Genomic DNA, 55,421 nt, shown 5'->3' on the forward strand with positions numbered 1-55,421 from the left:
CCGGCCTGGGCCTCGCCATCGTCAAGCACATCGTCGAGCGGCATCGCGGCAAGCTGGAGATTGCGAGCGAGGTCGGAGTAGGCACGACCTTCACAGTACGGTTGCCCGCGCTGAAAAATGCGGATCGAGCGGTTTCCGAGGGCGCTGTCACAAAAACACAATAAAAATGTCACACGGGGGTCCGGTGAGCATGGCAGCGCCGGTTCGCAACCACGATGGTCGCCCCCTTCCAAGGAACATGATGCGCCTGCCCTGCCTTCTTGCCGCGATGTTCGCGCTGACGGCCTGCCACGATCAGGCCAATGGCGGCGGCGCGGGCGTGCGCGAGCAGATCACGGCGGTCGGCTCCTCGACGGTCTATCCCTTCACCACGATCATCGCGGAGCGCTTCGTCGCGGCCGATCCCGGTGCCCGGGCTCCGGTGATCGAGTCGACCGGCACGGGCGCGGGCATGAAGCTGTTCTGCGCCGGGATCGGTGCGGGGCACCCCGACATCGAGGATGCCTCACGCCGGATGAAGGCGAGCGAGTATCGCGAATGCGCCGCACACGGCGCGCCCGATATCCTTGAAATCCAGATCGGTATCGACGGCATCGCCTTTGCCGAATCCAAACGCGGCCCGCGCATGGCGCTGACCACGGTCGACCTCTACCGCGCGTTGTCGGCGCATCCCGGTGGCAAGCCCAACCACGCACGCACCTGGGCCGACGTCAATCCGGCACTGCCCGCCATTCCCATCCAGGTCTATGGGCCGCCCGCGACCAGCGGCACCCGCGACGCGCTGGCCGAGCTGATCCTGATGAAGGGCTGCGATGCGGTCGAGCCGGGCGCGGTCGCGCTCAGCCACCGCGATCCCGACGCGCATCGGATGCTGTGCACCCGGGTGCGGGACGACGGGGCCTATATCGATGCGGGCGAGAACGATAATCTGATCGTCCAGAAGCTGCAGGCCAACCCGGACGCACTGGGCGTCTTCGGCTATTCCTATCTGGAGGAAAATCGCCAGACGGTAGACGGCGTGGCGATCAACGGGGTCAAGCCGACCTATGCCGCCATCGCCGCCGACCAGTATCCGGGATCGCGCCCCCTCTATGTCTATGTGAAGAAGGCGCATCTGGATGCCATTCCCGGCCTGCGCGACTTTCTGCGGCTCTATGCAGCCAATTGGGGCAAGGATGGACCGCTTGTCCGGCGCGGCCTAATCGCCTCGCCCGCCGCCGTCGAGGCGCAGGCGCGGGCGATCATCGCGCGGGAAATTCCGCTCGATCCCGCAAAGCTGCCGTCATGAACGGCGCGATCCTCCTGATCCTGATCGTCGGGCTGGGCGTCATCGCCTGGGCCAGCACCCGGATGCGCGCGCTGGGCTTTCGGCGCGGCCATGTCGCGCGGGTCAGCTCGCTGCCGCATCATCATGGCTGGTATGTCGCGCTGTGGACGGTGGTGCCGCCGCTGATCTTCCTGGCGGTGTGGGCCGCGACCTCGCCCGCGCTGGTCACCGAAATGGTGATCGCCACGCCCGCCGCCGCGCAGCTGCCGCCGCCGGGGTTCGAGCGGGCGGCCATCCTGTCCGAAGCGCGCGCGCTGGCGGCGGGACGGACGCACGGCGCCTTCCATGCCCTGTCGCGCACGCTCGCACCGGCCTATGACCGGGCACAGACCCGGTTCGACTGGATCGCGACCGCCATCGTCCTGCTGCTCGCGCTGGCGGGCGGGGCCTATGCCTATCTGCACGTCCGACCCGATTTCTCGGCACGGACGCGGATCGAGCGAGTGGTGCTCGGACTGCTGCTCGGCGCGTCGCTGATCGCGATCCTGACCACGGCGGGAATCGTCGCCTCGCTCCTCTATGAGGCAGGCCGCTTCTTCTCGGTCGTGCCGATCACCGATTTCCTGTTCGGCACGCATTGGAGCCCGCAGGTCATCGACCCGCGCGATCCGGGCGCATCGCTCGGCGCGGTGCCGCTGTTCTGGGGCACCTTCTTCATCGGTGCGGTGATCGCGATGGCGGTCGCCATCCCCTTCGGCCTGATGAGCGCCATCTACCTGACGCAATATGCGGCCCCGCGCGCGCGCCGGATCATGAAGCCGGTGCTGGAGGTGCTCGCGGGCATTCCGACCGTCGTGTATGGCTATTTCGCCGCGCTGACCGTCGCACCCGCCGTCCGCCAGTTCGCGGTCGCCATCGGCATCGACTGGGCCTCGTCCGAAAGCGCATTGGCCGCAGGCCTCGTCATGGGCGTGATGATCATCCCCTTCGTCTCGTCCATGGCCGATGATAGCCTGGCTGCGGTCCCCAGCGCGATGCGCGACGGCAGTCTTGCGATGGGCGCCACGACGTCCGAAACCATCACCCGCGTGATGCTGCCCGCCGCGCTTCCGGGCGTGGTCGGCGGCGTCCTGCTCGCGGTCAGCCGCGCGATCGGCGAGACGATGATCGTCGTCATGGCGGCGAGCGGGGTCGCGACGCTGACCGCCAACCCCTTTGCCAGCACGACCACCGTCACCCGCCAGATCGTCGACCTGCTGACCGGTGAGGCCGAGTTCGACAGCCCCAAGACGCTGGCCGCCTTCGCGCTGGGCCTGACGCTGTTCATCATCACCCTGCTCCTCAACATCGTCGCGCTCAGCGTCGTGAAGCGGTATCGGGAAAGCTATGAATAACCCGCCCGCCCCCAAGCCTCACGGGTGGGACAGCCCGGCCATGACCCGGCGTCTGCGGCGGCGCTATGCGGCTGAGCGGCGCTTCCGGCGGCTGGGCGCCGCGGCGGTCGCGCTGTCGGCGGCTTTCCTAGCCTTCCTGCTCATCACCATGCTGGCCCAGGGGCTGCGCGGCTTTACCGAGACGCGGGTCACCCTGCCGGTCAACCTGGCCGCCGCCGAACTGCCGATCGAACCGGCCCGGTTGAAGGGGCGTGGTGCCGACCTGGCACTGGCGGGCGCGGGGCTAGAGAATGCGGTCGACGGTGCCGCCACGACCGCCTTCGGGCCGATCGGATCGGACCTGCTGTCGCCGGGCGCCTGGATCGTGGTTCGCGACGCCATCAAGGCGGACCCGGCCATCCTCCACCACACGACCGTCTTCGCGCTGCCGGTCGCCAGCCGTTACGATGTCGCGGCCAAGGGCGAGGGTACGCCGGAAGCCGAACGCGTCGTCGCGCGGCTACAGGCGCAAGGCGTGCTTTCGACCGGCTGGGACCTGGGCTTCCTGCGCGACGCCGATGCGACCGACCCGACGCGGGTCGGCATCTGGGGGGCGGCCAAGGGATCGCTGCTGACCATGCTGGTGACGCTGGCGCTCGCCTTCCCCATCGGCGTGCTTGCCGCGCTCTATCTGGAGGAATATGCGCCCAAGAACCGCTGGACCGATATCATCGAGGTGTCGATCAACAATCTGGCGGCGGTCCCCTCGATCATTTTCGGCCTGTTGGGCTTGGCGGTGTTCCTGGGCAGCTTCGGCCTGCCCCGCTCGGCGCCGCTGGTCGGCGGCCTGACGCTGGCGCTGATGACCATGCCGGTGATCGTCATCGCCGGGCGCAACGCGATCAAGGCGGTGCCGCCATCGATCCGAGACGCTGCGCTGGCCATTGGGGCATCGCGGGTGCAGGTGATCTTCCACCACGTCCTGCCGCTCGCCCTGCCCGGCATTCTGACCGGCACGATCATAGGCATGGCCCGCGCGCTGGGTGAGACCGCGCCGCTCCTGATGATCGGTATGCGCGCCTTCATCGCCGCCCCGCCGCAGGGGCTGACCGATCCGGCGACGGTGCTGCCGGTACAGATCTTCCTCTGGTCCGATCAGGTGGACCGCGGCTTCATCGAAAAGACCTCGGCCGCGATCATCGTCCTTCTCGTCTTCCTGCTCGCGATGAACGGGCTGGCCATCTACCTTCGCAATCGGTTCGAGACACGCTGGTGAGCACCCCCAAGATAAGCGCGCGCAACGTCAGCGTGTCCTATGGCGCCAAGCAGGCGATCCACGACATCTCGATCGATGTCGACATGGATCACGTCATCGCCTTTATCGGCCCCTCGGGCTGCGGCAAGTCGACCTTTCTGCGCACGCTCAACCGGATGAACGACACGATCGCGTCGGCGCGTGTCTCGGGCGATGTGCGGCTCGACGGGCAGGATATCTATGCACCCGAAATGGACGTGGTGCAGCTGCGCGCGCGGGTCGGCATGGTGTTCCAGAAGCCCAACCCCTTCCCCAAGTCGATCTACGAAAACGTCGCCTATGGCCCGCGCATCCACGGTCTGTCGTCCTCGCGCGCCGAGCTGGACATGATCGTCGAACGCTCGCTGACCCGCGCCGGGCTGTGGGCCGAGGTGAAGGACCGGTTGTCCGAAAGCGGCACGGCCTTGTCGGGCGGCCAGCAGCAGCGGCTGTGCATCGCCCGCGCCATCGCGGTCGACCCCGAAGTCATCCTGATGGACGAGCCGTGCAGCGCGCTCGATCCCATTGCGACCGCGCGAATCGAGGAGCTGATCCACGACCTGCGCGGCCGCTATGCCATCGCGATCGTCACCCATAACATGCAGCAGGCAGCCCGCGTCTCCCAGCGTACCGCCTTTTTCCACCTCGGCACGCTCGTCGAGTACGGAAAGACGTCCGACATCTTCACCAACCCACGGGAAGAACGGACGAAGGACTATATTACCGGCCGGTACGGCTGAGGACGAGGATCATGGACCACACCGTAAAAGCCTTTGACAACGATATCGGGCGTCTCCGCGGCCTCATCAGCCAGATGGGCGGGATGGCCGAGGAGGCGATCGCCAATGCGATCAAGGCGCTGCAACGCTCCGACCTGGAACTCGCCCGCAAGGTGCGCGAGGACGACAAGGCGATCGACCTGATCGAGGCCGAGGTCGAGCGGCTGGCCGTGCGCACCATCGCGTTGCGCGCGCCGATGGCGAACGACCTGCGCGAAGTCGTCGCGGCCCTGAAGATCGCCAGCGTCGTCGAACGCATCGGCGACTATGCCAAGAACATCGCCAAGCGCGTGCCGATGATCGAAAGCGAGGACCGGATCGAGCCCATCTCGATCCTGCCCGCCATGGCCAAGATCGCCTCGGCGATGGTGCATGACGTGCTCGACGCCTTTGCCGCGCGCGACGCCGAGGCGGCGGTGCGGGTCCGCGACAGCGACACCGCACTCGACGATTTCTACGATTCCATCTTCCGCACGCTCGTCACCCATATGGTCGAGAATCCCAAGACGATCGGACAGGTCGCGCACCTGCTGTTCATCGCCAAGAATCTCGAACGGATCGGGGATCATGCGACGAACGTCGCGGAGATGGTCTATTTCGCCGCCACCGGCACCCAGATGGGTGAACGGGATCGCGGCGGCACTCTGCCTTCTTGAGGGAACAGGCACCATGGCACGCGTAAAGATGTTGCTGGTCGAAGACGATGCCGCGCTGGCGGAACTGCTCGTCTTCCATTTCAAGCGCGAGGATTTCGAGGTCACCCATACGCCGGACGGCGAGGAGGCCCTGTTGCTGGCGCGCGAGAGCACGCCGGACATCGTTCTGCTCGACTGGATGGTGGAGGGGATTTCGGGGATCGAGGTCTGCCGCCGCCTGCGTCGCTCGCCCGAAACCGCGAACGTGCCGATCATCATGCTGACCGCACGCGGTGAGGAAGAGGACCGGGTGCGTGGGCTGGAGACGGGGGCGGACGATTATGTCACCAAGCCCTTTTCCCCGCGCGAACTGGTCGCCCGCGTCGGTGCGGTGCTGCGGCGTGTCCGCCCTGCCTTGGCCGGCGAGGCACTGACCTATGCCGATATCGAGATGGATACGGTCGGTCACAAGGTGCGCCGCGCCGGGGAAGTCGTCTCGCTCGGGCCCACGGAATTCCGCCTGCTCAAGCATTTCCTGGAGCATCCCGGCTGGGTCTTTTCGCGCGAGCGGCTGCTCGATGCGGTGTGGGGCCACGACTCGGACATCGAGAGCCGGACGGTCGACGTGCATATCCGCCGCCTGCGCAAGGCGATCAACATCGGCGACCGGCCCGACATCATCCGCACGGTCCGCTCGGCGGGCTATTCGCTCGACGCCGGGGGCTGAGGTAAAAATCCGTCAGGATCGGGTCGCAAGCGAAACGAGGGAGCCAAGTGCGGCATGGGGCGTTCACCCACCGCGCTAACGCACTTGCGCTTCTGAATAGGAGATTCGCATGAAGCTCGTTTTTCTTGCCGCCACCGCGCTGATGGCGACGCCCGCCCTGGCCCAGACCACGACCCAGACCGACACGACGGCACAGGCCGGGGCCCAGGCAGGCTCCACCGATACCACGGCGCAGGCCGGGATGCAGACCAGCACCTCGACCGACACGACCAATGGTTCGATGCAGGCCAATGCCGCTGCCTCCGCCGCGACGATGACCGCTGGCGGCTATCAGCCCGCCCAGCCGCCGATGGCCGCCCCGCCCGCGCCGGGCGCACCGATCATCTTCAAGCAGGCGCCGACGCCCGAACAGGCCTATCCGGCCCCGGCGCCGCTGAAGAGCTATCCGATCTGCAAAAAGGGTCAGTATGACCAGTGCCGCCAGCGTGGTGGCAAGTAAGCTCCAGCCCATCACCCGGCTGTAGGACGGCGCCGGTTCCCATTCAGGGGACCGGCGCCTTTCTTATTCCTCGACCAGCTTCATCAGCCGCCGCTCGACCGGCGCGAGGACCGGCCCCAGTTCATGTCCGCGCTTCAGCACCGCGCCGCCCTCGCCGATCAATGCCCACATGCCCTGTCGGTTGCGCAGCGCGGGACGCTTCTCGATCCGGTACTCGGGCCGCTCGGCGCTGCGACGAAAGGCCGAGAAGACCGCCGCATCCTTTCCCAGGTCCATCGCATAGTCGCGCCAATGACCCGCTGCCACCATGCGGCCATAGAGATCGAGAATGCGGTTCAGCTCGATCCGCTCGAAGCCGACCTGCCCGACTGCGCGTGGAAAGGGTACGATCCCCATCAGGCCCGATCGCGTCGCTCTTCCTGCTCGGCCAGAACCGCGTCCAGCCGTCGCCGCATCGTATCCAGCTCGCAGCGAAGCATCTCGATCTTCTGCGTCTGCGGATCGAAGACCTCGGAACACGGCGTGCCATAGGGGACGAAGCGGGGTTCGGGCGCGGCGCCGCCCTCGACCACGGTCGGGCGAGCGGGGATGCCGACCATCACTGCGCCTGCGGGCACATCCCGCGTCACGACGGCATTCGCGCCCACCCGCGCTCTGGGTCCCACGGTGATGGGGCCCAGGACCTGAGCACCGGACCCGACGATCGCGCCGTCCATCAGGGTCGGATGACGCTTGCCCGCAACGCCATTGTCCGGGCTGGTCCCACCCAGCGTCACGCACTGATAGATGGTGACGTCATCGCCGATCTCCGCCGTCTCGCCGATGACGACAAAGCCATGATCGATGAAGAAGTTGCGGCCGATCTTCGCACCGGGATGGATGTCGATCGCGGTCACGAAGCGGGTGAAGTGATTGACCAGCCGCGCCAGGAAGAAAGCCCGCGCTTTATACAGGCGGTGGGCGACCCGGTGGCCCGCCAGCGCCCAGACGCCCGGATACAGCAAGATCTCCGCACGTGAGTGAGGTGCCGGGTCGCGAGCCCGGATCGAATCAAGATAGGCGGCCAATCGGCTCGGCATGAGCATGTCCCCAGATGCGATACCGGCATTTAGGCACGGTATGGCGTGAAATCCAGATAGTCGCAGCAGGCGATGCGGCGCGACAAACTCTATCTTTGTTGCAGCGTTGGTCCCGACACGGCATGGCCGACCAGCCGAAAGGCTTAAAGGAGACATGATGGACCCGACGAGTAGCGAGCTGATCCATATCCTACCCTTTGTGGGCGTCGGCTTTGCCGCCCAAGTCGTCGACGGCGCGCTGGGCATGGCGTTCGGCGTGATCTCCAACACCCTGCTCATCAGCCTAGGGGTGCCCCCGGCGGCGGCCTCGGCGGGCGTACACAGCGTCGAGACCTTCACCACCGCCGTGTCGGGGATCAGTCATGCGGTGCATCGCAACGTCAACTGGCGGCTGTTCCTGCGCCTGATGATCCCGGGCGTGATCGGCGGGGCGCTGGGCGCCTATGTCCTGTCCAATATCGATGCGGCGGTCGTGAAGCCCTTCATCCTCGCCTATCTGACCGCCATCGGTCTCTATCTGCTGATCCGCGCATGGCGTCACAAGCCGCATACCCGCGAACCCAAGGTGGTGGAGCCGCTGGGCTTTATCGGCGGCTTCCTGGATGCGGCGGGCGGGGGCGGCTGGGGTCCGGTGGTAACCTCCAACCTGCTGGCGCAGGGGGCGGCTCCGCGCACCACCATCGGAACGGTCAACACCGCCGAATTCTTCCTGACCGCGACGATCTCGGCAACATTCATCACCCAGCTGGGCTGGGGGGCGTTCACCATGGCGACGGTCGGCCTGCTGATCGGCGGCATTTGTGCAGCGCCGTTCGGAGCGATGCTGGCCAAGCGGGTGCCTGCGCGGACATTGCTAACGCTGGTCGGCGTGATCCTGACGCTGACCAGCCTGTGGGGGCTGTATCAGGCGATTTTCCGGTAAATCCTCCCCGGCACGGGGAGGTGGCAGGCCGCAGGCCTGACGGAGGGGGGGGCTTGCCACGCAGGACTTTACGGCTATCCCCCTCCACCACCGCTTCGCGGCGGTCCCCCTCCCCGTGCCGGGGGAGGAGCGGTGTTACGCCGTTGCCGCGTGGACGGTCGCAACCGCCTGCATCACCGCGGCGATCCGGACCGAGGTCTGGATGATTTCGGCCGAGACGCCGGCCTTCTTCAGCACCGCCTCATGCGCATCGATGCACATGCCGCAGCCGTTGATCGCCGACACGGCGAGGCTGAACAGCTCGAAATCAACCTTGTCGATGCCCGGCGACGCGATGACGTTCATGCGCAGCTTGGCGGGCAGGTTGCGATATTCCTGGTTCCCAGCGAGATGCGTGAAGCGGTAATAGACATTGTTCATCGCCATCACTGCCGCCGCCGCGCGCGCCGCATTGGCGGCCTCGGGCGAGAGCTTGGACGCGCATTCCGCCTCGGCGGCCTCGACCAGCGGCTTGTGACCGGTGCCGTGGGCACAGGCGAGCAGCAGGCCGTATTTGCGCTGATCGTTCAACAGCGCCTCGTTCAGCAGCGATCCGACATTCAGGCGAATGTCCTTGGCGAAGTCGGGCAGCTGCCCGGCAAATTCCTTGAGCGACATAGAAGGGCTCCAGATAAACGACGCCCCAGTCCGGGCCGCCGATCGCATGGGGATCGGCAACCCTCGCCGGGGCGTCGGGAATAGAGGTCCGGGGGACGGCAACGCCCCCCGGACGGACGGGATTATTCGGCCGCGAGCTGGAGGACGTCGTCGCCCTTGTTCCAGTTGCACGGGCACAGCTCGTCGGTCTGCAGCGCGTCGAGAACGCGCAGGGTTTCCTGCGGGTTACGTCCGACGTTCAGGCCGTTGATCGTGACGTGCTGGATGACATTGTCGGGATCGATGATGAAGGTCGCGCGGTAGGCGACATGCTCATTCTTGTCGACGATGCCCAGCGCATCGGCCAGGACGCGGCCATTGTCCGCGATCCAGGGGAAGTCGGCCGCGGCAAGATCGGGGTCCGACTTGCGCCATGCCAGATGGACGTGCGCGGTGTCGGTCGACGCGCCGATCAGCACGGCGTCACGATCGGCGAAATCGTCCTTCAGCTGCGCATAGCCGACGATCTCGGTCGGGCAGACGAAAGTGAAATCCTTCGGCCAGTAGAACAGGACCTTCCACTTGCCCTCATAGGAGGTGTCGCTGATCGTCTCGCCGGCGGGCAGCGCGTTGGTGCCCTGCTGGACGGGCACGGTGAATGCGGGGAGCTTGTCTCCAACGGTCAACATGGCAATAGCCTCCATTTCTTCAAAAAATTCGGCTTCAGCCATCCTCTCGAACGATCGGCGGTGGTCCGCCTGTATTCGTTGCCGCGACAGATATGGGGACTGGCGCGATCAATCCAACAAGCTATTTGTCAGATCGCAATCGACTGAGACGATCAATGGCCGCGACCTACCTACCGACGTTGAAACAGCTGCAATATCTCGTGGCGCTGCAGGACCATGGCCATTTCGGCCGGGCGGCGGATGCATGTTTCGTCACCCAGTCGACCCTGTCGGCGGGTCTGCGCGAGCTGGAGACGCTGATCGGCGTAACGTTGGTCGAGCGGACGCGGCGCGTGGTGCGCTTCACGCCGCTGGGCGAACGGATCGCCGACAAGGCGCGGCGTGTTCTGCGCGAGGCGGACGAGCTGGGCGACATGGCCCGCGCGGCCGGGCGCCCCTTGTCGGGTGAGATGCGCATGTCGGTCATCCCGACGATCGCGCCCTTCATGCTGCCCCGCATCCTGCCGCGCCTGCGTCGCGACTATCCTGACCTGAAACTGTTCCTGCGTGAGGAGCCGAGCGGTCCGGCGTGCGAGCGTCTGCACAATGGCCGCACTGACTGCGTGCTGCTCGCCTTGCCCTTCGCCTGCGGAGAGGTGACGGCCGAGCCGCTGTTCGACGACCGACTGTTCGTTGCCTTCCCCACGGACGACGATAATGCGCCGCCCGCCGCCATTCCGGCCGCCGCGATCGACGAGAATCGGCTGCTGCTGCTGGAGGACGGGCATTGCCTAAAGGATCACGCGCTCGCCGCCTGCAACCGGCCCGAACTACGTGCCGAGGCGACGATGCTGGGCACCTCGCTCCACACGATCGTCCAGATGGTCGACAACGGCCTCGGCATGACGATGCTGCCCGAGATGGCACTGAAGTCGGGCATTTTAGACAATACCAACATCACCGCCCGGCCGCTCGACGCGGAAAATGCGGTGCGCAAGATCGCGCTCGTCTGGCGGCGCGCCAGCCCGCGCGAAAAGGACTTCCGCCTGCTCGCTCAGGTGTTCGCCGAAGCGGCCTGAGCGCCCCAGCCATCCGAAGGAGATTTCGCCCATGACCCTCAATGCACGGCACACCATCGTTCTGTTGCCGATCATCGCCCTGGTCAGCCTTGGCGGCTGCGCGGGCGGGCGGGATAAGCGCGAGGCGCCTGCCACGCCCTCTGTCACGGCGCCCGTGGAAGCCCCCATGCCTACGCCGACTGACCAGCCCATGGCCCCGACCCGGACCATCCTGGACAATGCGGCGGCCACCGGATCGCTGTCGTCCTTCGTGGCGGCGGTGCGCGCGGCGGGCCTCGCCACCACGCTGGCAAGCCCCGGTCCCTACACGGTATTCGCGCCGTCGAACGAAGCCTTTGGTCGCCTGGCTCCCGGCGTGCTCGACCAGTTGCTGCAACCCGCCAACCGCGAATCGCTGGTGCGGGTGATCCGTTTCCATATGGTGCCGGGCACGATCGGCGTCGCGGAACTCCAGCGGCGGATCGCGGCGGGCAACGGCACCGCGACCCTGATGACCGTGCAGGGCGAGCCTCTGACCGTCACCATGACCCAGTCGGTCATCACCCTGACCGATGCCAGCGGCAACAAGAGCTATGTCGAGGCGGGCGATATGGCCCAGGCGAACGGCGTGATTCACATCGTCAATGGTGTCTTGGTGCCAAAACTCGATTAAGTGCGTTACTCCCGGCAGGACGGCCGTTTCGGTTGCCGAACGGCTGGCCTGCCCTTCCACCTGCGGCGCGACGCGACCTCGCTCCGCCGCCCGAAGAACGGGAGTATGCTTTCATGCTGAAGACCCTTGCTATCCTCGCGACCGCCACCGCCCTGACCAGCGCCGGTGCGGCGGTTGCCCAGACCACCACGGCGCCGGCGGCTCCGGCCCAGACGATGCCCGCCCCCGCCACAACGCCCGCCGCTCCGGCGACCGCGACGCCCGCCGCGACCGGCAATGTCGTCCAGATTCTCGCCGCGACCCCGGATCGCAGCACGCTGGCCAAGCTGGTGACGACTGCCGGTCTGGATACCGATCTGGCGGGCCCTGGCCCGTTCACTGTCTTTGCCCCTAGCAACGAGGCGTTCAGCCGCATGCCTGCGGGCGCGCTCGACAATCTGAGCAAGCCGGCGAACAAGCCGGTGCTGGCGACGATCCTGAAATACCATGTCGTCTCGGGCAAGCTGACCGCCGAGCAGCTGAAGGCGCAGATCGCGGCGGGCAATGGCACCGCAACGCTGACCACGCTGGCGGGCCAGCCGCTGACCGCGCAGCTGGGCCCGAACGGCAATATCATGCTGACCGACGTCAACGGTCAAAAGGCCTATGTCGACAAGGCCGATGTGGATGCGACCAATGGCGTCGTCCACCTGACCAACGGCATCAACGTGCCCAAGATCGGCTGATCGGTCCCACAGGATCGAACTGGGAAAGGCGGGGCTTCGGCTCCGCCTTTTTTATAGTGCCTGGGTGTTCCAGCGCTCGGCCGCCGCCGTGTCGCTCTCCCGCGCTTCGACCCAGCGGGCCTCTTCGCCCCGCGTCTCGCGCTTCCAGAACGGAGCATCGGTCTTCAACCGGTCGATCAGATAGGCACAGGCGTCCAGTGCATCGCGGCGATGCGGCGCGGCGGTCAGGACCAGGACGATACGCTCTCCCGGCCGCATCGGGCCGACCCGGTGGACGATCGTCGCCGCCTGAAGCGACCAGCGTTCGGTCGCCAGGCGGGCGATGCGGTCGAGCGCCGCCTCGGTCGCGCCGGGATAATGTTCCAGCTCCAGCTGGTCGACGCCGTCATCCGCGCGCACCAGGCCGCAAAAGCTCGCCACCGCGCCGACATCGCCGGTCTCGACCCGCTCCGTCTCGCCCGCCAGATCGATGGCGTCGCGCGATACCAGAATGCGGATCATCCGCCGGTCACCGGCGGGAAGATCGCCACCTCACGCGCGCCGAAAATCGACGCCTCGGGCCCGACGAAATTCTGGTCAACCGCCGCGCGCAACCGCTCGGGCTCGGCCATCGCCTCGGCATAGCCGCCGCCCCGAGCCGCCAGCCAAAGGACCAGCTGCGCCACCGTCGTGACCTCCGGGGGAAGCGTGACCGACTCCTCGGCCTGCCCGATCCGTTCCCGAACCCAGGCGAAATACAGGATCGTCAGCGTCATCAGCTATCCATATGCTTGAGGCCGACGCGCAGATAATCCCAGCCCGTGACGATGGTCAGCACCGCCGCACCCCACAGGGCCGCCAGCGCCGCGATGTGCAACCACGGCCAGCCCGGCAATGCTCCGCCCAGGATCAGGCCGCCGAGCGCGACGAGCTGCAGCGTCGTCTTCCACTTGGCGAGCCGCGAGACGGGGACCGACACTTGGAGCTGCGCCAGGAACTCGCGCAGGCCCGACACGGCAATCTCGCGCAGCAGGATGACGAGCCCTGCGACTACGCTCCACCCGCTCAGCACTTGGACCGCGACCAGCACCAGGATGACCGAGGCCACCATGATCTTGTCCGCGATCGGGTCGAGAAAGACGCCCAGCTTCGACACCGCGCCCTGCGCCCGCGCCAGATAGCCATCGAAATAATCGGTGATGCCCATCAGGCAGTAGAGGACAAAGGCGATGCCATAGCCCAGCGCCCAGTCGGGCTGCCACAACAGCCCCGCGAGCAGCGGCACGGCCAGGATTCGCGAAAGCGTCAACAGATTGGGCAGCGTCAGCATGACGCCTTCTAACCGCTCCCTCGCGCATGACAAACCGCTTTAACCGGTTGGCGATGCGCCACCGCATGGTTATGTTGGCGTCATCCTGTTGCCACGATCGGGCCATTTTTCGTTATGCTCAATGCCCTCGGGCTTCTCAAGCGGCGCCGGTTCCTGCCGCTGTTCACCACCCAGTTCCTTGGCGCGTTCAACGACAATCTGTTCAAGACGTCGATGGTGTTGTTCGCCACCTATGCGATCTTCAACGACGCCCATGCGGAGGCGAACTTCAACGCGTTGGCGACCGGCCTGTCGATCGTGCCGTTCGTCCTGCTGTCGGCCTTGTCGGGACAGCTGGCGGACAGCCATGACAAGGCGCGGATCATCCGCATCGTGAAGACGGCCGAGATCGGCATCATGATCGTCGGAGCCCTTGGCCTGATGATCGCCAAGGCTGGCTATATCAATTTGGGCCTGGGCCTGATGCTGGGCACCGTGCTGGCGCTGGGCGTTCATTCGACCTTTTTCGGGCCGATCAAATACGCGATCCTGCCCCAGCATCTGCAGCCCGACGATATCCTGGGCGGCACCGGCCTGGTCGAGGCGGGGACCTATCTCGCCATCCTGCTGGGAACGGTCGTCGCAGGCTGGGTGCCGATCGAGGTCGCGGCCGGGGGCGTTCTGGTCGTCGCGATATTGGGCTGGTTCACTGCGCGGCAGGTGCCTCCCGCCCCGCGCGAGGGGCCGCCGCTCAAGCTGAACTTCAATCCCTTCACCGCCTCCTGGCGGCTGATCGCGGCGACGCTGCATATCCGGAGGCTGTTCTTGGCCATCGTCGCGATCAGCTTTTTCTGGACGATCGGGTCGGTCCTGATCATCGTCTTCCCGCCGCTGGTGAAGAACGTGCTGACGGCCGACAAGGAAGTCGCCAGCCTGGCCATCGCGATCTTCTCGATCGGCGTGGCGATCGGATCGGTGGTCATCAACACGATGCTGAAGGGTGAGATTTCGGCGCGCTATTCGCCGGTCTCGGTCATCGCGATGGGCGCCTTCGTCGTCCTGTTCTCGATCCTCTGTCGCAACTGGACCCCGGCCCCCGATGGCGGCCTGTACAGCTGGCAGGCCTTTCTGGCGGAGCCGCGCGCGATCGGCATCCTGGCGACGCTACTCGCCATCGCGACGACCGGGGGCATGTTCGTCGTGCCGCTCTACGCCTTTCTGACCACCACGGTGGAAAAGGACCAGACGGCGCGGACCGTGGCGGCCAACAACATCGTGAACTGCTTTGCGATGACCATCGGGTCTGCCGCCGTATTGGGGATCAGCGCGGCGGGCGTCACGCCGGAGGACATGCTGTTTCTCGTCGCGGGCATGTGCCTGGTCTCGGCCTGGCTAGCGCTTCGCCTGCACCGGGCCTGCGACGACGGCTGCGTCAGGCCCGCCTGACCGGCCGGGCGCGACCGGTCAGAACAGGAAGCTGTAGATACAGACGAAGAAGGCGGTGAAGCTGAGGACGAACAGGCGCAGGTCCTGGTCGTCGTCCCGGCGGCTGCGCGTCGGCGCAGGGGGCGGGAGCGAGCGCCGGAAAGGGTGGCGGGCGGCTTCGTTGGTCAGGATGAGGCGACGTCGCATGGCGTCGTGTTAACGGATCATTTACTATTTCGGCTCGGGTGAATTGCCGCGCCACCTGTACCCGCTGCCCCGTTTAGGGACAGCGGGCCAAGCACTCAATGGTCGTGGGCGGAGGCCGCGCCGATACCGGTTTCGGACCGCACACGCTGCGCCGGATAGCCAGCCTTGTCGACCGCCGCACGGCCGCTGCTGTCGGTGATCGACACCAGCCAGATGGTCAGGAAAGCCAGCGGCATCGAGAAGATGGTCGGCGATCCATACGGAAAGATCGGCGCGGCATGGCCCAACACGGTCACCCAGATGGCGGGCGACAGGATCGTCAGGACCAGCGCGGTCAGCAACCCGACCAAGCCGCCCGCGACCACGCCCCGTGTCGTACAACCCGACCAGAGCAGCGACAGGAACAGCACCGGGAAGTTTGCCGACGCCGCCAGCGCGAAGGCCAGGCTGACCATGAAGGCGACGTTCTGCTTCTCGAACAAAATGCCGAGCAGGATCGCGACGACGGCGAGCACCAGCACCGTGATCCGCGACACCTTCAGTTCGGACGCGGAGTCCGCTTTCCCCTTCTTGATGACCGTCGCATAGAGATCATGGCTCACCGCTGAGGCACCGGACAGGGTTAGCCCCGCCACCACCGCCAAAATGGTCGCAAAAGCCACGGCCGAGATGAAGCCCAGGAACAGGTTGCCGCCGACCGCCTGCGCCAGATGGATCGCCGCCATGTTGCTGCCGCCCCGAAGCGCCCCGTCAGCGTCGAGGAAACCAGGATCGGTGGCCACCAGCACGATCGCCCCGAACCCAATGACGAAGGTCAGGATATAGAAATAGCCGATCCAGCCCGTCGCCCACAGCACCGAGCTGCGCGCCGCCTTGGCATTGGGCACGGTGAAGAAGCGCATCAGGATATGCGGCAGGCCGGCCGTGCCAAACATCAGCGCGGCCCCGATCGAGATCGCGGACACCGGGTCCTTGATGAACCCGCCCGGCCCCATGATCCCGCGCCCCTTGGCAACGGCTTCGTCGGGCCCAGCTCCGGCCAGGGCGGCAAGCGCCGTCTTCACGTCGACCGCCCGAGCGAACAGCGCCTCGGGGCTGAAATCGAAACGCGCCAGCACCGCGATCGCCATGAAGCTGGCGGCACCGAGCAGCATCATCGCCTTGACGATCTGGACCCAGGTGGTCGCCGTCATGCCGCCGAACAGGACGTACATCGTCATCAGCACGCCGACGATGATCACCGCATAGCCATAGGGCAGGCCGAAGAGCAGCCGGATCAGCTGCCCAGCCCCCACCATCTGCGCGATCAGGTAGAACAGGACGACCAGCAGCGTCGAACAGGCCGCGACCATCCGCACCGGCGTCTGCGCGAAGCGGAACGAGGCGACATCGGCGAAGGTGAAACGCCCCAGATTGCGCAATCGCTCGGCCATCAGGAACAATAGAATCGGCCAGCCGACGAGGAAGCCGATCGAATAGATCAGCCCGTCATAGCCATCGGCATAGATTTGCGCGGAGATGCCCAGGAACGACGCCGCCGACATGAAATCCCCGGCAATCGCCAGACCGTTCTGAAAGCCGGTGATGCCGCCGCCCGCCGTGTAGAAGTCCGAGGCCGTCCGCGTCCGCCTTGCCGCCCAGCGGGTGATGGCGAGCGTCAGGGCGACGAAGGCGGCGAACATGCCGATCGCGGTCCAGTTCGTCGCCTGCTGCACCGCCGGACCGATGGCATGGGCCTGCGCCGCGGTCGGCAGCAACAGAGCGAGCGGCGCACCGAGCGCCAGACACCACGCCCTCATGCGCCATATTCCGCACGAAGCGCGTCGATCACCGGATCGAAGTCGCGATTGGCCCGCCAGACATATAGTCCGGTCAGCACGATCGCCAGGCCGATGACGCCCAGCCCGACCGGAATGCCCCAGCTGGTCGCGCCGCCGCTGACCGAGCGGGCCAGCAACGCCTTGTCGAACGCAATGGTCAGGACGAAGCCGAAATAGACGATCAGCATGATCACCGTCAGGATCGTGGTAAAGCGCCCTCGCCTGCGCACCAGCGCGACATAGCGCGGATCGCGCGCCAGACGGTCTGCGGCCTCCTCCATGGCATTCTCCTAAACCCCCGCGCCGATGGTCGGCGTCGTGGCGGTCATGCTCCCCCGCCCCCGTTCCGCCGTCAAGCGGAATGGTCAGGGTTCAGGTACGCTGCGGGCGATAGGCATTCAGGTCGATGCCGTGCCGGGCCACCTTGTCGTAAAAGGTCTTGCGCGGGATACCCAGGATAGCGAGCGCGGCGCGAACATCGCCCGCCACCTCCTCCAGCACCGACCGGATCGTCGCGCCCTCGAACTGCTCGACGCGTTCCGGCAGCGGCAAGGGATCGCCAGCCTCCTGCGCCTCGCCGAACAGGCCCAGCGCGACGCGGTTGGCATAATTGCGGACCTCGCGGACATTGCCGGGCCAGTCATGCGACAGCAGTCGCGCCTGGATCGCTCCGTCGATCATCGGCACCGGCCGCCCGAACCGCTCCGCCGCTTCGCGCAGGAAATGGGCGAACAGCAGGGGCACGTCGGCACGCCGCTCTCGCAGTGGAGGAACACGCAGCCGGACCGCATCCAGGCGATAGAGCAGGTCGGCGCGGAACCGCCCCTCGACCACCGCCTGCGCCAGATCGGACTTGGCCGCCGCGACGATACGCAGGTCCAGCACCTGCGGGTCTTCCGACCCGATCGCCCGCACCTCGCGCTCTTCCACCACACGCAGCATCCGCCCCTGCAGCGCAGCGCCCATGCTGTCCACCTCATCGAGGAACAGCGTGCCGCGATGCGCCGCCGCAATGCGCCCCTGGTGACGGCCATGCGCCTGGCCGAACAGCTCATCCTCGGCGATCGCCTCGGGCAGCGCGGCACAGTCGACCGCGACGAAGGGCCGAGTCCGCCGCCCGCTCCAACGGTGAAGCAACAGGGCGACCAGCTCCTTGCCGGTCCCGGTTTCTCCCTCCACCAAAACATCGACGTCCGCCTGGGCGACCTGGCGAACCGTGTCGCGCAGGCGCATCATCACCGGCGTCTCGCCGATCAGCGGATAGGCGCCTTGTGCCTCCTCCGCCGCACGGCGCAGGCGCCGATTGTCGAGGACCAGCCGCCGCATCTCCAACGCCCGCTCGGCACTGGCGATCAGATGGTCGGCGGCGAACGGCTTGGCGACGAAATCGAACACGCCCTGCTTCAGCGCGGCGACCGCCATCGGCACGTCACCATGCCCGGTCATCAGGATCACCGGTATCTCGGTATCGATCGCCGCCACACGCCGGGCCAGCTCGATCCCGTCGATCCCCGGCATACGGATGTCGGACACCACCATGCCCGGAAAGTCGGCGGTGATCGCCTCCAGCGCGGACAGCGGATCACCATGCGCCTCGACATCGATCCCGGCCAGCTCGAAGGACTGGGCCAGCGCCTGGCGCAGCACGGTGTCGTCATCGACCAGCAGGACGCGCAACGCCTCGCTCATGCCCGGCGCATCCTGATGCGAAAGCCCGCCCCGCCCAGTTCCGAAGAAATGACCTCCAGCATGCCGCCAAACTCCGTCATGATGTCCCTTGCGATGCCCAGTCCCAGGCCCAGCCCGTCGGGCTTGCCGGTCACGAAAGGCGTAAAGATTTCCGAGGCGATCGCCGGGTCCAGCCCCGGTCCATTGTCCTCGACGGTCAGGTCGACGCCGTCGGGCCCCTGCGACACGACCAGCCGCACGCGTGGGGCCGGGCAGCCCGCCACCGCGTCGAGCGCATTCTGAAGCAGATTGACCAGCACCTGCTCTAACCGGACGCGGCCCGCCACGACCATCGGCAAGGGCTGGCCGCTCGGCCGCTCCAGCGCGACCCCGGCGGTGCGGAACCGGTCGCCGATCAGCAGCATGGTGCCGTCCAGCACCTCGTCCAGCGACACCGGGCCCAGGCCATGCGCCCCGCGCCGGGCGAAGCGCCGCATTTCCTGGACGATCGTCCCGATCCGCTCGGTCAACTCGACGATCGTCGCCAGATTGCCCGCCGCCTTATCCGGCTGGGTCCGCGACAGGAAGGTGCGTGCATTGTCCGCCAGGGTGCGGATGGCGGCGACCGGCTGGTTGATCTCATGCGCGACGCCTGCGGTGATCGAGCCGAGCGAGCCCAGCCGATTGGCCTGCGCCAGTTCCTCGCGGGCGGCGCGGAAACGCTGGTCGGCGCGGATTCGCTCGGTGATCTCGACGGTCAGCTGGTCGTTGGTGGCGCGAAGTTCGGCGGTGCGGCGCGCTACCTCCTCCTCCAGGGCCTCGCGGGCCAGTGCCGCGCGCTCGGCGCGGGTCCGCCGCCAGATGAACAGCAGCGTCAGGCCGAACAGTGCCACGGCCACCAGCGCGGTGGCCGACCGCACCCAACTATCCGCCTCGCGCAAGGCGGGTTTGGAGGGGAGCAGGTGGATCAATTGCCAATGGGGCAAGGGTGCCGGGGTAATGCCGAGGATATAGCGGGTGCCGTCGCGGTCGGTCGCTTCGCGGCCGCCGATCCGATAGGGACTGGGACGCAGCATGGTGTCACCGAACTGGCGGCTACCGGCGATCTCAGCGCGGGCCTCCGCCGAGAGGGGCCGGATCGCGGTGAAACTCGCGCGCGGGGCGGTGCTGACCACCACCACGCCATGATCGTCGACCAGCAGGCTCTGCCCGGCGTCACTGGCCCAGGCCTGGACCAGCCGCTGGAACTCGACCTTGACGACCACGACCCCCTCCGGTGCTGCGGCCGTGCCGATGCGACGGGCGAGGAACAGGCCGGGGCGATGGCTGGTATTGCCGAGCGCGAAATATTCGGACGTGCCGGTTCGCATCGCCTGACGGAAATAGGGGCGGAAGCTGTAGTCGCGACCGACAAAGCTGTCGCGCTCGCCGGCATTGGACGCGGCGATCGTCCGGCCCCGGGGATCAATCGCATAGATGACCGGCGCGCCCGTCCGCTCGGCCAGCCCGCGCAGCTTGGCGTTGAGTCGATCCCTCGCCTGCGCCGTGCCCTCGCGCAAGGCTTCGCCCAGATCGGGATATTCGACGAGCACGATGGGCAACAGCCGGAAACGCTGCAGCTCGCTGTTCAACAAGCGTTCCTGTTGCCGTGCGATCCGGCTGGCATCGGCGTGGAGCGCGGCCAGCGCCTGGCGATGGGCATAGACCCTGAGAAGCAGCGACGCGCCGGCGGTCAGCAGCAAAACCCCCAGCAGGGGCATCGCATAGCGCCGAAGATAGCGACGCATCGGAGCGGACAGGAACGCCATATGTGCGGATTATCGCAACGCCGGATACAACGCCATGCGGAATTTCGCGCGACGGCCAATGACGTTTCAGGTTTTATTCTGTTATATCAGCTAGATAGAACTGATCGTGCCGCATTTTGCAATTCGTGTTGCATCCCGCACAATCGTCGCAACTTGGAATGCGGCCATACCGCGTCCAGCCCCTTTGTGGAGGATGATGAAAGCCATGATTGCCCAGGATTATGCCGTTGCAGAGGCGCCCAAGCGGGCCCGACTCTGGTCCCACCTCTATTTTCAGGTGGTGGTCGCGATCGTGCTTGGCGCGGTGATCGGTCATTTCTGGCCTGCGTTCGGCGAGTCGCTCAAGCCACTGGGTGATGGCTTCATCAAGCTGGTGAAGATGATCATCGCCCCGGTCATCTTCCTGACCGTGGTGACCGGTATCGCCGGGATGCGCGAACTGGGTTCGGTCGGCCGCGTCGCGGGCAAGGCGTTCTTCTACTTCATCACCGTCTCGACCTTCGCGCTGATCGTCGGCCTGATCGTCGCCAATGTCGTCCAGCCGGGCGCGGGCATGAATATCGATCCCAGCACGCTGAAGGTCGGGTCGATCGCCGAATATACCGCCAAGGCGCATGAGACGACGATCACCGGCTTCCTGCTGGGCATCATTCCCGACACGCTGATCAGCGCGTTCACGCAGGGCAATATCCTGCAGGTGCTGCTGGTCGCGATCCTGTTCGGCATCTCGATGGCGCTGGTCGGCGAGCCCGTCCGTCCGCTGCTCACCGCGCTGGAGCGGATCAGCGTCGTCGTCTTTCGCATGGTCGGCATCCTGATGCGCGCGGCCCCGATCGGCGCGTTCGGCGCGATCGCCTTCACCATCGGCAAATATGGTGTCGGCAGTCTGGTCAATCTGGGCGCGCTGGTCGCGACCTTCTACCTCACTTCGATCCTGTTCGTCGTCGTCGTGCTGGGCATCATCGCTCGCCTGAACGGCTTCTCGGTCCTGAAGCTGATCCGTTATCTGAAGGCCGAACTGCTGCTGGTCCTCGGCACCTCGTCGTCGGAGGCCGCCCTGCCCAACCTCCTCGTCAAGATGGAAAAGGCGGGCTGCGAGAAGTCGGTCGTCGGCCTGGTCGTGCCGACGGGCTATTCGTTCAACTTGGACGGCACCAACATCTACATGACGCTGGCCGCGCTGTTCATCGCCCAGGCGTGCGGCGTCGACCTGTCGCTGTGGCAGCAGCTGGCCCTCCTGCTGGTCGCGATGCTCAGCTCGAAGGGAGCGGCGGGCGTGACCGGTGCGGGCTTCATCACCCTGGCCGCCACCCTGTCGATCGTGCCTGACGTGCCGGTTGCGGGCATGGCCCTGATCCTCGGCGTCGACCGCTTCATGTCGGAATGCCGCAGCCTGACCAACTTCATTGGCAACGCGGTCGCCACCGTCGTGGTCGCGCGTTGGGAAAATGCCCTCGACCAGGATGCGCTCAACGCCGCCCTGAACGCCGCCCCGCAGCACCCCGCGGCCCAGCCCGCCATCGCCTGATCCTGTCCGGGCCCGATCGATCCTGTCGGTCGGGCCAATATGTTTACCAGGATAGGCTATGGCAGCCGGTGACATGATAGATCGGCGTGATCGAGGGGGAAATCTCATGAAATTCATTTGGATGGCGGGCACCGCAGCGGTGTCGGCAATCGCGATGGCGGCCCTTCCGGCGACGGCCCAGACCGTGACGCCCAAGGCGGCGGCGGAACCCGCCAGCCCGGCCGCTACCGCCTACCCGGCCAGTGCTTCGGGCGATGGCAATACGGTGGGCGGCTATAACCAGTCGCGTTGGGCGGAGGACTGGCGGAAATATTGCGACCCCGCCAAGCGCGATGACTTTATCGATGCGCTGAAGTGCGTGAAGCTGACCGAGGATGGCAAATCCTATGTCACCTTCTCGGGCGAGCTGCGTACTCGGATGAACATCACCACCAACCCCAATCTGCGCGAAGTCCAGCAGCAGCGCCAGGATATCGCACGCATCGTCGGTGGTGCCGATGTGCATCTGGGCGACCATTTCCGCGTCTTCGGCGAACTGGGCCGCGCCGAGTTGCAGGGCATCAACCTGGGCACACCCGCCGGTAATCTGCGCAACCAACTGGCCGTGCAACAGCTGTTCGCCGAGGTGAAGGGCAAGGTGTCCGGCATCGACGTCGGCGTACGTGCAGGCCGTCAGGAGTTTTTCGACGGGCCGCAGTTGCTGACCGTCGGGCGCGACAACAACACGCTGTATTTCGTGCTGGACGGCGTTCGTGCCTATGCCCGGGGCAAGGATGCGCGGGTCAATATCTTCGACCTGAACTACGTCACCTATGGCCAGCAGGGCATCAGCGACGACAAGACCAATCCCGATATCCGCTTCACCGGCGCGACCTTCGGCTTCCGCCTGTCGCCCAAGCTGTTCGGCGGATCGAAGCTGTATCTCGACCCCTTCATCTGGCGCTTGCGCAACCGCCGGGCGGTATGGGGGCCGACGACGGCGCTGGAGGAACGTTACTTCCTGGGTCTGCATGCGTACGGCGATGCCGGGCCGGTCAACATCGACTGGACCGTCAACAACCAGCGCGGCACCTTCGGCAACCGTCCGATCTCGGCCTGGCAGGCGTTCGTCGCCCAGACGTATCGACTGGGCAAGAAGCCCGATGCACCGCGCGTCGGCTTCCATGTCGACTATGGCTCGGGCGGCGGTGCCTATCAGCGCAGCGGCGAGTTGCAGACGACCAGCGGGCTGTTCGGCAACAATATCTATTATAGCTATGGCCTGTTCCTGACGCCTACCAACATGCTCTACGCCGCGCCGAACGTCACCTTCACGCCAGTACGCAACCTGCGTGTCGCGGCCGAATATGGCTTTGCGTGGCGGCCCGATGAATTCGATGCGGTCTACCGCGCCAGCGGCGCGGCCTGGGCGGGGACGCAGAATGTGCGCGGCAAGAAGGTGGCCGAGGTCGCCCGACTGCAGGCGACCTGGACGATCACGCCGCGCCTGTCCTTCGTCGGTCGGTACGAGCATTTCAAGGCCGACACCGTGTTGCAGCGGGCCAATCTGAAAAGCTCCGATTTCTGGGCAGGATGGTTGAGCTTCCGCTTCTGATATCCTGGAATCCAACGACAAAAGGGGAGTAGACCATGTCGTACAGCACCGCCGATTCCGATCGGCACCGCCTGAAATCCATCATCGGTGGATCGACCGGTAACCTGGTCGAGTGGTTCGACTGGTATGTCTACTCCGCCTTTACCCTTTATTTCGCGCCGCACTTCTTTCCGTCCGAAAACCGCACCGCGCAGCTGCTGAGCGCGGCGGCGGTCTTTGCGGTCGGGTTCGTCATGCGGCCGATCGGCGCCTGGGTGATGGGCATCTATGCCGATCGCAAGGGCCGCAAGTCGGGCCTGACCCTGTCGGTCACGCTGATGTGCATGGGCTCGCTGATCATCGCGGTGACGCCCGGCTATGCGACGATCGGCCTTGCCGCGCCCGCCCTGCTGGTGCTGGCGCGCCTGTTGCAGGGTCTGTCGGTGGGTGGCGAATATGGCGCGAGCGCGACCTATCTGTCGGAAATGGCGGGCAAGAACCGGCGCGGTTTCTTCTCGTCCTTCCAATATGTCACGTTGATCTCGGGCCAGCTGCTCGCCATCTGCGTGCTGCTGGTGCTCCAGTCGACGATGACCGAGGCGGCGCTGGACGAATGGGGCTGGCGCATTCCCTTCGCGCTGGGCGCAGTGCTGGCGGTCGTGGTGTTCTACATCCGTCGCGGCTTGGCCGAAACCAAGAGCTTCGAGAACGTCAAGAAGGACAATGCGCCGAAATCGGGCCTGATCCAGCTGTTCACCAAGCATCCGAAGGAAACGCTGACGGTCATGCTGCTGACCGCGGGCGGCACCCTCGCCTTCTATGCCTATTCGATCTACATGCAGAAGTTCCTGGTCAACACCAGCGGCTTCAGCCGTGAGGTCGCGAGCCAGATCAACGCCGTCACCCTGTTCGTCTTCATGCTGCTGCAGCCGGTGGCAGGCGGACTGTCCGACCGGATCGGGCGCAAGCCGCTGATGGTCGCGTTCGGGATCGCAGGCGTGCTGTTCACCTATCCGATCTTCTCGACGCTGGAGACGACGCGCGATCCGATCCTGGCGGGCGCTCTGGTCATGGCCGCGCTGATCATCGTGACCGGCTATACCTCGATCAACGCGGTGGTGAAGGCCGAGCTGTTCCCGGCGCATATCCGAGCGCTGGGCGTCGCCCTGCCCTATGCGCTGGCCAACACGATCTTCGGCGGCACGGCGGAATCGGTCGCGCTGCTGTTCAAGAAGTCGGGCTTTGAGCAGGGCTTCTACTGGTACGTCACCGCGATGATCGGCATCTCGCTGATCGTGTATCTGAAGATGCGCGACACCGGCAAGAACAGCCAGATCGTCGAGGATTGATCGCCTAGCCGCCGCGCGCGGCCAGAACACGCGACACGATCGGGCCCAGGCTATCCGCCTTGGCCCGGTCCACATGCGAGATATGCGTGATCAGCGCCTGGTCGAGCACCGTATCGATCGGCGAGGCGGTCCGCTCCGCCGGCAGCAGCCCGGCCAGTTCCACGACCAGCGCCCGCGCGGTCGCCGCATTGGACACCAGCTGCGCCAGCACGGCATCGACCTCGACATGCGCTTCGTCCTCGCGCCAGCAGTCATAGTCGGTGACCATGCCGATCAGCGCATAGGGCAGCTCCGCCTCGCGAGCGAGCTTGGCCTCGGGCATCGCGGTCATGCCGATCACATCGGCACCCCATTGGCGATAGAGATGGCTTTCGGCCCTGGTCGAGAATTGCGGCCCCTCCATCGCCAGATACGTGCCGCCATGCACCATCGAGGCCCCCGCCCGTTCGCCCGCTTGCGCGGCCAAGGTCGACAGGCGCGCACACACCGGATCGGCCATCGAGACATGGGCGACCAGCCCGGCCCCGAAAAAGCTGGTATCGCGGTGGACGGTCCGGTCAATGAACTGGTCGACCGCGACGAAATGACCGGGGGGCAGTTCCTCGCGCAGCGACCCGATCGCCGAGATCGCCAGCACATCGGTGCAGCCCGCCAGCTTCAGCGCGTGGATATTGGCGCGCGCATTGACTTCGGTCGGCGACAGGCGGTGCCCCCGCCCGTGGCGCGGCAGAAAGACGAAGCGCACCGCCCCGATCCGTCCGCGCACCAGCGTGTCGGACGGCGCTCCCCAAGGCGTGTCGAGGACCAGCGTTTCGACATCTTCCAGCGCATCGATCGCGTATAGACCCGATCCGCCGATGACCCCGATCGTCCAGCCCGTCATTCCACGCTCCTGTTCCATTGTCATGTCGGTTAGGCGCATCGCCCGGACAAGCAAAGGGGCGCACGGGGGGAGGTTCCCGCACGCCCCTCGCTCGACCGCGTCGGCTGGGGGATTAGCCGCTCGCGGGAACCGTGGTCGCCTGCCCGCCTTCGCGCAGGCCACCGCCCAGCGCGACATAGAGGGTGACGTCATTCTGAAGTGCGGCACTGCGCAGGGTCAGCAATTGCTGCTCGGCCGAGAACAGGTTGCGTTCGGCATCCAGCACTTCGAGATAGATGGAGATGCCGTTGCCGTAGCGAAGCCGCGCGGTGCGGGCGAGCCGCCGCTGTGCATCCACCGCCCGCGTCTGCGCCTCGATCTGTTCGGCATAGCGACGCCGGGCGACCAGCGCGTCCGCCACTTCGCGGAAGGCACCCTGCACCGCGCGCTGATAGGCGGCGGTCAGTTCGTCGGCCTGCGCCCGGCTGAGCTTCAGCTGCGCATTGCGACGTCCCCAGTCAAAGATCGGCAACAGCGCCGCACCCTGGACCTGATATTGCCGGGAATTGCCGTCGATCAAGCTGCTGAGCGCGGGCGACACGAAACCCGCCAGGCCGGTCAGCGAGATGCTCGGCAGGAACGCCGCGCGCGCCGCGCCGATATTGGCGTTGGCGGCGCGCAGCTGCTGCTCGGCCTGGAGGACGTCGGGTCGGTTGACGAGCAGCGCGGACGGGAGCCCAGGTTCGATCGCCGCAAACTGGTTCTGGTCGCTCAGCGTCCGTCCGGCCGGGAGCGGGCCGGTGATCGGACCGCCGACCAGCACAGTCAACAGGTTCTGCGACTGCGCGACCATCCGCCGCAACTCGGCCAGCTGAGTCTCCGCCTGGGTCAGCAGCGCCGCCGCCTGGTCGTAATCGACGCTGGACGTCACGCCCGCATCCATCCGCCGCTTGGCGATGCTAAGACCTTCCTTGCGGCTGGCGACGGTACGCTCGGCCAGCGCGATCTGCTCCTCGGCGGCGCGGATCTGGAGATAGGTCGCGGCTACCTGTCCCACCAGCGACAGGCGGAAGGCACGCTCCGCCTCGACCGTCGCCAGATATTGCCGCCGCTGAGCCTCAGCCAGATTGCGGACGCGACCCCAGAAGTCGAGCTCGAAGCTCGACACCCGCGCGCCCAGCGAGAACTGGTTATAGGTGATCGAGGTCGGGTTCGCCGCATCACCAGCGCCGGGAATGGCATTGCCAAAACCCAACGAGTTGAGCGGAATACGCGTCCGCGACGCCCCCGCCGTAGCGTCCAGAGCCGGCAGCCGCTGCGCATCCTGGATGCGATACTGCGCGCGCGCCTGCTCCACCCGCGCGACCGCCTGGGCGAGGTCGCGGTTGTTGGCGAGCGCGGCGGCAATATAGGCCTTCAGCTGTTCGTCGGCGAAGAACTCGCGCCAACCGATTTCGGCCGCGCTCCGCGTACCGGTCGCCGCCTCGGGATAGGTGGCGGAGACCGGCGCGACCGGCTGGCGATATTGCGGCGCCAGGTTGCACCCCGCCAGCGCGCTGGTCAGCGCCAGCGTGGCGGCCGCACGGGAAAATGCCTTACGCATGGGCCGGGCCCTCCTCTTCGCCGGTTCGCTCGTCACGCTCGCGCGCTTCCTCCTCGGCATCGGCCGCCTCATGATCATGCTCGCGCACCAGCCACTTCTTGGCGGCGATGTAGAAGACCGGGGTGAAGAAGATGCCGAACGCAGTCGCCGCGATCATGCCGCCCATCACGCCCGTGCCGACCGCCCGGCGGCTCGCCGCGCCCGCGCCACTGGCGATGAACAGCGGCACCATGCCCAGGATGAACGCCAGGCTGGTCATCAGGATCGGACGCAGACGTTGCCGCGCCGCCTCCACCGTCGCCTCGAAGGGCGTGCGACCTGCCTGTTGGTCCTCGATGGCGAACTCGACGATCAGGATGGCGTTCTTGGCCGCCAGACCGATGATCGTGATGAGCCCGACATTGAAGTACACGTCCGCCGAGAAGCCCCGGAAGATGGTCATCAACACCGCGCCCAGCACGCCGAACGGCACCACCAGCAACACCGCCAGCGGGATCGCCCAGCTCTCGTATAGCGCGGCGAGCAGCAGGAACACGACCACCAGCGACAGGCCTAGCAACAGGCCGATCTGACCGCCCGCCTGCTGTTCCTCGAACGCAGTGCCGGTCCATTCATAGCCCATGCCCTGCGGCAGGACCTCACCCGCGATCTTCTCCATTTCCTTCAGCGCGGTGCCGGTCGACTGGCCCGGCGCGGCCATGCCCGAGACGGTCAGCGACGGATAGCCGTTGTAGCGCTCCAGCTGCTGCGGACCGTTCTGCCAGCGCACCTTCGTAAAGGCCGAGAAGGGCACCATATTGCCCTGCGCATTGCGGACGCGCAGCGCCAGCACGTCCTCGGGCGACATGCGCTGCGGCGCATCGGCCTGAAGATAGACGCGCAACACATTGCCATCACGGACAAAGTCGTTCGCATAGGCGGAGCCGAAGGCAATCGACAGCGTCTGGTTCACATCGGCAATCTGGAGGCCCAACGCCCGCGCCTGGATACGGTCGATATCGACGTAGAGCTGCGGTGCCGGTCCCAGGCCTTCGGGGCGAACGCCCATCAGCACCGGGTTCTTCGACGCCTTGGCCAGGATGGCACCCTGCGCCTGTTGCAGCGCCGCCGCGCCCAGTCCCGAGCGATCCTCGATCTTCATCGAGAAGCCCGTGGCATTGCCCAGCGCCTGGATCGGCGGCGGGTCGAGCGCGAAGATGGTCGCCTCCGGGATCGACTGGACGAAGCCCATCGTCTTGCCGACCAGCGTGGTCGAGTTGTTCGCGACACCTGGGCGATCATGCCAGGGCTTCAGGTTGACGAACGATATACCCGCCGACTGACCCTGACCGAAGAAGTTGAACCCCGCGACCGACACGATGTCGGCCACCTGCGGCTGCGCATGGAGGAAATTCTCGACCTTGGTGATCGCCGCGCCCGTCCGCTCCAGCGTCGCGCCGGGAGCCGCGTCATAGGACACGAAGATATAGCCCTGGTCCTCGGTCGGCAGGAAGCCGCCGGGGATGCGCGTGAACGCCAGACCGGTCACGACGACGACGACCGCGAACACGGCCAGCCAGCGCTTGGGGCGCGACATCATCTTCGTCACGCCGCCCGTGTACTTTTCGGTGCCACGGCCGAACTTGTCGTTGAACCAGTTGAAGAAGCGCTGCGGCCAGCCGCGAACGCCCGGCTTGGGCTCCGGCCGATCCTCCAGATGCGCGTCCTCCTGCTTCAGCAACGTCGCGCAGAGCGCAGGCGTCAGCGTCAGCGCAAGCAGCGCGGAGAAGAAGATCGAGACGGCCAGCGTGACCGAGAACTGGCGATAGATGCCGCCGGTCGAGCCCGGGAAGAAGGCCATCGGGATGAACACCGCGACCAGCACCAGCGTGATGCCGATGATCGCGCCGGTGATCTGCCCCATCGCCTTCACGGTCGCGCGGCGAGGGCTCAGCCCCTCTTCCGACATGATGCGTTCGACATTCTCGACAACGACGATCGCGTCGTCGACCAGGATGCCGATCGCCACCACCATGCCGAAGAGCGAGAGGGTGTTGATCGAGAAGCCGAAGGCGAGAAGCCCGATGCACGCGCCGCCCAGCGCGATCGGCACGACGATCGCTGGGATCAGCGTGGCGCGCCAGTTCTGCAGGAAGAGGAACATCACCAGGAAGACGAGGATCATTGCCTCGACTAGCGTGTGGATGACGCTCTCCACCGAGGCGGTGATGAACGGCGTCGTCGTGAACGGCACACTCCAGGTGACGTCGGCGGGGAAGCTGCCCTGAAGCTGCTTCATCTTGGCCGACACGGCGTCCGCCGTCGCCAGCGCATTCGCGCCGCTCGCCAGCTGGACGGCCAGACCGACCGTCTCCTTGCCGTTCAGCGTCAGGCGGAAGCCGTAATTGTCCTTGCCCAGCTCGACCCGCGCGACATCGCCCAGCCGCACCGCCGAGCCGTCGGGATTGGCGCGGATGATAATCTGGCGAAACTGCTCGGGCGTCGCGAAGCGATTCTGGGTGATGATCTGCGCGGTGAACTCGGCCGTCCGGGTCAGCGGCTGGGCCCCGATCGAGCCACCCGCCGTCTGGCTGTTCTGCTCCTGCACGGCGGCCAGCGCCTCGGAGGCCGACAGGCTATAGCCCGCCAGCTTCTGCGGATCGAGCCAGATGCGCATCGCATAGGGCGAGCCGAACAGCTGCACGTCACCCACACCGTCGATGCGACGCAGTTCGTTGCGGATGTTGTTCTCGGCAAAGTTACCGAGTTCGACCGGGCTGGTCTTGCCCGACTTCGAGCTGAGCGTGATGACTTCCAGGAAGCCCGCCGTACCCTCGGTCACCTGAATGCCCAGCGCGCGGACTTCCTGCGGCAGACGCGGTTCGGCGCGGCTCAGCCGGTCCTGGATCTGCGTGCGTGCGACGTCCAGATTGGTGCCGGGCTTGAAGGTGACGGTAATCTGCGCCGTGCCGTTCGAGCGGCTGGTCGACGCCATGTACAGGAAATTGTCGACGCCGTTCAGTTCCTTCTCGATGACGGCGGTCACCGACCGGTCCATCACCTCGGCATCGGCGCCGTTATAGCTGATCGCCAGGTTCAGCGCCGGGGGCGCGACCGACGGATAGCTCTCGATCGGCAGCAGGCGGAGCGCGATCACGCCGAACAGCGCGATGAAGAGCGCGATCACCCAGGCAAAGACCGGGTGATAGACGAAGAAGCGGTTCATGATGCTCTACTCCGGCGTTCAGCGGGCCGCGGCGGCCGGGGCGGCCTTGCCACCCTGCGGCTGCGGCTGCTGCCCCTGAAGCTGGACCTTCTGGCCCGGCTGCACCTTCTGCCAACCCTCGGTCACGACCTTCTCGCCCGGCTTCAGGCCGGAAAGGATGACCCAGTTGCCGCCGACCTGTCCGCCCAGCGTGACGGGGCGCGACTGGACGGTACCGTTGCCGTCGACGACCATGACGGACGCCGCCTGGTTGCTCAGCTGCACGGCGCGCTGCGGCACCGAGATGCCGCTCTTGATCGTGCCCGCATTCACATGCGCACGGACGAATTGGCCGGGCAGCAACATGCGATTGGGGTTCGGGAAACGGGCGCGCAGCTGCTGGCTACCGGTCGTCGGATCGACCGTCTGCCCGGCAAAGTCGAGCTGGCCGGTCGGGCCATATTCCGACCCGTCCTCCAGCGTCAGGCGGACGGTGATCTTCGACAGGTCGGGCAGCGCAACGCCGCCCGAACGCGCCTGCTGGATCAGCTCGCTCAGCGCCGCGCTCGACTGGGTAAAGACGGCGTAGATCGGCGACAGCTGGTCGACCTGGGTCAGCGGCGTCGCCTGGGTCGCGCTGACCAGCGCGCCTTCGGTCACCTGCGCGCGGCCGACCCGGCCCGCGATCGGCGCGCGGACGATGGTATAGCTGAGCTGCAGCTGCGCGCGCGACAGGGCCGCGCGGGCGTCCGCGACACTGGCATCCGCCTGGCGTAGGGTGGACTGGGCTGCGTCAAATTCCTGGGCACTCACCGCGCGTTCGGCGACCAGCGGCTGATAGCGGCGCACGATCGATGCGGCGTTGACGCGCGCGGCCTCGGCGCGGGCGAGCGCGGCCTGCGCCTGCTGCACCTGCGCACGGTAATCGCGCTGGTCGATGCGGAACAGCGGCTGCCCCTCGGCGACGTCGGTGCCTTCCTTGTACAGACGCGCCTCGACGATGCCATCGGTCCGCGCCCGGACTTCGGCAGTGCGAATCGCCTCGATTCGGCCAGGCAGCTCGATGATGTTGGGCACGGCACCCGCCTGCACCGTGATCGCGGTCACGACCGGCGGCGGGGGCGCCGGGGGCTGCTGTTGCTGCTGTCCGCAGGCTGCCAGCGCCAATGTCATCGCAAGCGACGATCCGAGCACGGAAAATTTGGACACGCCGTGAAACTCCCTGAAGCAGATGACGTTTCAGTCATTCAAGCCCCCTGTACCTCGCACGTGCAAAAAAGCAACGGCAAGGTGCAATTAAATTTGACCTAAGACTGAGGACGCCGCAAAGGGGGATCATGGCCATCACGAAACGGACCGCTGGTCGCCCGACCCGCGAACAGGCACAGCATATCGACGACATCATCCTGTCCGGTGCGCGCGATGCGTTCTGTTCACAGGGCATCGAAGGCACGTCGATGGAAGAGATTGCTCTGTCGGTCGGGGTGAGCAAACACACCATCTATCGCCGCTATGCGGGTAAGATGGCGTTGCTGGATGCGGTGGTGACCCGTGACCTGGACCGGTTGAATCAGGCGATGCTGGACCATGCCGCCGGCAGCAATCCTCTCGAACGCCTGAAGAGCGCCGCCCGTCGGTTCTTCTTCTTTTGCGTTGAGCCGGATTCGGTGCGCTTCATGGCCTTTCTGACGTCCGAGGCCGTCTTCTCGGAAGAGCTTCGCCATCGTTTCGCGACCTGGGACAAGGTGCTCTCCAATCCGATCATTGCCTGTATCGAAGCATCGCAGGACGCGGGCCTGCTCCGCTCCGACGAAACGCCACTGGCCCTGTTCAATCTGCTCGCCGACATGATCGACGGGCCCAGCCGCCGGATGCAGTTCGATCTGCCCGATCCCTTTTCCGGCCTGACCCCCGACCAGTTTTTCGAGCATCGCTGGTCGGTGTTCCTGAAGGTGGCGACGGCGGCGTGATCGGGAACGGGTGATGACAGCGGGCGTTGGCGGGCCATGTCCGACGACCTGCTGATCTTTCGCCCCGACGATATCGACCTGTCCCGCTCGCCGCTGCGACGCGGCATAGCCGATCCGACCTATGTGCTGGGCGCATTCAATCCGGGCATGACCCGGCTGGCGAACGGCAATATCCTGCTGATGGTCCGTGTGGCCGAAGCCTTGCGCGAGCCGGTCGACGGCGGGCACGTCCGGGCGATCCGCTGGACCGAGCGGGGCTATGTCCTCGACCGTTATCCCCTGTCCAAGGTCGACATGACCGACCCGCGGCAGTTTGCCATTCGCGGCAGCGCGCACCGCATCCTGGCGTTGACGTCGCTGTCCTGGCTGCTGCCCGTCGAGCTGTCGGCGGACGGCACCGCGATCGTCGCGGTTCATTACGACAAGGCGATCGAACCTGCTGCGACCTGGCAGGATTACGGGGTTGAGGATGCGCGGATCAGCCGGATCGGCGAGCACTGGTACATGACCACGTGCTCGGTCTCGGCCGAGCGGCATTCGACGACGCTGCACATCTCCGACAATGGCCTGGATTATCGGCTCGCCGGGATCATTCTGGATCATCAGAACAAGGACATGCTGTTCTTCGAGGGGCTGGTTGACGGCCGTTTCCTGGCGCTGACCCGGCCGCTGGGCGAGGTATATTTCGCCTATCCCGATGAAAGTCCCTTTGTCGGCGGCCCCTCGATCAACTTCGCGACCTCGCCCGACGCGCTGCACTGGAAACCGCTGGAGACCCCCGGCATCCGGGCCCGGAAGGACTCCATCTCGGCGATGAAGGTTGGGGGTGGTACGCCGCCGATCCTGACAGAGCGCGGCTGGCTGACCTTATATCACGGGGTCGAGCGGCGCGAGTCGGTCGGCATCTATCGCAGCTTCTGGGCGCTGTTCGACAGGGAGGAGCCGACCCGCATCCTGCATTTGGCCGACGACCATCCCGTGCTGGAGGCCAATCCTGCCCTGACCGCCTCCATCGCGCATCAGATGTATCTGCCGACACCGGTGGTCTTCTCGACCGGCATGATCGACATGGGCGACCATTATCTGGTGGCGAGCGGCGAGGCCGATCTCGCCTGCCGTCTGACCCGCCTGCCCAAGGCTCTGTTCGCATGAGCGGGCGGCCCTGGTGGCAATCGGCCGTCCTCTATCAAATCTATCCCTGGTCGTTCCAAGACAGCAATGGCGACGGCATCGGCGACCTGCGCGGGATCGAAAGCCGACTCGATTATATGGTCGAGCTAGGTGTCGATGCTATCTGGATTTCGCCGATATTTCCGTCACCTATGGCCGACTTCGGATATGATGTGGCGGATTATTGCGGCGTCGACCCGCGGTTCGGATCGCTGGCCGATTTCGACTCGTTGCTCGCCTCAGCCCATGCGCGCGGGCTGAAGCTGCTGCTCGATTTCGTCCCCAATCACAGCTCCGACCAGCATGCCTGGTTCGTCGAAAGCCGGTCGAGCCGCACCAATCCGAAGCGCGACTGGTATATCTGGCGCGACGCCGCCGCCGATGGCGGTCCGCCCAACAACTGGATCAGCGATTTCGGCGGGCCCGCCTGGACCTGGGATGAGCCGACCGGGCAATATTATTATCATGCCTTCCTGAAGGAACAGCCCGACCTCAACTGGCGCAACCCCGACGTCCGCGCGGCGATGCTCGACGTGCTGCGGTTCTGGTTCGCGCGCGGCGTCGATGGGTTCCGCATCGACGTGCTCTGGCACATCATCAAGCATGCCGATTTCCCCGACAATCCGATCAACCCCGACTGGGACCCGGCGACCGGTGAGATGAATCGCGTGTTCCAGCGGCATTCGACCGACCAGCCGGAGGTGCACGACATCGCCGCCGACATGCGCGCCATCGCCGACGCCTTTGGCCGGGACAGGGACGAGCGGGTGCTGATCGGCGAAATCTATCTGCCGGTCGCGCGGCTGATGCGCTATTATGGCGAGAGCGGAGAGGGCGTCCACCTGCCCTTCAACTTCCAATTGATCGACGCGCCCTGGGATGCCCGGCACCTAGCCGCCATGATTGCCGAATATGAGGCGGCCTTGCCGCCGGGCGGATGGCCGAACTGGGTACTCGGCAATCACGATCGCCCGCGCAGTGCGACCAAGCGTGGCGCGACACAGGCGCGGGTGGCGGCGATGCTGCTGCTGACGTTACGCGGTACGCCGACGCTCTATTATGGCGACGAGCTGGGGATGGAGAATGGCGACATCCCCCCCGAACGTGTCCGCGACCCGCGCGAATTGCGCGAGCCCGGCCTGGGCCTGGGGCGCGATCCGGTCCGCACGCCGATGCCGTGGGACGAGAGCGACGCTGGCGGCTTTACGACCGGCGAGCCTTGGCTCCCGCTCGGGCAAGGCTGGCAAGAGCGCAATGTCGCCACCGAGATGGACATGCCGGGATCGATGCTATCGCTTCACCGCGCCCTGCTGGCGCTCCGGCGGTCCAGTCCTGCGCTCGCCACCGGTTCGATCCGGCTGATCGAGGCGCAGGGCTCCGTTCTTGCCTATGAACGGGAACAGGACGGAGAGCGTTTCATCATCGCACTGAATTTGAGCGACGCCCCCGCGGCTGTCGATCTCACCGGGCGTCCCATCGTGTCGACGCTGACCACGCTGCCCGACCGAGCCCCTTCCCTGTTGCGCCCCGATGAGGGCCTGATCCTGAAAGTCGACACCGCCGCATGAAGATCGCGATGCTTGCCCCGATCGCGTGGCGTACGCCGCCGCGCGCCTATGGCCCTTGGGAATTGGTGACCAGCCTGTTGACCGAGGCGCTGGTCGCGCGCGGCGTGGACGTGACCTTGTTCGCCACGCAGGACAGCATCACCACCGCCACGCTGGCGGGTCCCGTCCCCGCCCCCTATTCCGAAGACCCGTCGGTTGATGCGAAGGTGTGGGAGATGCGCCACCTCGCCGAGGTCTTCAGGCGTGCGAGCGAGTTCGACCTGATCCACAACCAGGCCGATTTCCCGGCCCACGCCTTTTCGGGACTGGTCGACACGCCGATGGTGACCACGATCCACGGCTTCTCGTCCGAACGGATCATGCCGATGTACGAGCCCTATCAAGAGCGCGTGCATTATGTCGCCATCTCCGACGCCGACCGGCATCCTCGGCTGCGCTATGCCGACACCATCCATCACGGCATCCCGATCGAGGATTTTCCTTTTGATCCAGAGGGTAGCGAGGATCTTCTGTTCTTCGGTCGCATCCATCCCGACAAGGGTGCCGCCGAAGCGGTGGCGGTCGCGCAGGCGACCGGCCGCCGTCTGGTGATGGCCGGGATCGTCCAGGATCAGGACTATTGGGAGCGCGCAGTTCGCCCCCATGTCGATGATGACCGCATCGTCTATCGCGGCCCCGTCGGCGGAACGGAGAGAACCGCGGCGCTGGGTGCCGCCAAGGCGCTGCTCCACCTCATCAATTTCGACGAGCCGTTCGGGCTGTCGGTGGTCGAAGCGATGGCCTGCGGCACGCCGGTCATCGCGATCCGGCGGGGATCGATGCCCGAACTGATCGAGGATGGCGTGACCGGATTTCTGGTCGATACCGTCGAACAAGCCATCGCCGCCGTCGAGCGTATCGGTGAAATCGACCGTGCCGCCTGCCGCCAGGCGGCCGCAACACGCTTCTCGGTCGACCGGATGGCTGATCGGTATCTGGCGCTCTACCGCTCCATCCTGGGCTGATCGCGCTGCGCCAGCGCCGCCGCGTCGATGCGGTGGAGCATGGCGACGAACGCCTCCAGCTCGTCCGGCGTGAAGCCCGCGAATAGCTGCGCCTCCAGCTCCAGCGCCTTAGGGGCGACATCGGCATAGAGCGTCCGCCCCGCCTCGGTCAGGACGAGGAGGTGCGAGCGCCGGTCGCCGTCATGCGCGGTGCGGGCGAGCAATCCGCGCCCGACCATCGCAATGGCCGCACGCGAAACCGTCACCTTGTCCATTCGGCTGCGCTCGCACACGGCCGACTGGGCGACGGCCTCCTCCTCCGCGACGATCGCGATCAGCCGCCACTCTGGGATCGTGAGGCCGAATAACTGCTGATAGGCGCTGGCGATGTGGTCGCTGACCAGATTCGAGGTGATCGACAGCCGATAGGGAAGAAAGCCGTCCAGCCGCAATTCGCGAGATCGTAACATTTGACACCAATTCCCCGTTCTGCGATCTAGTTACGGAAGATACTGGATCAGGAGTTGGACGTCATGGCAACCACCCCGAACAATCCGCTGGGCCTCGACGGCTTCGCTTTCTGTGAATTTACCACGCCCGAGCCCGAAACGCTGGCGCACCAGTTCGACATGATGGGCTTCGTGCCCACCCATCGTCACCCCGATAAGGCGATCACCCGTTACAAGCAGGGCCGCATCACCCTGCTGCTCAATGCGGAGGCGACAGGCCAGGCGGCGGAGTTCCGCGCCGAGCATGGCCCCTCGGCCAGCGGCATGGGCTTTTACGTCGCCGATCCCGCCGAAGCCTTCGATCATGCGGTGCAGGGCGGTGCGACTCCGGTTGATGCCACGCGCGGCTGCCTGACCCCGGATGCCAAGGCGATCGAGGGCATCGGTGGCAGTTATCTCTATCTGGTGAAGGCAGGAAGCGACCTGTTCGCCGACTGGACCGAGATCGCGGGTTGGCAGCAGGCCGAGGCCGAGAACAATGTCGGTCTCGATCTGCTCGACCATCTCACCCACAATGTCCGTCGCGGCGAGATGCGCACTTGGTCGGGCTTCTACTCCAAGCTGTTCGGCTTTGAGGAACAGAAGTATTTCGACATCAAGGGCAAGGCGACCGGCCTGTTCAGCCAGGCGATGATCGCCCCCGACAAGGCGATCCGCATTCCCCTGAACGAGAGCCAGGACGAGAAGAGCCAGATCGAGGAATTCATCCGCGAATATAATGGCGAAGGCATCCAGCATCTGGCCCTGACCACCGACAATATCTACGAAACCGTCGAGAAGCTGCGGCAGCGCGGCGTCCGGTTGCAGGACACGATCGAAACCTATTACGAGCTGGTCGACAAGCGCGTGCCCAACCATGGCGAGGATTTGGAGCGGCTGCGCAAGAACCGCATCCTGATCGACGGCAATGTCGGCGAAGAGGGCATCCTGCTGCAGATCTTCACCGAGAATATGGTCGGCCCGATCTTTTTCGAGATCATCCAGCGCAAGGGTAATGAGGGCTTCGGCAACGGCAATTTCCAGGCCTTGTTCGAAAGCATTGAGCTGGATCAGATCCGGCGCGGCGTCATCACGGTGGATGCATAAGCATCCACCGATGCGCGCACGCAGATGCGCGAGCAAGCCCGGCCAGCGCGGCCGAGCCAGCGCATAAGGCGCGGCTCGGCCGCGTCTGACGCGCTGGCGTGTTGTGGAGAGGAAAAGAGATGACCACATCCTACATCCCCGGCTTCGGCAATCACGTCGCGACCGAGGCGGTGCCCGACGCCCTCCCCATCGGCCGCAACTCGCCGCAACGCCCGGCCTACGGCCTCTATGCCGAGCAACTCTCCGGCACCGCCTTCACCGCGCCGCGCCATGAAAACCGCCGCTCCTGGCTCTACCGCCTGCGTCCGACCGCCGAGCATCCACCCTATGAGCGGTACGACGGCGCAGCCCGCTTCGCGCCCGGCACCAGCGACAGCCCCCTGCCCCCCAACCGTCTCCGTTGGGACCCGGCGCCGATGACGCCGCCGGGCACCGACTGGATCGACGGAATGACGACGATGCTCGCCAACCGCGATCCGGCCGATCTGGAGGGCGTCGCGGTCCATGTCTATGCCTGTAACCGCAGCATGGAGCGGATCTTCGTCGATGCGGACGGCGAACTGGTCTTCCTGCCCCAGTCGGGCCGCCTGACGATCCTGACAGAGCTTGGCCGGATCGACATCGCACCAGGCCAGATTGCGCTGGTCCCGCGCGGGGTGCGGTTCCGCGTCGAACTGCCCGACGGCGAAGCGGCGGGCTATGTCGCGGAAAATCATGGCAGCCTGTTCCGTCTGCCCGACCTGGGCCCCATCGGAGCGAATGGCCTCGGCAACTCCCGCGATTTCGAGACGCCGGTCGCCTGGTTCGAGGATCGTGACGAGCCGACCCAGGTCGTGCAGAAATTCCTCGGCTCGCTATGGACCATGACGCTCGACCACAGCCCACTCGACGTGGTGGCGTGGCACGGCAATCTGACGCCGTGGCGCTATGATCTGTCGCATTTCAACACGATCAATACGGTCAGCTTCGACCATCCCGACCCCTCGATCTTCACCCTGCTGACCTCGCCCAGCGACGTGCCGGGCCGGGCCAATGCCGACCTCGTGCTCTTTCCGCCGCGCTGGATGGTGGCGGAGGACACGTTCCGCCCGCCCTGGTTCCACCGCAACGTCATGTCGGAGGCGATGGGCCTCATTACCGGCGCGTACGATGCCAAGGCGGAGGGCTTCCGCCCCGGCGGCCTGTCGCTCCACAATCTGATGGCGGGCCATGGCCCCGACCTCGCGAGTTGGCAGGGGGCAAGCAACGCCGACCTCAAACCCCATCGGATCGAGGGCACCATGGCCTTCATGGTCGAGAGCTGCTGGCCCTATCGCCCGACCGAACATGCCCTCACCCATGCGCAGCTCGATTATGATGCGGTGTGGAAGGACTTCCCCAAGGCCCGCCTGCCGTGAACCTGACGCTCCACGGCTATTGGCGGTCGAGTGCCGCCTATCGTGTGCGGCTGGCCCTGGGGTTGAAGGGACTGTCCTATGACAGCATCGCCCATGACCTTCGCACCGGGGCGCAGCGCGCCGAAGCCTATCGCGCGCTGCAACCGCAAGGTCTGGTCCCGGCGCTGGAGACATCGGACGGCGCGCTGATCCAGAGCCCGGCGATCCTCGAATGGATCGACGAACGCTATCCCGATCCGGCGCTGCTCCCGGAGAACAGCGCCGGGCGGGCCGTGGTCCGTGCCATGGCCGCGATCGTCGCGTGCGATATTCATCCCATCAACAATCTGCGTGTCCTGACCCATTTGCGCGAGGACCTCCACGCCGATGAGGCTGCGATCCGCCGCTGGATCGGCCGCTGGGTCACCGAGGGCTTTGCAGCGCTGGAAACGCTGATCGCGCGGCATGGTGCGGGCTATGCCTATGGCGACCGCCCGACCCTCGCCGACTGCCACATCCTGCCGCAAGTCTATAATGCCGAGCGGTTCGCGGTGGAACTGACGCCCTTTCCCAAGCTGGTTGCCGCCGCCAACCGCCTGCGCGAGCGGGTGCCCGAGGCCGCGCCGGAAGCCCAGAGCGATGCCGGATGAGCGACGAACGCCTGACCGCCACCCCCGCCGGAATCGCGCTGGGGCCGCTCGACACCATCGCGGACGGCGCAGCGCGCAATTTCGTGTTGCAGATGCGCGCCGGGCGTTTTCACGGCTTCATCGTTCGGCAGGGTGATGCAGTGCACGGCTATGTCGATCGCTGCCCGCATATGGGACTTCCGCTGGCGCAGGAGCTCGACGCCTATCTCACCCCCGATGGACAGCGGATCGCCTGTTCGTGGCATGGTGCGATATTCAAGGTGAAGGACGGCTCGTGCCTGGGCGGGCCGTGCCGGGGCCAGCGGCTGACGCCCTGGCCCGTCACCGTGCAGAATGGCGCGATCGTTACGGCGTGACCCCGGTCACCTCGGCATGGGCGATCGCCTGAAGCCGCGCCATCGTCCTGGGCTCCAGGCCCAGATCGCGTCCCGCCCGTTCCTGCTCGCCCAGCCGCCGCACGTCATAGCCGGTGACCCGGCCGAAGATCACCAGCGCCTCCAGATAATAACCGGCCGCGCTGGCGTGATATTGATCCCAGGTCCACAGATCTATCTGACCGAAGGCGATGCCGTCATAGGGGTTGGGATCGGCGATCCGCTCGGCCCAGGCGCGGTTCCACGCACGACCCACCGGGATCGCGCCCGAGATGGTGGGATATCGCCGCAATGCATAGGCGTTGCCCGCCGCCACATCGTCCGCCATCGCCGTGATCGGCTTGCCGCGCCAGGGGCTGGCGGTGCGATAGGTCAGGTCGGCACGGCTCCAGGTCGACACGAGTTCGACCCGGACGCGCGGATTGGCCTGGCGGAACATCCCGGCCAGAGCGCCTGCCGCCTCGGCATGGCGCACCGGATCGCCGGGCCGCTGCGGATCGAGGGTGCTGTAACCCTGCAGGATGACGACATCCCAGCGACCCTCGATCTCGCGCCGTTTCTGCTCGTAATGATAGGCCAGGTCGCGGCCGCCCGCCGTTTCCAGGCTGACCGTCCAATCCTGCCCCGTCTCCTCGGCAAAAGTCTTGAACAGCGCCGGGACGCCGCCGATCCCCTCGCGATTGAGGTCGCGGACCAGATCGGGGCGATAGCGCATGACCGGCGAGTTCGCGCCGAAGGTGAAGCTGTTACCGACGAACAGGATCGTCGCCGCCGGAGCGGGGCTCGTCGCCCCCGTCATGGCCGCCGCCACGACCCAACCCATCCATCTCCGCATCCGTCCGGCCCCTACTCGCTCTACTCAAGGTTCCTGATGGCCGATGCGGCATCCGTCCGGCAAGCCGCGTCTTGATCGGATCGCCAATATACCCTATACCCCTATGCGTTATGGCACATGTGACGACCAGCAAGGACAAGATCATCGCCCGCGTCCGCCGGATCGCCGGACAGGTCGCAGCCATCGAGCGATCGGTGGTCGCCGATGCCGATTGCGCCGAGACGCTGCACTTGGTCGCGGCGGTGCGTGGCGCTGTGGCGGGCCTGATGGACGAGCTGGTCGAGGATCATCTTCACGCCCATGTCGCGGCCCCCGGCCTGTCCGACGACGAGCGCACCGCCGCTGCCGCCGAACTCGCCAAGCTGCTCCGTCGCCATTTCCGCTAAATCCCGTCGAACGCCTGCCGAGGACGACTAGAGTGACGATCCATAGCCATGATTATCTGGGCCATGCCCATGACGAGAATGCCCGGCGCACGCGCGCCGTGGTGTGGTTGTCGGCGGGCATGATGGTGGCCGAGATCGTCGCGGGCTATTTCACCGGCTCGATGGCGCTCCTGGCCGACGGGTTCCACATGGCGACGCATGTCGGTGCGCTGGGCATCGCGGCTATCGCCTATTCCTATGCGAAAAAGCATGTCGCCAATCCGCGCTACAGCTGGGGCACCGGCAAGGTCGGTGAGCTGGCCGGGTTCGGATCGGCGATGGTGCTGGGGCTGGTGTCGCTGGGCATTGCGTACGAGTCGATTACGCGGCTCGGCGATCCGCAGCCCGTGGCGTTTCGCGATGCGATCTTCGTCGCGGTGCTCGGCCTGCTGATCAACCTCGTAAGCGCCTATATGCTGGGCCACGGCCACGGCCATGATCACGGGCATAGCCATGGACACGGGCACGGCCATTCGCACGACCATCACCATCATAACCACGGCCACAGCCATGACCCGCATGGCGGCGACACCAATATGCGCGCGGCCTATATTCATGTGCTTGCCGATGCGCTGACCTCGGTCATGGCGATCCTGGCGCTGATGGCGGGGCGCTATCTGGGCTGGGTGTGGCTCGATCCCGCCGTGGGCCTGCTCGGCGCGGTCGTCATCGCCAACTGGTCGGTCGGGCTGATGAAGCAGGCATCGACCGTCCTGCTCGACGCCGCCGACCCGAAACTCGCCGCCGAGGTGCGCGATCGGATTGAGGGACCGGGCGACACGCGTATCCACGATTTCCATATCTGGCGGATCGGACCGACCGCCCATGCGGTGGTCCTGTCGATCGAAGGGATCGGTGTCGAGCCGACCAGCGCCGAGATGCACCAAAGGCTGGCGGGCATGGCGGCGCTCGGCCATGTCACGGTCGAAATCCGCTAACGCTTCGTTCAGTCCCGTCGGCTAGGAACGGTGCGAATGCGGGCTTTGCAGTTCCTTGCCGGATCGATCCTCCTGGCAGCCCTGGGCGGCGGTGCCTGGCTGACCCTGCGGGACAGCCGCCAAGCCCCTGTTTCGACCAAGGCCACTGCCTCCCGGCCGCGCATGATCGCCGCGGCCGCGCCACCTACGCCGGTCGCCGCACCTAGCCCCTCGCCTACCCCTGCGCCTTTCGTCGTTCGCCGCATTCTCGACCTGAAGAAACCGCTGAGCCACGGCGATTATGTCTGGGACGAAAGCGGCGCGCCCGACGGCCCGGTGGTCATCACGGTCGACCTGGCGGCGCAGGTCGTGTCGATCTTCCGCGACGGCTATGAAATCGGGACCGCCGCGATCATTTACGGCGCGGACAATATGCCGACCCCGCTCGGCGTCTTTCCCATCCTGCAGAAGGATGCGGACCATGTGTCGAACCTGTACGACGCGCCGATGCCTTACATGCTGCGCCTGACCAATGACGGTGTGGCCATTCATGCCAGCGATGTGCGCTACGGCAACGCCACCCATGGTTGTGTCGGCGTACCCACCGGCTTCGCCCGCAAGCTGTTCGCCGCGACGCGGCTCGGCGACCGGGTGATCGTCACCAACGGCAAGCGTCTGTCCATGGGTCAGAGCATCGTCGGGTAACGACGTGGCCTGAGCGACCGAATCATTGCGATATCGGAGATTTTGATGGAGCGGGTGAAGGGAATCGAACCCTCGTCGTGAGCTTGGGAAGCTCCTGCTCTACCATTGAGCTACACCCGCAAACCGGCGGAAAACCGGGACTTGGGCGCTCTAACGGGCCGTCATGGTGACTGTCAAGCCGTCCGGGTGACGAAAGGGCGCCATGCTCTCTCTCCTCACGCCAAGCTGTACCGTTTCGATGCGCGCTCGCGATGCTGGACGATTGTGGGTGCCGGTTCGGCGGGATATGCCCTTGGCTTCACGGGGGAACGAACATTGGCTGACACGCGCAAAAGGATATTGGCGGTCGCGTCGGGCGGCGGTCATTGGGAGCAGATGCTGCTGCTGCGCGATGCCTTTGTCGGCCATGACATCAGCTTTGCCACGACGATGAAGGGCCTGGGCGAGCGCGCCGGGATCGCCGGCGTTCGCGTGATCCACGACTGCAACCGCAACAGCCCGATGTCGGCGGTGTTCTGTGTCCTCGACCTGCTGCGCGTGATGGCGCGGGTTCGCCCGCAGGTGATCGTCAGCACCGGCGCGCTGCCCGGCTTCCTGGCGCTTGCCATCGGGCGGCGGTTCGGCGTGAAGACGATCTGGGTCGACAGCATCGCCAATGCCGAGGAACTGTCGATGGCCGGGCAAAAGGCGAAGGCGCATGCCGATCTGTGGCTGTCGCAATGGCCGTTCGTCGCCGAGCGCTCAGGCGCAAGCTATGCGGGGTCGGTGCTGTGATCTTCGCGACGGTCGGCACCCAATTGCCCTTCCCACGCTTTGTCGGCGCGCTGGATGCCATCGCCGGGCGGCGCGGTCTTCGCATCGTTGCCCAGACCTGCGGCGACACCGACGCGCGTCCGCATCTGGATCGGCACGAACATCTCGACCCGGTGACATTCGATCGTTTCGTTCGGGAGGCGAGCGTGATCGTCGGCCATGCGGGCATCGGCAGCATCCTGAGCGCGGGGCGCGCGGGCAAGCCGATCATCCTCTATCCGCGCCGCGCCAGCCTGGGCGAGCATCGCAACGAGCACCAGCTGGCCACCGTCGCCGCGCTGTGCGACAGGCCCGGCATCCATATCGCACATAGCGACGAAGAGCTTGAGGCGCTGCTGACCACGCCCGACCTGACGCCCTTTCAGCTGGAACAGAGCGCCAACCGTACCGCGCTGGTCGACCGGCTGCGGGCGTTCATCGCGGCATAGCGGATTCCCTCCGAGACGTCGCGCCTGCCCCTCGGCCAAAGGAACTACTGCCCCGGCGGGGGCGCTTTCGGACCAGCGGCGATCAGCGCCAGCCACTGGTCGACGACCCGGTTGAGATCGCAGGCGTCATGCGCCTTCACCTTTGGCCTTGCACCGTCGCGCCAGGCGCGAACTCGCTCGACCACCGCCTGGGTGTCGGTCACATCCATGCGCTCGTCGGGCCCCAGCAACTCAGTCGCCGCGCCGAAGTCATGCGCCAGCACCGGCGTGCCCAAGGCATGGCTTTCGGCAAAGACCAGTCCGAAAGTCTCGGGCACCCGATCGGCGGGATAGAAGACGCACAGCGCCTGTTGGACTTCGGCAAAGACGCGGTCCTGCGCCAGTGGGCCGAGCATCACGACGCGCTCCTGACGCTGGCCTTCGCCCAGGTCATAGGCGGGGCTGGCCACGCGCAGCTCCATGTCGGGCATCGCCGACCGGACCGACGCAAACGCCTTCAACACCAAGTCCAGACCCTTCCAGGCCGCACTGAAGAAGACCAGGCGATTCCGGTCGTAAGCGGTATCGGCGGGGGCCGCCCCGATGACGACGGGATTGTAGATGAAGCCGACACGCCCCGCCTCGCGCGCGCTGCTGGTCAGGCGATCGGCGGCCAGGAAGGCGCGTATATTGCCGACATGCGCCCGCGAGACGCCGATCCACTGCACGCCGAGCACGCGCGCGACGAGACTGCGCGCTTCGGCCTTGAGGCCGCGTTTCCAACGCCCGCCGCGGACCGAGCGGTCCTCGACCGGCTGCCAGTCGTGCATCCACACGATGTAGCGCGCGCGACGGTTCCACCGCGAGAGGCGGACCAGCGGCTGCGACTTCCGCTGCAGGATGATGACATCCGCTGCGGTGACCGGGTCTTCGGCATCCTCGGTCGACGCCCAGGTGACGCCGCCGTCCTCGATCCGGTCGCCACCCTGCCGCGCGCTTTGCAGGACGGTGACGTCATGGACCTTCGCCAATCCGGTCGCGATATGGATCACGGTGTTTTCCGCGCCGCCGATGCCGACGCTGGCATCACCCAGCGAGACGGCGCTGTACGGGGCCTGCGACACGATGTCGTAGATGACGATGCGCTGCTTGCCGATGACCCTTCTCCCCCGTCCGCCCCCGCTGGCAGGTCGTTTCCTTACCACCGGGTCGATCCTCGACAAGGCGGCGCGTCGGGCAGTGACACCAGGGCCCCGATCAGTTTGTGCCATTCAGGGAAGGCTTCCCCGCCGTGCACGTCCAACAAAATGCGCCGACCTCGCAGCACAGCTGCCATTACCCCTGTCCTACAGGACCGAAAGTGGAACATGAGGGTGCCGACATTCGGGAGGGAGCAGCAATGATTCGGAGGACGCGATGGGCGGTGCTGACCGCCATGGGATTGACTTGGACCGTGCCAGGAGCCGCCCAGACCACAGGCAGCTCGGTGCAGTTTCCCGGCGGCTATGCCCCCGGCTCCGCGCCATGCGTGCGACAGTCTGATGGCAGTTGCGTGCCCGTCGGCCCGGCAGCGCCCTTACCGGTCGCCGCCAAGCAGGAAAACCTGACGCTCGCCGTCGCGAACAGCGCGGCACCGGCGCATACGGTCTATGGCGGCACCTATATCTTTGGTCAGACATGCGGGTCCTATAATGGCGGGACGCTGGCACTGCGTTATCGCGGGCCGGACGGGGTGACGATGCTGACGTTGCTGACCAGGGGGAGCAGCGATGCGGCGGGGGGCGCGGCATCCGTGACCCTGGGCAGTCAGGCGATCGTCGACGTGGTCCTGCCGACCGGCTCGACCGAGTGCGTCGCCACGCTCGCGCGGGTGCCGTGATGCGGCGGCTGTGGATCGCCGTCGCCGCATGGGCGACCGTCGTCACCGGGCCAGTCGCAGCGCAAGTCGTCGCCACCAATCCGGGCCCCATCGCAAATGGCCAACCGGCGGGCACACCGACCGGCCCGGCCTGGATGTTCGGCACCTCGTCCTTCCGCACCGCCGGGGCCGATCTCTATCGGATGGCGGCGTCGGACGCGAACCGGCTGACCGAGCTGTCGGACCTCTATCTGACGCCGCAACCGGCGGGCTGGCGCGTGGTCTTCGCCAATTTCGGGCTGGACCCCAATTCGCGCCCCGCCGGAAGTGCGCGTGAGCTGCGGCCGGGCAATAGCAACGTCCTGAATTATGTCGTCGCGTTCACCGGGGCGAACGGCACCGGCACCCGCGTCGCGCTGACCTTTGGCGGGGCGGGCAGCGTCGTGATGGGCGATGGAGGCTTCGTCATAAGCGATCCCGTGCCGACGCCCTGGCCCGGCGGATTTCTGCGGACTTCGATCAGCACCGCGATGGGCGCCGCGCGTCCGCGCGGTTTCACCAGCATGGGCCAGCTGGGCGAAGTGCGGCGGCATCTGGCGACGGCGAACCCGTCCTATGCGGCGGGTGGCTCGATCGCGAATGTCGGGCTCGCGGCGAACACGACCAATGGTTATTCGCCCGTGGCGGTCCTCATCCCTTGGACACGGCAGCCATCCGTCCTGGAGATCGGCGACAGCATCACCCAGCAGGACGACTTGCCCCAGCTGGCGAGCCCACGCGGGATGGTCGGCGGCGTCACACGGGGGCTGGACGATGATGCGACCACAGGCCGGTTCGGTGTCGGCAATTTCGGGCATCACGGCGCACAGATGGCCGACTTCATGGATCTGGCCGATGGCCGCTTCGGCCTGCGCTATGCCCTGCTCTCACATATCCGCACCGTGTTGAACGGTCGACAGGTCTGGCCCTTCTCGGCCATCTGGAGCCAGGGGCTGCGCAACGACTTTTCATCCATGTATTATCCGGAAGGCACGCCGCCCGACACGGCGGTCGCGGACATGGAGGCGCGGGCCACGGCCTGGTGGGGCTTTTTGGCCAAGACCTTTCCCGGCGTGCCCATCATCCAGTCGACGATTACGCCGCGCACCGTTGACGTGACCAGCGGCAGAACGACACTGTCGGCACAGACGGGCAACGGCCTGGGCAGTCAGTCGCCGCTCCAGACCGTCAACGACTGGATCATGACCCGCCCCGCCCCTCTGGCACTCGCGGTCGATCTGCGTCCGGCCTATCAGGCGGCGGGGGACGGCACGGGCATGCCGAAATGGAAACAGACACCGCTGGCCGCGTCCGGCGGGGGGACGCTGACCGGCGCGCTGGCGGCAGGGACCGACATTTCCGGCACCGGGATACGGGTGAATGCCACGGTCGCGCCCAGGCCGGGGGAGTATCTGGTGTTCGAGCCCGGCAGCCCGAATATCGAGATCGCGTCGCAGGCGGTGTCGGTCGTGAACACTGGCGATGGCAGCTATACCGTCAGGACACCCTATTATGCCGCGCGCAAGGCGCATGCCGCCGGGTCCATGGTGTCGACCTCGAACAGTGCCGATGGAACGCACCCCGGATCGGCAGCGCAGCAGGCGGCAGCCGCGCCGGTCATCGCCGCCAAGCCGAAGATCGCGACGCTGACCGCGCGCTGATACGGGACGGGGCGCGGTCGATTGGCGTCCCGACCTGCCCTGTTTCGAGAATTCCTGCCCCGGCAAGGCCGTCGCGCGGGTCATCAAACCCCGCTAGGCCCACGGGATGGAACGGTTGGGCGACGGGCAGTTCAGGACGGAATGGGGATCGGCGCGAACACGGGCGGCGGCCATCCTGCTGGCGAGCCTGTTGACGGCGGAGCAAATGGCGTTCGGCGCGAACGGACCGTTGCTCGCGCTGCTGGCGGCGGCGGGACAGATGGCCGTGGCGATGGCTGTCCTGATCCTGCTCGCGCCGCCCGCTGCCTTCTGGCGTGCAGCCGCACCCGTCCTGATCCTGGCGCTGGCCACTATCGGCTGGGTCGCGCTCCATGCGCTGCCGGGACACGCCATCGCGCCGGATCTGGTCGCACCCGGCATGGTTCGGGCGATCGGCCTTCTCGCCCTGCTGCTGGCATCGGCCTGGATCGGCTATCGGCGGGGATTGATGCGGATCGCCATCGGCTGGATCGTGCTGATCGGACTGATCCAGATCGCTGTCGGGCTGATCCTGCGTGGGATCGACCCCGGCCATGTGTGGGGCGTCGACAAAGGCATTCTGGTCGACCGCTTCACCGGCACTTCGCTCAACGCCAATGCCACGGGCTGCCTGTTCGGAGTGATCGCGTTGCTGGGCCTTGGGCGCTGGCTGACCCTGATGCGCGAAAGCGGCGAGGATCGCGACAGCGGCGTCGTGGCACGCATCGCCGCGATGCTAGGCCTGACCATGGGCACCGGCGCCTGCTTCATCACCGGCTCACGCACCGCGCTGTTGCTGCTCGTCATCGGGCTGTCTTTCGTCGCGGGGCGCGATCCGTTGCTGCGGCGGCGACTTCTTCGTCCGAAAGGGCTCGCCTTGCTTGCGGTCGTGGGGTTCGTCCTCATCATGCTGGCGCTGACGATCGGCGACGTCACCATGGATCGGATGACGATGACCTCCACCGATGCCGTCACCCGCGTCGAGATATGGCGCCATTATGCCGCGCTGGCCGCGCGATCCTGGCTCTGGGGCTATGGCCCGCTCAGCTTCGACGAGGTCAATCTGATGAGCCTGCGCACCGCCGAGCAGGCCCATCTGCTATGGTATGTCCATTCCGCGCATGACGAAATCCTGTCGCTGCTGCTTGAAGGCGGTGTGCCCTATCTTGTGCTGACGATAATGACGATGGCGGCGATCCTCCTCGACATCCATCGGCACCGCGATGCGAAACGCGCCGATCCGTTGCTCCGCGCGATGATGGTCGCCACGGCCCTGGTCCTGGCCTGTGCGATGGTCGACATCACGCTCGACGTGCCCGCCATGGCCGGTTTGACCACCGTGTTGATCGGCCTGCCCTGGGGGCGGGCGATGCGCCGCGCCGTCGATACGCGTTACAGCCCCCGATAGCCCGGCGAGCGATAGTTCAGCCCCGCCGCGCCCTCGCGGACGAACTGCCCGACCAGGGGCTGGCCGACCAGCGCCGATCCGCTGATTTCCGGGATGGTCGGCCAAGTTAGGACATTGCCCTTCAGCACCGCGCCGCCCAGCTTATTCCACGGAATCTTGTTGCTGGCGGGCCAGACGACCTGTTCCTGCACCATCCCCGCCTTATAGGACCAGCTGCTGGTGCCGACATAGACCTGGTCGAGCAGGACCGGCTGGCGCTTCTGGTTCTGGTCGTCGAACAGCCAGAGCAGATAGCCGCTCTGCGCCGTCGGATCGATATAGCGCAGGTCGACGCGGTGCAGCTCCACGCTGCCCAACAGGTGCTGCGGCGACAGGAACAGCCCCTGATATTGCGAGGTGCCGGTCAGCTTGTCGATGCGCAGGTTGCGGCACGATCCATAGAATTGGACCAGATCGGCGTGCAGGCCGCTGGTCGTCGACATCGCGCCCAGCAGGCGCACATTCTGGATCGTATAGTCGGGCCCCGGCGTCGCCTGGTCCCAGCCGCCGATCTCGATCGCATCATAGCCATAGGATTGCGCGAGGTCGATCTTCACCCCTTCGATAAAGGTCGTGCTGCCGCTCGGCTGGCCCGAGAATTTCAGCGCGGCGCGCGGATGCAGGCCGACATAGCGCCACGTCACCGTTCCGTCCGCGATCGCGCTGCCGGTGCCAGACGGCGTCGAGGATGCGCCCGTCTTGCCGCCCGTCACCGCCTGGTACATCGCGAACGAACCCGTCGGCAGGACGACCATGTCCCCCTTCGCGAAGGATGTGCCTGCCGCATAGGGCTTGACCGCGGGAACATGGATTTCCCCGCCCATCAGCACGATGTTGCGGCCCCCGATGATCTGCAACGGCTCCTCCACCGCCCGGTTGGTCGGCAGCAGGATGCGCAGGTCCTGGTCATAGGGGAATTTGTATGACGCCTCGAGATGCGCGACAGAGCGCAGGTCGACGACCTTCTCCTTGGTCAGCGTCGGCGGAGCCCAACGCAGGGCGTCGCCGACCGGGATTGCCGAAATCGCCTCGGTCTGGGCGAAGGTCGTCGTGTCGGCCGTGGCGGGGGTGGGCGTCGGTGTGGCGGTGGGCGTAGGCGTTGGCACGACTTCCGCCGGAGCGCTGACGACCGTGACCGAGGATGGCCCGCCGGTGGTCGCCGATCCGCCTCCACAGGCATTGAGCATGGCACATGACAGAAGCGTAGGCAGCATCCGACGCATGATGGGGCTTTTCCATTTCGATTGTGTGCAATCGTTTTGCCCTGCCCCCCTCACCGGACGCTTTCGCGCGAAGGTTAACGCTCTGTTTGCCCATATTTTTGGCCAAGCTCGCCGCGATCCGACCGTTCCACGGCGGGTCAGTCCACGCCCGATGGGCTCTTGCATGGCCACAGGGCGGCTATAGGGCTTGGTCGTCCCGGTCCGTCGTACAGATGTTCAGCGCGCGTGTACGCGGCCGCTCAAGCAAGGATTGGCATGTGATCGGTTACCTCATCCAGGCCCATGCGAACCCCGCACAACTCCTCCACCTGGTCGAGGCGCTCCGGTCGCCGGTCGCGCGCACCTGGGTTCACATCGATCGCAAGGCTCCCCTGACGCCGTTCGAGACTACGATCGGCGCGGTCGCAACGTTCGTCGAGCATCGGGTGGACGTGCACTGGGGCGGATGGTCGCAAGTCCAGGCGACGCTCAACCTGATGCGCCGTGCGCTCCGCGACGAGCCAGGCCTCACCCATCTCGCGCTGCTGAGCGGGGCGGACTATCCTCTATCATCGCCCGAGACGCTGCTCGCCTATCTGCAGGCGAGCGGGCAGGAGCACATCGACACGGCCCCCTTCCCCTCCGTCGAATTGAAGAAGCCCTGGAGCCGTATTTCCAAGCGCTTCGTCGAGGGTGGCGAACGGGGCGGCAGCGGCAAGGCCCGCGCGATCCGCACGCTTAATCGCGTGCTTCGCCTGCTGCCCGACCGCGCCGTTCACCGACGATTGAAAGGGCTGACGCTTCATACCGGCGGTAGCTGGTGGGTGATCTCGGCCGATGCGGGCCGCGCCATTCTCGATTTCGTCGACAGCGGTCACCCTAGCCTGGGGCTATTCCGGTCGGCACGATGCCCGGACGAGATGTTTTTCCAGACACTGCTCAGCTCGGGACTGACCCAGCGGCCGATCGGCTGTGCGCTGACCTGGGCTGACTGGAGCCGCCGCAGCGCCAGTCCCGAAGTGCTGAACGAGACGCATCTGGTGCTGTTCGCCGATCCGAATTTTCACCTGGATGGCATCCACGGCACCGGCCCCTGTTTCTTCGTGCGCAAGACGCCCGTCGACGACGGGACCTTGGCCGCGCAGCTCCGCAAACTGTGGCGCAAGCCCAATATGACGGCCACCTGACCCATATTGGCCCTGTCGGGTGCGGGATCGTTGCTTTTCGCACGGACCCCGGATCGTTATGGCAGTGCAGCAAGGGGGAAGGCATCGTTCGGGCAGAATTCCGTGCCCGCGTGCCGACTAGACAGTCTATGGCCAGTCTGAACAAGTTCCTGTGGCTGCAACGCGCGCTGATCCGCGCCCGTATCTATTACTATAATCGCGTCTGGGGCATGTCGCTGCACCCCACGGTGCGCATGTCGATGACCGCCAAGTTCGACCGCACCTATCCGCGCGGGATGCATATCGGCGAGCGGACCTATGTGGCGTTCGGCGCGGCCATCCTGACCCATGACATGACGCGCGGCATGTATGTCGACACTGTGATCGGCCGACATTGCTTCATCGGGGCGAAGAGCATCATCATGCCCGGCATCCGCATCGGTGACGAGTCGATCGTCGCGGCCGGCGCCGTGGTGACCAAGGACGTGCCGCCCCGCTGTATCGTAGCGGGTAATCCGGCACAGATCGTCCGTCGGGATATCGAGGTCGGTCATTATGGCCGCTTTCGCTCGGTGGATGCCCCCAAGCCGGTTGTTGACGACGTGGCCGAACCGTCGCTGCAACATGGCTGATCGCCGCCCTGACCCCCGCAAGGTAGGCCGCGCATGACCAGCCCTGCGCTGATCCCTTCGGCCGCAACGCCGCCCGCCCCCTTCGCCGCGATGCGAGGCAGCCCGTCGCTCAGCCCGAGCGAGCGGCGTTTTCGCGGCCTGCTATGCGTCGCGTTTTTGCTGCAGCTGGGTGCATTCCTCTGGCTCTATACCGGCGGCCAATATCAGCTGGACGCCGCGCAGTCGGCGGGCGCACGCTACTTCTCGCTCGCCCGCTATGCCATGCTGATGACCCTGGGCGGTTATATCGTCCTCACGCTCCATCGCGGGGCGGATTTCCGTGCCCTGATCCGCGAAAATGCCGCCGCCTATGCGATCGTCGCGTTGATGTTCGTCTCGGTCGCATGGTCGGCCTATCCTTGGGACAGCATTCGCGGCGCGACGCAGCTGCTGCTCGCCAGCCTGATCGCCACGACCGTCTTTCTGGAAAGCCCGACGGCGCTGGGACTGGCACGACTGCGGTCGATGGCGGTGTGTTTCATCGTGCTGAGCGCACTATTCTCGGCGGCGTTTCCGCATCTGGCGACGATCGCGGGCGGTTATGGCGACGTCTACAAGGGCGCGTTGCGCGGTATTCTGAGTGACAAGAACCCCTTCGGCAATGCGCTATCCAGCTGCATGGTCATCCTGGTTCTGACCGTACGGATCGGCCCCGGTTCCTGGGTCCGGTCACCCTATACCGCGTGCATTCTCGCCGGACTCGTCATGCTGGTGCTCAGCCAGTCGGCGACCAGCATGATCGCGTTCCTGCTCCCCACCATGTTGCTTATGGCGAACCGCACGGTGCTGGCCCAGACGCCCAATGCCGGTCTTCGCCTGTTGCTGGTCGTGATGGCGTCGTTGCTGGCGGGCTTCGTCGCCTTTGTCGGCCCCACCCTGCTGGCCGAGATGAGCGGATCGGTCGGTCGCGACGCGACCCTGACCGGACGCACCGAGATTTGGGAGCTGACCTGGAATGCCGGGCTCCAGCGCCCGCTGCTCGGCTATGGGTATCTGTCCTTCTGGCAGGATTATATCGGTGAGAACGGCCTGCTCGCGCGGCTGGGCATGTGGGAAATCGCCGAGGCGCATAACGGCTTTATCGAAGTGCTCCTGAGCACCGGGTTCGTCGGCCTGACGCTGGTCGTCGTGGTCATGCTCTACCTTCTGGTCCGCTCGTTCACCGGCATGATCCTGCGCCCGTCGAACGGTAATGCCGAGGCCGCGCTGCTGCTGGTGCTGAACATCGTGCTCGAGAACTTTACCGAGTCGGTCTACCTCGCCCCCAATTACGCCGCGACCACGATCATCGCGGTCGCCTGCATCCTGGCGCATCGGCGCGACTATAGCACGGGGCCGACATGACCTCTTCGCTCGACCATCCATCCACCGATCAGCGCACGGGGGACTATCCGCCGATCCTGCTCATCTCCACCACCGACGGGCGGGGAGACCGGACCGAGCTGCTCCAGCGCATGGTCGCCTCCGTCGCGCGCTTTCGCACCGCGACCGGCGCGGCCGTCCGCCTGTTGCTGCTGCGTCAATGCGCCGAGGACGGCTCGATCGACCTGCCGCCTTGGGTCGAGGTCAGCGAGGTGACCGGCCACCTGCCTTTGTCGGTCGCGCGCAACCGGCTGATCGAGTCGGTGACGGTCGAACCGGATGCGGTGATCGCCTTTCCCGACGACGATGCCTGGTATCCCGACGGCGCGCTGCAGCATATCGTCCACCGCTTTCAGGCTCAGCCGACACTCGACTTCTGGTTCTGCCGCTATGGCAGCGAACCGGTTGCGATCGACCCCGCACGGGAGCGCCAGCCCGTGCTGCAGGACGTGCTGCGCGAGGCTTCGTCCAACACCATCGTGGTGCGCGGCCGGGTGCTGAACGCGATCGGCGGATTCGACCCCGAGCTAGGCGTCGGTGCCCCTTTGGGATCGGCCGAGGACACCGACTTCGCGATCCGCGCATTCAGCGCCGCCAAGGTTTCCCAAATGCTCGATGCCGCCGTGATCGGCCACCGGGACCGCAATACCGCCATGCGCGCGCGCTATTATCGCGGTGCCCTGATCACGATCGTCCGCCATGCGCGCAGCGTACCCGGCGGCCGCAAGGCCGCGCTGCGCAAAGTGGCGGTCGGCGCGGCCCTGACCGCGATGCGCTCCATGCCGGTCCGGGATTTTCGCCGGGCGCTACGCGACGCCGCCGCCGCGTGGCGACAGGCGCCGCAATCCGGCCCTGCGGCCTGACGAAGAAGGCGAACAGGCATATGGCCACCTCCCCCACCGTCTCGATCATCATCCCGGTTCGCAACCGGCCCGCGCTGATCCGCCGCGCGATCGAAACCTGCCTGGCCCAGACGCGTCCGGCCGAGCAGATCGTCGTCGTCGACGACGGCTCGACCGACGAGACCGCCGCCGTGGTCGAGCAACTCTGCGAGACGATCGACGCGCTCGTCCTGGTCCGCCGTCCGATCAGTGGCGGCGCGGCGGTCGCGCGCAACAGCGGTGCGGCGGTGGCGACGGGCGACTATCTCGCCTTTCTCGACTCCGATGACGAATGGGAGCCGACCAAGCTCGAACGGCAGATGGCGCTGGCTGCCGCCCATCCCGAATGCCCCGGCATCTTTTGCGGCATCCTGTACCGTTATGCGGGCCGGGCCGAGCGGCGGTTGATGCCCCCTCCGGTGGTGACACGCCGCCTGCTGGAGGTCGAGAACACCCTTGCATCCACCTCGACCGGACTCGTCCGCACCGACGCCTTCCGTGCGGTCGGCGGCTTTTCCGAGGACCTGCCCAATTGCGAGGATTGGGAATTGTGGCTGAAACTCGCCGGGATCGGCCCGCTGCGCGTGGTGCAGGAATTGCTGCTCCATTACACTTTCGATGCGAACAACAAGCTGTCGCGGGATGCCGAGAAGCTGTTGCGCGGGCATGAGATGGTGT

Annotated in this window: 57 protein-coding genes and 1 tRNA gene (1 of these 58 running past the window's edge); 37 read left to right on the plus strand and 21 right to left on the minus strand. The window is 66.1% G+C overall.

All coding sequences use genetic code 11. The annotated features are described in order from the left end of the window. The 8 genes from SB4_RS19025 to SB4_RS13285 all read left to right on the plus strand — a co-directional run. Positions 1-164: ATP-binding protein (locus SB4_RS19025; RefSeq protein ID WP_241488619.1), on the plus strand; the 164-nt coding region annotated here is incomplete at its 5' end. Between the two features lie 77 nt (positions 165-241). Further along, entirely contained in the window at positions 242-1,288 is a 1,047-nt protein-coding gene (locus tag SB4_RS13255; protein WP_058752999.1) for a substrate-binding domain-containing protein, read from the plus strand. Further along, complete coding sequence (gene pstC, locus SB4_RS13260; protein ID WP_058752941.1) at positions 1,285-2,661, plus strand: phosphate ABC transporter permease subunit PstC; 1,377 nt, start codon at positions 1,285-1,287, stop codon at positions 2,659-2,661. Before SB4_RS13255 ends, pstC begins: the two co-directional genes overlap by 4 nt. A 40-nt stretch (positions 2,662-2,701) precedes the next feature. Beyond that, complete coding sequence (gene pstA / locus SB4_RS20385) at positions 2,702-3,916, plus strand: phosphate ABC transporter permease PstA (RefSeq protein WP_241488616.1); 1,215 nt, start codon at positions 2,702-2,704, stop codon at positions 3,914-3,916. Beyond that, on the plus strand, positions 3,910-4,674 hold the full coding sequence (gene pstB / locus SB4_RS13270) for a phosphate ABC transporter ATP-binding protein PstB (protein ID WP_058715114.1): 765 nt from the start codon (positions 3,910-3,912) through the stop codon (positions 4,672-4,674). Before pstA ends, pstB begins: the two co-directional genes overlap by 7 nt. Positions 4,675-4,685: 11 nt before the next feature. Further along, the gene (phoU, locus tag SB4_RS13275; protein ID WP_193751658.1) at positions 4,686-5,369 is read left to right on the plus strand and encodes a phosphate signaling complex protein PhoU; all 684 of its coding nucleotides are present in this window, start codon (positions 4,686-4,688) and stop codon (positions 5,367-5,369) included. Between the two features lie 13 nt (positions 5,370-5,382). Beyond that, the gene (gene phoB / locus SB4_RS13280; RefSeq protein WP_058715109.1) at positions 5,383-6,075 is read left to right on the plus strand and encodes a phosphate regulon transcriptional regulator PhoB; all 693 of its coding nucleotides are present in this window, start codon (positions 5,383-5,385) and stop codon (positions 6,073-6,075) included. 109 nt (positions 6,076-6,184) lie between these two features. After that, positions 6,185-6,574, plus strand: coding sequence for a hypothetical protein (locus SB4_RS13285; protein ID WP_058752943.1), 390 nt, complete (start codon positions 6,185-6,187; stop codon positions 6,572-6,574). Between the two features lie 63 nt (positions 6,575-6,637). Here SB4_RS13285 and SB4_RS13290 read toward each other — a convergent pair whose 3' ends face one another. Next, entirely contained in the window at positions 6,638-6,970 is a 333-nt protein-coding gene (locus SB4_RS13290) for a DUF2794 domain-containing protein (RefSeq protein WP_058752944.1), read from the minus strand. Beyond that, positions 6,970-7,653 carry a serine O-acetyltransferase EpsC gene (gene epsC, locus SB4_RS13295; protein WP_058733037.1) on the minus strand — a complete coding sequence of 228 codons (684 nt, stop codon included), beginning with the start codon at positions 7,651-7,653 and terminating at the stop codon, positions 6,970-6,972. The genes SB4_RS13290 and epsC overlap by 1 nt, the downstream gene beginning before the upstream one ends. 157 nt (positions 7,654-7,810) lie before the next feature. Here epsC and SB4_RS13300 point away from each other — a divergent pair, with 157 nt between their 5' ends. Beyond that, positions 7,811-8,575, plus strand: coding sequence for a sulfite exporter TauE/SafE family protein (locus SB4_RS13300; protein ID WP_153002974.1), 765 nt, complete (start codon positions 7,811-7,813; stop codon positions 8,573-8,575). Between the two features lie 135 nt (positions 8,576-8,710). Here SB4_RS13300 and ahpD read toward each other — a convergent pair whose 3' ends face one another. Further along, a complete protein-coding gene (ahpD, locus tag SB4_RS13305; RefSeq protein WP_058733030.1) occupies positions 8,711-9,232 on the minus strand; it encodes an alkylhydroperoxidase, AhpD family in 522 nt (173 codons plus the stop codon). A 122-nt stretch (positions 9,233-9,354) separates the two neighbouring features. Then, positions 9,355-9,900 (minus strand): peroxiredoxin, encoded by a 546-nt coding sequence (locus SB4_RS13310; RefSeq protein WP_007403328.1) that lies wholly within the window; start codon positions 9,898-9,900, stop codon positions 9,355-9,357. Positions 9,901-10,055: 155 nt separating this feature from the next. On the opposite strand from SB4_RS13310, the gene SB4_RS13315 reads away from it, so the two are divergent. From SB4_RS13315 to SB4_RS13325, 3 genes are all read left to right on the plus strand, one after another. After that, complete coding sequence (locus tag SB4_RS13315) at positions 10,056-10,958, plus strand: hydrogen peroxide-inducible genes activator (RefSeq protein WP_058733029.1); 903 nt, start codon at positions 10,056-10,058, stop codon at positions 10,956-10,958. Positions 10,959-10,989: 31 nt separating this feature from the next. Continuing rightward, the gene (locus SB4_RS13320; RefSeq protein ID WP_058733028.1) at positions 10,990-11,610 is read left to right on the plus strand and encodes a fasciclin domain-containing protein; all 621 of its coding nucleotides are present in this window, start codon (positions 10,990-10,992) and stop codon (positions 11,608-11,610) included. Between the two features lie 113 nt (positions 11,611-11,723). Further along, positions 11,724-12,335 carry a fasciclin domain-containing protein gene (locus tag SB4_RS13325; RefSeq protein WP_058752945.1) on the plus strand — a complete coding sequence of 204 codons (612 nt, stop codon included), beginning with the start codon at positions 11,724-11,726 and terminating at the stop codon, positions 12,333-12,335. 51 nt (positions 12,336-12,386) lie between these two features. Here the strand turns inward: SB4_RS13325 and SB4_RS13330 are convergent, their stop codons facing one another. From SB4_RS13330 to pgsA, 3 genes are read right to left on the minus strand one after another with little or no spacing between them, the layout of a single operon-like run. Continuing rightward, on the minus strand, positions 12,387-12,836 hold the full coding sequence (locus SB4_RS13330; protein ID WP_058752946.1) for a molybdenum cofactor biosynthesis protein MoaE: 450 nt from the start codon (positions 12,834-12,836) through the stop codon (positions 12,387-12,389). Continuing rightward, positions 12,833-13,090, minus strand: coding sequence for a molybdopterin converting factor subunit 1 (gene moaD / locus SB4_RS13335; protein WP_058733025.1), 258 nt, complete (start codon positions 13,088-13,090; stop codon positions 12,833-12,835). The genes SB4_RS13330 and moaD overlap by 4 nt, the downstream gene beginning before the upstream one ends. Beyond that, a complete protein-coding gene (pgsA, locus tag SB4_RS13340) occupies positions 13,090-13,644 on the minus strand; it encodes a CDP-diacylglycerol--glycerol-3-phosphate 3-phosphatidyltransferase (protein WP_058733024.1) in 555 nt (184 codons plus the stop codon). The genes moaD and pgsA overlap by 1 nt, the downstream gene beginning before the upstream one ends. A gap of 114 nt (positions 13,645-13,758) precedes the next feature. Here pgsA and SB4_RS13345 point away from each other — a divergent pair, with 114 nt between their 5' ends. Further along, the gene (locus SB4_RS13345) at positions 13,759-15,069 is read left to right on the plus strand and encodes an MFS transporter (RefSeq protein ID WP_058752947.1); all 1,311 of its coding nucleotides are present in this window, start codon (positions 13,759-13,761) and stop codon (positions 15,067-15,069) included. 18 nt (positions 15,070-15,087) lie between these two features. Here SB4_RS13345 and SB4_RS20035 read toward each other — a convergent pair whose 3' ends face one another. The 5 genes from SB4_RS20035 to SB4_RS13365 all read right to left on the minus strand — a co-directional run bounded on the left by SB4_RS20035 (position 15,088) and on the right by SB4_RS13365 (position 20,530). Then, positions 15,088-15,255 (minus strand): hypothetical protein, encoded by a 168-nt coding sequence (locus tag SB4_RS20035; protein WP_193751657.1) that lies wholly within the window; start codon positions 15,253-15,255, stop codon positions 15,088-15,090. A gap of 95 nt (positions 15,256-15,350) precedes the next feature. Further along, the gene (locus SB4_RS13350; protein WP_058752948.1) at positions 15,351-17,054 is read right to left on the minus strand and encodes a cation acetate symporter; all 1,704 of its coding nucleotides are present in this window, start codon (positions 17,052-17,054) and stop codon (positions 15,351-15,353) included. Beyond that, positions 17,051-17,356: a DUF485 domain-containing protein gene (locus SB4_RS13355; protein ID WP_058752949.1), complete on the minus strand. Its 306-nt coding sequence runs from the start codon at positions 17,354-17,356 to the stop codon at positions 17,051-17,053. The genes SB4_RS13350 and SB4_RS13355 overlap by 4 nt, the downstream gene beginning before the upstream one ends. A gap of 91 nt (positions 17,357-17,447) precedes the next feature. After that, positions 17,448-18,764, minus strand: coding sequence for a sigma-54-dependent transcriptional regulator (locus tag SB4_RS13360; protein WP_058752950.1), 1,317 nt, complete (start codon positions 18,762-18,764; stop codon positions 17,448-17,450). Next, positions 18,761-20,530: a sensor histidine kinase gene (locus SB4_RS13365; protein WP_058753000.1), complete on the minus strand. Its 1,770-nt coding sequence runs from the start codon at positions 20,528-20,530 to the stop codon at positions 18,761-18,763. The genes SB4_RS13360 and SB4_RS13365 overlap by 4 nt, the downstream gene beginning before the upstream one ends. A gap of 226 nt (positions 20,531-20,756) precedes the next feature. Between SB4_RS13365 and SB4_RS13370 the strand changes: the two genes are divergently transcribed. The 3 genes from SB4_RS13370 (at position 20,757) to SB4_RS13380 (ending at position 25,001) form a co-directional block, all read left to right on the plus strand. Continuing rightward, positions 20,757-22,079, plus strand: coding sequence for a dicarboxylate/amino acid:cation symporter (locus tag SB4_RS13370; protein WP_058752951.1), 1,323 nt, complete (start codon positions 20,757-20,759; stop codon positions 22,077-22,079). A gap of 106 nt (positions 22,080-22,185) precedes the next feature. After that, a complete protein-coding gene (locus SB4_RS13375) occupies positions 22,186-23,673 on the plus strand; it encodes an alginate export family protein (protein WP_082670165.1) in 1,488 nt (495 codons plus the stop codon). A gap of 35 nt (positions 23,674-23,708) precedes the next feature. Then, positions 23,709-25,001, plus strand: a complete 1,293-nt coding sequence (locus tag SB4_RS13380) for an MFS transporter (protein WP_058752952.1) — start codon at positions 23,709-23,711, stop codon at positions 24,999-25,001. Between the two features lie 4 nt (positions 25,002-25,005). On the opposite strand, the gene mtnP is transcribed toward SB4_RS13380, so the two are convergent. The 4 genes from mtnP to SB4_RS13400 all read right to left on the minus strand — a co-directional run bounded on the left by mtnP (position 25,006) and on the right by SB4_RS13400 (position 31,859). Then, a complete protein-coding gene (mtnP, locus tag SB4_RS13385; protein WP_058752953.1) occupies positions 25,006-25,884 on the minus strand; it encodes an S-methyl-5'-thioadenosine phosphorylase in 879 nt (292 codons plus the stop codon). 112 nt (positions 25,885-25,996) lie between these two features. Beyond that, positions 25,997-27,466, minus strand: a complete 1,470-nt coding sequence (locus tag SB4_RS13390) for an efflux transporter outer membrane subunit (RefSeq protein WP_058752954.1) — start codon at positions 27,464-27,466, stop codon at positions 25,997-25,999. Next, positions 27,459-30,671 carry a multidrug efflux RND transporter permease subunit gene (locus tag SB4_RS13395; RefSeq protein WP_058752955.1) on the minus strand — a complete coding sequence of 1,071 codons (3,213 nt, stop codon included), beginning with the start codon at positions 30,669-30,671 and terminating at the stop codon, positions 27,459-27,461. Before SB4_RS13395 ends, SB4_RS13390 begins: the two co-directional genes overlap by 8 nt. 18 nt (positions 30,672-30,689) lie before the next feature. Then, positions 30,690-31,859 (minus strand): efflux RND transporter periplasmic adaptor subunit, encoded by a 1,170-nt coding sequence (locus tag SB4_RS13400; protein WP_082670166.1) that lies wholly within the window; start codon positions 31,857-31,859, stop codon positions 30,690-30,692. A gap of 128 nt (positions 31,860-31,987) precedes the next feature. On the opposite strand from SB4_RS13400, the gene SB4_RS13405 reads away from it, so the two are divergent. The 4 genes from SB4_RS13405 to SB4_RS13420 are packed head-to-tail and all read left to right on the plus strand — an operon-like array spanning position 31,988 to position 36,362. Next, a complete protein-coding gene (locus SB4_RS13405) occupies positions 31,988-32,620 on the plus strand; it encodes a TetR/AcrR family transcriptional regulator (protein ID WP_058716577.1) in 633 nt (210 codons plus the stop codon). Positions 32,621-32,656: 36 nt separating this feature from the next. Beyond that, the gene (locus SB4_RS13410) at positions 32,657-33,772 is read left to right on the plus strand and encodes a glycoside hydrolase family 130 protein (protein WP_058752957.1); all 1,116 of its coding nucleotides are present in this window, start codon (positions 32,657-32,659) and stop codon (positions 33,770-33,772) included. Then, on the plus strand, positions 33,769-35,358 hold the full coding sequence (locus SB4_RS13415; protein WP_058752958.1) for an alpha-amylase family glycosyl hydrolase: 1,590 nt from the start codon (positions 33,769-33,771) through the stop codon (positions 35,356-35,358). Before SB4_RS13410 ends, SB4_RS13415 begins: the two co-directional genes overlap by 4 nt. After that, entirely contained in the window at positions 35,355-36,362 is a 1,008-nt protein-coding gene (locus tag SB4_RS13420) for a glycosyltransferase family 4 protein (RefSeq protein WP_058752959.1), read from the plus strand. The genes SB4_RS13415 and SB4_RS13420 overlap by 4 nt, the downstream gene beginning before the upstream one ends. On the opposite strand, the gene SB4_RS13425 is transcribed toward SB4_RS13420, so the two are convergent. Then, a complete protein-coding gene (locus tag SB4_RS13425; protein ID WP_058716581.1) occupies positions 36,341-36,811 on the minus strand; it encodes a MarR family winged helix-turn-helix transcriptional regulator in 471 nt (156 codons plus the stop codon). The two genes, SB4_RS13420 and SB4_RS13425, sit on opposite strands and share 22 nt — an antisense overlap. Positions 36,812-36,874: 63 nt before the next feature. On the opposite strand from SB4_RS13425, the gene hppD reads away from it, so the two are divergent. From hppD to SB4_RS13445, 4 genes are all read left to right on the plus strand, one after another. Then, positions 36,875-37,936, plus strand: a complete 1,062-nt coding sequence (hppD, locus tag SB4_RS13430; protein WP_058752960.1) for a 4-hydroxyphenylpyruvate dioxygenase — start codon at positions 36,875-36,877, stop codon at positions 37,934-37,936. A gap of 119 nt (positions 37,937-38,055) precedes the next feature. Continuing rightward, entirely contained in the window at positions 38,056-39,333 is a 1,278-nt protein-coding gene (gene hmgA / locus SB4_RS13435; protein ID WP_058752961.1) for a homogentisate 1,2-dioxygenase, read from the plus strand. Continuing rightward, complete coding sequence (maiA, locus tag SB4_RS13440; RefSeq protein ID WP_058752962.1) at positions 39,330-39,962, plus strand: maleylacetoacetate isomerase; 633 nt, start codon at positions 39,330-39,332, stop codon at positions 39,960-39,962. Before hmgA ends, maiA begins: the two co-directional genes overlap by 4 nt. Continuing rightward, on the plus strand, positions 39,959-40,318 hold the full coding sequence (locus SB4_RS13445; protein ID WP_058752963.1) for a Rieske (2Fe-2S) protein: 360 nt from the start codon (positions 39,959-39,961) through the stop codon (positions 40,316-40,318). Before maiA ends, SB4_RS13445 begins: the two co-directional genes overlap by 4 nt. On the opposite strand, the gene SB4_RS13450 is transcribed toward SB4_RS13445, so the two are convergent. After that, on the minus strand, positions 40,308-41,171 hold the full coding sequence (locus tag SB4_RS13450) for a hypothetical protein (RefSeq protein WP_058752964.1): 864 nt from the start codon (positions 41,169-41,171) through the stop codon (positions 40,308-40,310). The genes SB4_RS13445 and SB4_RS13450 overlap by 11 nt on opposite strands. A 110-nt stretch (positions 41,172-41,281) precedes the next feature. On the opposite strand from SB4_RS13450, the gene SB4_RS13455 reads away from it, so the two are divergent. The 3 genes from SB4_RS13455 to SB4_RS13465 are packed head-to-tail and all read left to right on the plus strand — an operon-like array spanning position 41,282 to position 43,218. Beyond that, positions 41,282-41,557 (plus strand): metal/formaldehyde-sensitive transcriptional repressor, encoded by a 276-nt coding sequence (locus SB4_RS13455; RefSeq protein ID WP_058752965.1) that lies wholly within the window; start codon positions 41,282-41,284, stop codon positions 41,555-41,557. A 32-nt stretch (positions 41,558-41,589) separates the two neighbouring features. Continuing rightward, positions 41,590-42,534, plus strand: coding sequence for a CDF family Co(II)/Ni(II) efflux transporter DmeF (gene dmeF, locus SB4_RS13460; protein ID WP_153006211.1), 945 nt, complete (start codon positions 41,590-41,592; stop codon positions 42,532-42,534). Positions 42,535-42,570: 36 nt separating this feature from the next. Then, entirely contained in the window at positions 42,571-43,218 is a 648-nt protein-coding gene (locus SB4_RS13465; protein ID WP_082670167.1) for a L,D-transpeptidase family protein, read from the plus strand. Between the two features lie 46 nt (positions 43,219-43,264). Here the strand turns inward: SB4_RS13465 and SB4_RS13470 are convergent. Next, positions 43,265-43,338: transfer RNA gene (locus SB4_RS13470), tRNA-Gly, on the minus strand. 195 nt (positions 43,339-43,533) lie between these two features. Between SB4_RS13470 and SB4_RS13475 the strand changes: the two genes are divergently transcribed. Next, the gene (locus SB4_RS13475; protein WP_058752966.1) at positions 43,534-43,992 is read left to right on the plus strand and encodes a glycosyltransferase family 28 protein; all 459 of its coding nucleotides are present in this window, start codon (positions 43,534-43,536) and stop codon (positions 43,990-43,992) included. Beyond that, positions 43,989-44,459, plus strand: coding sequence for a glycosyltransferase (locus SB4_RS13480; protein ID WP_058752967.1), 471 nt, complete (start codon positions 43,989-43,991; stop codon positions 44,457-44,459). Before SB4_RS13475 ends, SB4_RS13480 begins: the two co-directional genes overlap by 4 nt. Positions 44,460-44,503: 44 nt before the next feature. On the opposite strand, the gene SB4_RS13485 is transcribed toward SB4_RS13480, so the two are convergent. Continuing rightward, a complete protein-coding gene (locus SB4_RS13485; RefSeq protein WP_193753819.1) occupies positions 44,504-45,643 on the minus strand; it encodes a glycosyltransferase family 4 protein in 1,140 nt (379 codons plus the stop codon). 194 nt (positions 45,644-45,837) lie between these two features. On the opposite strand from SB4_RS13485, the gene SB4_RS13490 reads away from it, so the two are divergent. From SB4_RS13490 to SB4_RS13500, 3 genes are all read left to right on the plus strand, one after another. Then, entirely contained in the window at positions 45,838-46,317 is a 480-nt protein-coding gene (locus tag SB4_RS13490) for a hypothetical protein (protein ID WP_082670170.1), read from the plus strand. Then, positions 46,287-47,996: a hypothetical protein gene (locus SB4_RS13495; protein ID WP_058752970.1), complete on the plus strand. Its 1,710-nt coding sequence runs from the start codon at positions 46,287-46,289 to the stop codon at positions 47,994-47,996. Before SB4_RS13490 ends, SB4_RS13495 begins: the two co-directional genes overlap by 31 nt. 106 nt (positions 47,997-48,102) lie before the next feature. After that, positions 48,103-49,422 (plus strand): O-antigen ligase family protein, encoded by a 1,320-nt coding sequence (locus SB4_RS13500; protein WP_058752971.1) that lies wholly within the window; start codon positions 48,103-48,105, stop codon positions 49,420-49,422. On the opposite strand, the gene SB4_RS13505 is transcribed toward SB4_RS13500, so the two are convergent. After that, on the minus strand, positions 49,407-50,684 hold the full coding sequence (locus SB4_RS13505; RefSeq protein WP_153006213.1) for a hypothetical protein: 1,278 nt from the start codon (positions 50,682-50,684) through the stop codon (positions 49,407-49,409). The genes SB4_RS13500 and SB4_RS13505 overlap by 16 nt on opposite strands. 257 nt (positions 50,685-50,941) lie before the next feature. Here SB4_RS13505 and SB4_RS13510 point away from each other — a divergent pair, with 257 nt between their 5' ends. From SB4_RS13510 to SB4_RS20045, 5 genes are all read left to right on the plus strand, one after another. After that, positions 50,942-51,850, plus strand: coding sequence for a beta-1,6-N-acetylglucosaminyltransferase (locus tag SB4_RS13510; RefSeq protein WP_193753820.1), 909 nt, complete (start codon positions 50,942-50,944; stop codon positions 51,848-51,850). A gap of 128 nt (positions 51,851-51,978) precedes the next feature. Next, the gene (locus SB4_RS13515) at positions 51,979-52,461 is read left to right on the plus strand and encodes an acyltransferase (protein ID WP_058716596.1); all 483 of its coding nucleotides are present in this window, start codon (positions 51,979-51,981) and stop codon (positions 52,459-52,461) included. Positions 52,462-52,494: 33 nt separating this feature from the next. After that, a complete protein-coding gene (locus tag SB4_RS13520) occupies positions 52,495-53,844 on the plus strand; it encodes an O-antigen ligase family protein (RefSeq protein ID WP_058752974.1) in 1,350 nt (449 codons plus the stop codon). Then, the gene (locus SB4_RS20040) at positions 53,841-54,725 is read left to right on the plus strand and encodes a glycosyltransferase family 2 protein (protein ID WP_058752975.1); all 885 of its coding nucleotides are present in this window, start codon (positions 53,841-53,843) and stop codon (positions 54,723-54,725) included. Before SB4_RS13520 ends, SB4_RS20040 begins: the two co-directional genes overlap by 4 nt. A 20-nt stretch (positions 54,726-54,745) precedes the next feature. Continuing rightward, positions 54,746-55,421: the 5' portion of a glycosyltransferase family 2 protein gene (locus tag SB4_RS20045; protein ID WP_193753821.1), read on the plus strand. It continues 221 nt past the right edge of the window; the window shows 676 of its 897 coding nt (coding positions 1-676); the start codon lies at positions 54,746-54,748; its stop codon lies off the right edge, out of view.

It is taken from the genome of Sphingomonas sanguinis, from assembly GCF_001476905.1.
Classification (GTDB): Bacteria; Pseudomonadota; Alphaproteobacteria; order Sphingomonadales; family Sphingomonadaceae; genus Sphingomonas; species Sphingomonas sanguinis_B.

What these genes read in the sequence shown, in the direction of transcription:
- SB4_RS13255 (WP_058752999.1), top strand. Translation starts at nt 242, where the DNA reads ATGCGCCTGCCCTGCCTTCTTGCCGCGATGTTCGCGCTGACGGCCTGC.
- pstC (WP_058752941.1), top strand. Translation starts at nt 1,285, where the DNA reads ATGAACGGCGCGATCCTCCTGATCCTGATCGTCGGGCTGGGCGTCATC.
- pstA (WP_241488616.1), top strand. Translation starts at nt 2,702, where the DNA reads ATGACCCGGCGTCTGCGGCGGCGCTATGCGGCTGAGCGGCGCTTCCGG.
- phoU (WP_193751658.1), top strand. Translation starts at nt 4,686, where the DNA reads ATGGACCACACCGTAAAAGCCTTTGACAACGATATCGGGCGTCTCCGC.
- phoB (WP_058715109.1), top strand. Translation starts at nt 5,383, where the DNA reads ATGGCACGCGTAAAGATGTTGCTGGTCGAAGACGATGCCGCGCTGGCG.
- SB4_RS13285 (WP_058752943.1), top strand. Translation starts at nt 6,185, where the DNA reads ATGAAGCTCGTTTTTCTTGCCGCCACCGCGCTGATGGCGACGCCCGCC.
- SB4_RS13290 (WP_058752944.1), bottom strand. Translation starts at nt 6,970, where the DNA reads ATGGGGATCGTACCCTTTCCACGCGCAGTCGGGCAGGTCGGCTTCGAG.
- epsC (WP_058733037.1), bottom strand. Translation starts at nt 7,653, where the DNA reads ATGCCGAGCCGATTGGCCGCCTATCTTGATTCGATCCGGGCTCGCGAC.
- SB4_RS13300 (WP_153002974.1), top strand. Translation starts at nt 7,811, where the DNA reads ATGGACCCGACGAGTAGCGAGCTGATCCATATCCTACCCTTTGTGGGC.
- ahpD (WP_058733030.1), bottom strand. Translation starts at nt 9,232, where the DNA reads ATGTCGCTCAAGGAATTTGCCGGGCAGCTGCCCGACTTCGCCAAGGAC.
- SB4_RS13310 (WP_007403328.1), bottom strand. Translation starts at nt 9,900, where the DNA reads ATGTTGACCGTTGGAGACAAGCTCCCCGCATTCACCGTGCCCGTCCAG.
- SB4_RS13315 (WP_058733029.1), top strand. Translation starts at nt 10,056, where the DNA reads ATGGCCGCGACCTACCTACCGACGTTGAAACAGCTGCAATATCTCGTG.
- SB4_RS13320 (WP_058733028.1), top strand. Translation starts at nt 10,990, where the DNA reads ATGACCCTCAATGCACGGCACACCATCGTTCTGTTGCCGATCATCGCC.
- SB4_RS13325 (WP_058752945.1), top strand. Translation starts at nt 11,724, where the DNA reads ATGCTGAAGACCCTTGCTATCCTCGCGACCGCCACCGCCCTGACCAGC.
- SB4_RS13330 (WP_058752946.1), bottom strand. Translation starts at nt 12,836, where the DNA reads ATGATCCGCATTCTGGTATCGCGCGACGCCATCGATCTGGCGGGCGAG.
- moaD (WP_058733025.1), bottom strand. Translation starts at nt 13,090, where the DNA reads ATGACGCTGACGATCCTGTATTTCGCCTGGGTTCGGGAACGGATCGGG.
- pgsA (WP_058733024.1), bottom strand. Translation starts at nt 13,644, where the DNA reads ATGCTGACGCTGCCCAATCTGTTGACGCTTTCGCGAATCCTGGCCGTG.
- SB4_RS13345 (WP_058752947.1), top strand. Translation starts at nt 13,759, where the DNA reads ATGCTCAATGCCCTCGGGCTTCTCAAGCGGCGCCGGTTCCTGCCGCTG.
- SB4_RS20035 (WP_193751657.1), bottom strand. Translation starts at nt 15,255, where the DNA reads ATGCGACGTCGCCTCATCCTGACCAACGAAGCCGCCCGCCACCCTTTC.
- SB4_RS13350 (WP_058752948.1), bottom strand. Translation starts at nt 17,054, where the DNA reads ATGAGGGCGTGGTGTCTGGCGCTCGGTGCGCCGCTCGCTCTGTTGCTG.
- SB4_RS13355 (WP_058752949.1), bottom strand. Translation starts at nt 17,356, where the DNA reads ATGGAGGAGGCCGCAGACCGTCTGGCGCGCGATCCGCGCTATGTCGCG.
- SB4_RS13360 (WP_058752950.1), bottom strand. Translation starts at nt 18,764, where the DNA reads ATGAGCGAGGCGTTGCGCGTCCTGCTGGTCGATGACGACACCGTGCTG.
- SB4_RS13365 (WP_058753000.1), bottom strand. Translation starts at nt 20,530, where the DNA reads ATGCGTCGCTATCTTCGGCGCTATGCGATGCCCCTGCTGGGGGTTTTG.
- SB4_RS13370 (WP_058752951.1), top strand. Translation starts at nt 20,757, where the DNA reads ATGATTGCCCAGGATTATGCCGTTGCAGAGGCGCCCAAGCGGGCCCGA.
- SB4_RS13375 (WP_082670165.1), top strand. Translation starts at nt 22,186, where the DNA reads ATGAAATTCATTTGGATGGCGGGCACCGCAGCGGTGTCGGCAATCGCG.
- SB4_RS13380 (WP_058752952.1), top strand. Translation starts at nt 23,709, where the DNA reads ATGTCGTACAGCACCGCCGATTCCGATCGGCACCGCCTGAAATCCATC.
- mtnP (WP_058752953.1), bottom strand. Translation starts at nt 25,884, where the DNA reads ATGACGGGCTGGACGATCGGGGTCATCGGCGGATCGGGTCTATACGCG.
- SB4_RS13390 (WP_058752954.1), bottom strand. Translation starts at nt 27,466, where the DNA reads ATGCGTAAGGCATTTTCCCGTGCGGCCGCCACGCTGGCGCTGACCAGC.
- SB4_RS13395 (WP_058752955.1), bottom strand. Translation starts at nt 30,671, where the DNA reads ATGAACCGCTTCTTCGTCTATCACCCGGTCTTTGCCTGGGTGATCGCG.
- SB4_RS13405 (WP_058716577.1), top strand. Translation starts at nt 31,988, where the DNA reads ATGGCCATCACGAAACGGACCGCTGGTCGCCCGACCCGCGAACAGGCA.
- SB4_RS13410 (WP_058752957.1), top strand. Translation starts at nt 32,657, where the DNA reads ATGTCCGACGACCTGCTGATCTTTCGCCCCGACGATATCGACCTGTCC.
- SB4_RS13415 (WP_058752958.1), top strand. Translation starts at nt 33,769, where the DNA reads ATGAGCGGGCGGCCCTGGTGGCAATCGGCCGTCCTCTATCAAATCTAT.
- SB4_RS13420 (WP_058752959.1), top strand. Translation starts at nt 35,355, where the DNA reads ATGAAGATCGCGATGCTTGCCCCGATCGCGTGGCGTACGCCGCCGCGC.
- SB4_RS13425 (WP_058716581.1), bottom strand. Translation starts at nt 36,811, where the DNA reads ATGTTACGATCTCGCGAATTGCGGCTGGACGGCTTTCTTCCCTATCGG.
- hppD (WP_058752960.1), top strand. Translation starts at nt 36,875, where the DNA reads ATGGCAACCACCCCGAACAATCCGCTGGGCCTCGACGGCTTCGCTTTC.
- hmgA (WP_058752961.1), top strand. Translation starts at nt 38,056, where the DNA reads ATGACCACATCCTACATCCCCGGCTTCGGCAATCACGTCGCGACCGAG.
- SB4_RS13445 (WP_058752963.1), top strand. Translation starts at nt 39,959, where the DNA reads ATGAGCGACGAACGCCTGACCGCCACCCCCGCCGGAATCGCGCTGGGG.
- SB4_RS13450 (WP_058752964.1), bottom strand. Translation starts at nt 41,171, where the DNA reads ATGCGGAGATGGATGGGTTGGGTCGTGGCGGCGGCCATGACGGGGGCG.
- SB4_RS13455 (WP_058752965.1), top strand. Translation starts at nt 41,282, where the DNA reads ATGGCACATGTGACGACCAGCAAGGACAAGATCATCGCCCGCGTCCGC.
- SB4_RS13465 (WP_082670167.1), top strand. Translation starts at nt 42,571, where the DNA reads ATGCGGGCTTTGCAGTTCCTTGCCGGATCGATCCTCCTGGCAGCCCTG.
- SB4_RS13490 (WP_082670170.1), top strand. Translation starts at nt 45,838, where the DNA reads ATGATTCGGAGGACGCGATGGGCGGTGCTGACCGCCATGGGATTGACT.
- SB4_RS13500 (WP_058752971.1), top strand. Translation starts at nt 48,103, where the DNA reads ATGGAACGGTTGGGCGACGGGCAGTTCAGGACGGAATGGGGATCGGCG.
- SB4_RS13505 (WP_153006213.1), bottom strand. Translation starts at nt 50,684, where the DNA reads ATGCGTCGGATGCTGCCTACGCTTCTGTCATGTGCCATGCTCAATGCC.
- SB4_RS13515 (WP_058716596.1), top strand. Translation starts at nt 51,979, where the DNA reads ATGGCCAGTCTGAACAAGTTCCTGTGGCTGCAACGCGCGCTGATCCGC.
- SB4_RS13520 (WP_058752974.1), top strand. Translation starts at nt 52,495, where the DNA reads ATGACCAGCCCTGCGCTGATCCCTTCGGCCGCAACGCCGCCCGCCCCC.
- SB4_RS20040 (WP_058752975.1), top strand. Translation starts at nt 53,841, where the DNA reads ATGACCTCTTCGCTCGACCATCCATCCACCGATCAGCGCACGGGGGAC.